A 57,671-nucleotide genomic window follows, 5' to 3' on the forward strand; every position below is an offset into this window, starting at 1 on the left:
ATGACTGTCGTCGCACACAAAAATTACACAGTTCTATAATTGTATGTTCGATGCCTTGCAGATTAATGCAAGGCTATTTTTTCACACAAAAACCAATCATACCCGCAGAACGTTCACTATAAAAACACACTTTGGAGATGATTGATTTGACCGATCGTACAAAGGGAAATTTAACGCAAACAACGGCACTAAAAGGAACTTTACGCATTGCCGCTTCACCGGTTATTTCGCAAGCTATTTTACCCGACGTCCTCACTCGGCTTCACGCGAAGTATCCCGACATGCGACTGGAACTGACAACCGCACCATCTTCTAAGATTATGCGGTTACTAAAAAGCAATAAGGCCGATGTCGGTTGCAGTGAACTGGATAACTTATCATCGTCAAAAGCATTTATGCAAGACGAACTGTTACTCTTTGCTTCTGCCACGCATCCGCTCGCACATAAGAGAAGCTCGTCCATCCTAGATTTGCAAAATACGCATTGAATCTTGCCCGACACGGAAGATCCTAGCCGTCCGTTGATTGATCAAGCTCTTCAACAATATGGAGTACAAGTAAATCCTACTATAATAGGCTCGCCAGAAAGTATCAAACAAGCTGTTCTTAGCGGACTAGGCATCGCTATTTTATCGCGCCATAGTTGCAAACATGAACTGGCAACAGGTGAACTAACCGTACTCGATTATAACGTTACGCCTATCCAACGTACATTTTATACGGTAGCCCATTCTAACACGAAAGAAGTACAAGCATTCCTCAGCGAACTTGAAGCCTATTGTCGTCTATGGCAAGTCAACTAGTCCTCTATTCAATACTCGTTTTGCTGCGCCAGTTCACGAGGAATATTCCAAACTGATGAGCATTCCTCCTAAAATGAATGACATAGATAACGTTACGTCCAACAGAACCCATCCCGACAATGTCCCGAAGAATGGTGCCAGAAGCAGAAATGCACTCGTTCTTTCGGGATTTCCTGTCTGCAATAAATAAAACCAAATAGCATTTGATAGGCAGTCATCACCCATGTATCAAAACGATAGCCGTGTACTTTGACAAGCAACGTCGCGAAAGCCCATGCTACTGCAGATACTAACCTTAATACTGTACCCATTTTTCAAATGCAAATGACCACACATCACTCCAACCCACTGTTGCAAGCGGTAACAAAGCTTCTATACTAGTGTCCCAATAGCAAAGGAGGAGGCCATTAAAGCAGTCGTAATGACAACTAAAATACCGAATAAAAACTTATTCATTTAGTTCTCCCCTTCTTTCCACTTTACAGAAGAGTCACGCTGCATTTGAATACTACCGATCAACACCTCAATTGCTGGTGGCATATAACGTTTTTTCAAATAAGTGAGATACACTGTGCGTGTCAACGTCTTCGAATTTGTTGTTTTTATGACAATAGTTGGATCGGGCCTATGCGCAAAATATTTTTGTGGAATAATCGAAATTCCAATATTCTCCCGTACCAACTCCACAATCGTTTCAAAACGCTCTACTTCGTAACATACATTCATTCGCACGCCTTCTTCAGCAAACGCAGCAAAAATATCCTGTCTTGTTTGCAATCCAACACTCGTGACAATGAATGCCTCATCTTCTAGATCGGCTAGCGTAATAGAATCCTTGCCTGCCAAACGATGTTCTGGATGCATGACAACTGCTAATTGCTCTTGGTATAAAGGAATCGTGACGATATCCGAAGCCTCTATAAATTGATTGGTTAAACAGACATGGACAGCGTATTGACGGAGTGCTCGCTCAACATCCCCACGGCCCAACACCTCAATTAACTTCACATGCATCGATGGAAACTCCTGGCGGTATGCATGTAATATAGAAGGAAGCCAATTTTTCACCGATTCAATCATACCGATCTGCACACTTCCACTGCCTGTCCACTTCACTTCTTTAATTTCTTGCTGTAAAATATCTGCCTCATGGAGAATCTGCAGTGCACGTTCATAAATCACGCTACCCGATTCCGTCAATTGGACACGCTTGGTCGTTCGTTCAAGCAACTGAAATCCTACTTCAAATTCCAAGTTCTTGATTGCTTTACTGAGCGAAGGCTGTGAAAGATGAAGTTTTTTGGCCGCTTCAGAAAAACTGGACTGCTGCACCACCATGACAAAATACTGCAATTGCTTGAATTCCATTCATCTCACCTCCACTTATAGTCTGTATGCATGAATATATGAAAAACATGTATTAGAATTAATAAGTACAAACCAGTATAGTAAGAATATCACGTTGGAAAGGGTGAGTATATTGTTAATCCCATCAAATGAAAAATACTGGTCAGGTCGTACCGATAGCGAGACCGACAGAGCTGCATTCCGAACGCATCAAATTATTCAATTTTCCGAAATAAAAGAAAGCGCTACCAATAAAACTTGTACCCTCATCGGATTTTCTTCAGAAGAAGGTGTACGTCGAAATAATGGCAGACTCGGTGCTGCAGAAGGACCGAATGCATTACGTAATGAACTAGCGAAACTACCTTGGCGCTTGCCCACTGACTGTCAGCTAGTTGATGTAGGTACTGTCGTATGTGAGAACGGGCAGCTAGAACAAGCGCAAGCTGAATTAGGCGCAGTCGTTCAAAAGAGCCTTCTCTATCACACGAAGCCCGTTATTTTAGGCGGCGGACATGAAACCGCTTACGGTCATTATACTGGAGTTCGAGACTTCCTTGGCCCTGACGCAAAACTCGGTGTCATAAATATTGATGCCCACTTCGATTTGCGCGGCTACGATGAACAACCTTCTTCGGGCACGATGTTCAAGCAGATGCTCGACGCTGATCCGAATGTTGACTACCTCGTGCTAGGAATACAAGAATTTGGCAACACGGACGCATTATTCGCAGAAGCCGATGCAAAAGGCGTGACATATGTCACAGAACAAGAAATTTCGACAAGTCTTTTAGACGATACATTACAAAAAATACAGTTATTCATTGATAAACAGGACGCTATTTTGTTAACATTGTGCTCGGATGTCCTGAATTCTGCGTATGCTCCAGGTGTAAGTGCGCCGTCTCCCTTCGGATTGGATCCGTTGATTGTCCGTTCTTTCATTCAGACTGTTGCATCACATAAGAAAACCCTTTCATTTGACATTTCCGAAATAAATCCGTCACTTGATCATCATAATCAAACGGTTAAGCTGGGGGCCTATCTTACAAATGAAGCAATCTTTGCATTGCTGGGAGGTCGAATCACATGACAATTGAGCTAAATCAAATCTCTACGCTGTTTTTAGCGTTAGCTCTCCTAACACTGGGTACGATGTTAGTCCGTAAAGTCGGCTTTCTCCAGAAATTCTGTATTCCTGCCCCTGTTGTCGGCGGTTTACTATTCGCGTTTTTAGCGACTATTTTGAAGTACTTCGATTTACTAAGTTTTACATTGGACACTTCACTGCAAAATTTATTTATGCTGACGTTTTTCACAACAGTCGGTCTGGGCGCTAGTTTTCGTCTGATCCGTCTAGGCGGAAAATTATTGATGATCTACTGGGCAGCTTGTGGCTTCTTAGCACTGGCTCAAAACGCCATAGGTGTCTCCATGTCCTATATATTCGGTCTGCATCCGTTGATCGGTATGATGGCTGGTGCTGTCTCCATGGAAGGCGGGCACGGTGGTGCAACTGCTTACGGGGAAACGTTAGAAAGTCTCGGGATTGATTCTGCACTATCTATTGGTATTGCGGCAGCTACTTTTGGACTCGTAGCAGGCGGTCTAATCGGTGGCCCTATCGTTAAATACTTGATCAATAAATATGATTTAAAATCTACGGAAGTCGAGCATGAAGAAGCCTATTCCGTGGAATCATTGGAAAAACCAATCAACACCGATAACTTCCTGACACAGACGTTATTGATTACACTTTGTATCGCAGGCGGTACGTTTATCGGTGATCTGTTCTCTAGCGCTACTGGTTTCGTCATGCCAGGTTACGTAGGGGCAATGTTCGTTGCAGTTATCGTTCGAAACATTGTGGACCGCGTGAAGGAAGACGCGGTTCATATGACGAGCATCAATTTGATTGGCGACGTATCACTTGGTATTTTCTTGTCGATGGCGTTAATGAGCATCAAGCTATGGGAAGTCGCAGATTTGGCACTTCCATTGTTGCTGATCGTCTTTGTACAAGTGATCTTCGTCGCATTGTTTGCGATCTTCATCCTGTTCCGCTTGCTCGGTAAGGATTACGATGCAGCGGTCATGATTGCTGGTTTCGCAGGTCATAGTCTGGGTGCGACGCCAAACGCCATGGCGAACATGGCAGCCGTTACAGGACGCTATGGCCCGTCACGTAAAGCATTCCTGATCGTCCCTATCGTAGGCGCCTTCCTCATAGACGTCGTCTCGATGCCGATCATCATCACTACGATTAATATATTTAATTGATGGTCGTAAATTAAACGCTTTAAAAATGTAAGCTAATTAGTGAGTGCGTGGGGATTGAAGCTCCAGTTGGGGGACGCTTTCCCATGGGCTCGGCTTGAGCCGCTTCCTGCGCTTCGCTTCGTCCAGGGTCTCAAGGCTCTCGCTGATCCATCGGGAGTCGCCCGCAACTTCCGCTTCAATCCTACTTACCGAGTGTAGGCACTTACTTCCCTCATTGTAGGTAGTGTGTGAACTATTGTTGTATTTCAACTTATTAAAGTTAAAGTACAGAACCAGTTACAACACTAATTTCACTGACTTCAATAAGTATCACCTACTCTGATTGTAAGGGATTGGCGCGTAGGAGGGGCGACTCCCAGAGGATCAGCTCGACAGGTGAGACAACCAAAAGGGAGCTCGCGACCTGGTTGGCTCACCGCGAGCCCTCAGGAAAGCGTCCCCTCCGTAGCGCCAATCCCAACCCCAACAGCAATTAACTCTACACCATTTCCAAGAACCGAAACTCTCGGTTCTTTTTTTTATTCGTTTTAAGCGAAATATTCACACACCTCTGTTAAAATGAAAACATTAATTCGTATCTGGAGAGGAGCCTGCTATTTGAAAGAAGAACTGATTGAACGACTCATCCGCTATGCTAAAATCGACACACAATCTGACGCTGCTTCGGACACGACACCGTCCACCGCAAAACAATGGGACCTGCTGCGTGTGCTCGAAAATGAAATGGCCGACATCGGTCTCGAAGAAATCACGGTGGACGAAAACGGCTACCTATTCGGCACATTACCGGCTAACACCGACAAACAACTGCCAACAGTCGGCTTCCTAGCACACGTCGACACAGCGACTGACTACACGGGGACAAACGTCAACCCAAAGCGCATCGACAACTATGACGGTAAAGACATTTCATTGAATGAAACAACCCTCATGAGCGTACAAGCTTTTCCTGAGCTCAACAACTACATTGGCCACACGTTAATTACGACGGACGGGACAACTTTACTTGGTGCTGATGATAAAGCCGGGATCGCGGAAATCATGACAGCTATGCATTATTTAATTGAGCACCCCGAAATCAAACACGGCAAAGTACGTGTCGGCTTCACACCTGACGAAGAAATCGGACGCGGCCCTCATAAGTTCGACGTAGAACGTTTCGGTGCAGATTTCGCCTATACAATGGATGGTGGACCGCTTGGAGAACTTCAGTATGAAAGCTTCAATGCTGCGGGCGCAGAAGTAACGTTTAATGGAACGAATGTGCATCCGGGAACTGCAAAAGATAAAATGGTCAACTCCCTATTGATCGCGGCAGAGTTCCATCAAGCCATGCCGGAACATGATATCCCGCAGGAAACAGAGAACTATGAAGGCTTTATTCATTTAATGGAAGCAAATGGTTCTGTAGAAAAAACTACCTATCAATATATTATTCGTGACTTTGACAAGAATTCTTTTGAAGCTCGCAAACAACTCTTACAAGATACCGCTACACGCCTTCAAGAGAAGCATGGTGAACATGCAGTGGAGCTGATAGTAACGGATCAATACTTCAATATGGGCGAGAAGATTAAGCCTGTCATGGAAATCGTCGACGTAATGGCAGACGTCTACCGTAGTCTCGATATCGAACCGAAAATCGCACCGATTCGTGGTGGTACAGATGGTTCACAACTTTCCTATATGGGAATGCCAACGCCAAACATCTTCACAGGCGGTGAAAATTACCACGGTAAATACGAATTTATCTCAGCAGACAATATGGTGAAAGCTACACAAGTCATTATCGAAGTGCTGAAGCTCCAAGAACAGCGAGGTTAAGTGTATGAAGGCTATTGGAATTGGCATATTATCCGCCCTCTTTTTTGCGGTTACTTTTGTGCTAAACCGATCGATGGAACTAGATGGCGGCAGCTGGATGTGGAGTGCATCATTGCGTTATTTCTTCATGGTGCCCTTCCTAGTGGTCATCGTAGCCATGCGCGGCGGCTTGCCTGGCGTAAAACGAGAGATGACTGCGGCACCTTGGCCCTTTTTCATCTGGAGTTTCGTAGCTTTCGTCCTGTTTTATGGTCCGCTGACGTTTTCAGCCGGCTATAGTCCGGGATGGCTCGTTGCGGGAACATGGCAGATGACGATCGTCGCTGGTGTGTTGCTAGCACCCTTCTTCACGTTCCAAGCCAAGACGGAGAATGGTGAAACACGCACGATCCGTCACCGCATTCCTACAGCATCATTGGTCATTTCACTGGTCATCTTAGTCGGTGTTGTGCTGATCCAGATTCCACATGCAGGAAGCGTATCGACGAAAACGATTCTCCTGGGTACCTTGCCGCTTGTCATTGCTGCGTTCTCCTACCCGCTCGGCAATCGAAAAATGATGAATCTACTAGGTGGACGGCTCGATATGTTCCAGCGTGTACTGGCGATGACACTGATGACGATACCTATTTGGTTACTGCTAGCGGTCTATGCAGCGGCAACTGTCGGCTTGCCTTCTATGAGCCAAGTCGTGCAGTCATTAATTGTCTCAGTCAGTTCAGGCGTGATCGCTACTTCATTATTCTTCATGGCGACGGATATGGTGCAACACGATCAAGGGAAACTGGCGGCTGTCGAGGCTACGCAGTCCGTTGAATTAATTTTCGCCATGCTTGGTGAGATGCTATTGCTTAGCTTGCCATTACCGGGCGCTCTTTCATTAGTCGGCGTGCTGGTAATTATCGGAGGCATGTCGTTGCATAGTTATCAAACTTCATTGGTCGCAAAGAAAACATAGAAAAGGGTTGGCCAAAAGTCAGTGGATGACTTGTCGGGCAACCCTTTTTTCAAATTTCATGCTCTTTTACTTGTGAGGGGATACGTTTTTTCAACAGTTGAGGTCTGACCTCTGATAATAAAATCGCTATAAAGATAATAAGTGCGCCTAGGAACATGCGGAACGTCAATAATTCATAGGCAAAGGCTACAGCGAAAATCATGCCCCAAACGGATTCCGTCGATAATATAATGGCCGCTTTCGTTTCTGACAAGTGTTTCTGTCCAACTGTCTGCATCAAGAATGCCAGTGTCGTAGAGAATACAGCTAAGTACAGCACCGAGCTTATACCCTTTGGTTCCATGGAAAATGACGTTTCGCCCATTCCGATAACAGTCACGCAACTGATTACGGCGGCGATAGCCATTTGCAATAGCGTTAGCAAAATAGCGTCTTCTGTTCGGACAAATCGTGCCGTGTAAAAAATATGAAACGCAAACATCACAGCACAACCGAGCGTCAGCATATCGCCAATGTTAATAGTGGTAGACCACTGCAACGATAAAACCGCCACTCCAATCAATGCCAGTACTGCACCAAATAATTCAAATGTATCCAGCTTCCGTTTATATAAAATGAATGCGATAAACGGGACCATCACTACATTCACACCGGTTAAAAACGCATTTTTTGAAGGTGTCGTAAACTGCAAGCCTACCGTCTGCAAAGCAAATGCCGCATACAGCAATACACCAAGCAACGCACCTTTCCACAAAACCGACTTGTCCACCTGGAGTAGACGTTTATGGAAAACGACACTAAGTAGCAGCGCTCCTATTGTAAAACGTACGACTAAAATTTGATACGGCGTGTAATATTCCAAAGCGAGCGCGCTCATCACAAAGCCGCTCCCCCAGATGATGGCGGTGATCGTCAACCCAATCTCACCTATGTATTTCCTCATGTCCTTCACCATACTTCCACTAGTCAGTCCTATTATTCTAGCATGTTTTTTGTCAGATAATAGCTGAATTCATAAAGAAGTCCGACTTTTGCTAATAAAACGTGTCTTTGTGTGTGATTAAATTCTAATGATGATTGCTGTGTAAGTAGGCTAGTATCCACGAAGGAATTAAAGATCCAGCTAGGCACGCTTTCCGGAGGGCGTGACTCCCTCCATGCGGTCTATACGCTTCTAACACTTCTCTTCCACTCGTAAAAGCCGTCCTTCGCTACGACTCTCGCTGGTCCACTCGGAGTCGTCCCAGCTTCTGCTTCAATCCTACGTTGTTAGCGGGGTTCTATAAGTCACACACTGTAGTGTGCTAATTATTGTTAAATCTAAACTTGTTTAAATCCAAGTTCAAATTCCTGTGTATCCTGATTACAATCCACATTCAATGCACAACGGAAAGTAGCATCTACTCAGTTTTCAAGGGATTGGCGTGTAGGAGGGGCGACTCCCAGAGGATCAGCCCGACAGGCGAGACAACTAAGAGAGCGCAGCGAACAGTTGGCTCGCCGCGGGCCTTCAGGAACGCGTCCCCAATCCCTACCCCAACAGCCTTTCCACAGCAAAAAAGAAGTCATCACCAGAAGTCACAAACATCATGACTTCTAGGACAACTCCACCAACTATCATTCTTCGTATAACCCAATCTCTTTAATCGCACGCTCGACAAGCGACGGATCAACAGACTTATCGAAGTCGATCTCACCACGTATCGCCCCGTTCGCTTTGTACATCTCATACTGCTTCTTAATATCGTCGATAAACATCTTGCCGTTCGGATCAAGTCCTGTCACGAACACTCTCTCCCATAACTCGGGATCTTTCAACGCCGTATGTTTCACCATGATGTCTATAATCTCTTCTTTACCTTGATCTTTAAAGAACGCATCGTTATAGTCACGCACCCCTTTTAGATAGGCTGCCATGAAGCGTAACGACAAATCTTCATTCGCCATGAACTGCGGTGAAGCCAACACCATGGCGATCTGTGATTCAGGCGCATAATCAGTCGCGTCTCCGAAACGTACATGAAAACCTTTACTGATACCCTGCGCGATAAGCGGTTCGATATTCAATGCCGCATCAACCGTTCCTGAATCAATCGCTCCAAGCATCGCACCGAAGTCCGCGATATGCACATACTCCACATCGTCTTCAGTCAAACCGGCATGCTTCAGCATCTCTTCATAGATATACCCATCAATAGAGTTGCGGGACGATACCGCGATTTTCTTTCCTTTAAAGTCGCTGTACTCCTTGATTTCATCCACCATATGATTGCCGATGACGAAACTGAAATAGGACTTGCCGGGCATATTATGGCCTTTATCCGCGATAATCCGTACGTCAATTCCTTGAGCGATTGCGTTAAAGAATGATGCAGTGGAAACGCCACCTGCGATATCCACTTCGCCAGCGGCTAGTGCAGGCAACATATCATCGCTGTTTGCAAAGTCCGCAAAATCTACACGTATATTGTAGTCGTCAAAATAGCCCTTTTCTTTCGCAATATAGAAACCAGCTCCAGAAGCAGCACCATCTTCTGCTATAAATACCGTCGCTTGTTTTTCAAGCGGTGCCAAATCACCTGACGCCGGCTTGCCGTCATTCGTTACGGGCTTCGCAACTTCTTTCGAAGAACATGCCCCCATCATCAATACGACCGATAGTAGGCTGAACAACCCTGCCTTCTTCATCCATTTCCCCACATCATCTCTCCTTTTATCACTTATTCTCTTGATTTCAGTACTTCCTCTTGTAAGTGACGCCATATATCGATGAATTTTGCCGCCATTTCTGGATCTTTCCGGACATCCTCCATCTTTCTCGGCCTCGGCTTATCAATAATAATTTCTTCAATAATTTTACCCGGTTGGGCTCCCATCAATAGAATCCGATCACTAAGCAACAATGCCTCATCGATACTATGTGTAATGAACAACACCGTCTTCTTCGTCTCTGCCCAAATGCTCAATAACTCTTCTTGTAATATAAAGCGGTTCTGTTCATCGAGTGCACCGAACGGTTCATCCATCAATAAAATTTCAGGATCATTCGCGAAAGCCCTCGCAATACTCACGCGCTGCTTCATTCCGCCAGACAATTCCTTTGGGTATAGCGAAGCAAACCGTTCTAACCCCGTCTTCTTCAAATAAAAGTCCGTTCGTTCAGTAATGAATGCTTTCGGTAAGTTGCGCATCTTCAACCCAAAGGCTACATTTTCACGTACCGTCAGCCACGGTATGACACCACGTTCCTGGAATACCATCGATTGCAACGGCCGGTCGTTCGTTTCTGTCGCAATCGTAAAACTCCCGACACTTGGCTGTTCCAGTCCAGCTAGAATTCGTAACAGCGTCGTCTTGCCACATCCGCTCGGCCCAACGAGACAAACAAATTCTCCTTCATCTACCGTTAGGGAAATATCTTCGAGCGCAATGACACTGCCCTGTTTCTTATAAAAAGCTTTCATTAGCCCATCCACGGTAATCTTCGGCTTCCCCTCCATTTCATTCACCTCCATGGCAATAATTTATTTTGAAGCGCACGCAAAATAAGTGAGAATAAATAACCGAAAAAGGAGATGAGTATTAATCCCACATACATTTCGGGCAATAAGAAGGCTTTATAGGACGTCCATATCAAATAACCAATCCCAGAAGTCGCTCCCATCATCTCTGCCGCCACGATCGTCAATAGCGCAATCGCCTGGCCCATCTGAATCCCCTCGAGCATGACGGGAAGTGCCCCAGGAAGAGCAATTTTAAAGAAGAAATTCCATTGGTTCGTTTGATAGTTATTGGCAACATCCAAATAAATTTTATCGATATTCAATACACCTGCCGCCGTATTAATGACAACTGGGAAAAACACACTTCCCGCAATCGTCACGACCTTCGACAAATCTCCAATTCCAAATAAAATAATGATGATCGGCAATAATGCCAACGTCGGAATCGGCATAAGCGCCATGACAATCGGTTGAACGAAATGTCGGATTGGAGAATATAATCCCATCAATAAACCGACAATGATCCCTGGAATGACACCTGCTAAAAATCCGATGAAAATCCGATACAATGAGACACCAACATGTTTCGCCATCACGCCGCTCATAACCATGTCATAAAAGGTTTGCACAATCGTACTGGGCGGCGGGAAAAAGCGAATATCCAAGATACCTGTTCTCGACATCACTTCCCATAGCACCAGCAGGAATAACGGTGACACAATCGTCAGCAATTGCTTGCCGTGATCTTTACGTTGCCGCAACTTCCATTCCCTTTGCTCCACCTCAAATGATTCATTGCGAGCCAATTCTGAAGTCTTCACTCTTCACCACCTCTTCACTGCCTATTGTATGTAAAGGCCTAGTAAACTGGTTGGGCAGGCGTCATGTTCGGGTTGTTTCCGCAAAGTAGTTTGATTATACTGAAGCTATGACTACACTTACACCAGACCAAATCAGAGAATTGAATAGTTACAGTGTCTACCTGGAACAGCCCACACATCCCGTATTCACACTAGCGGACGTATTGGATTTCTCAAAAGTACAGAGTATCGTCCAAGTCGCCCAGACTGTCAGCCAAAGTCCGAATGAAGTCGTCGCAACTTCGTTCTTCGTACGTCGACTCGGTATGTTTTTTGCCATGCAGCTTTATAATTTAGCTGCATACGACGAAATGTGGAACGGATTGGCGGAAGATCTACAGTTCGGTGCACGAGAGGAGTTCGGCAATAAAACGATTAGCCTATTTGTAGATAGTGCAGATTGGGAGATGATCGATGACGAAGACCGGCAAGCACATATTAAACGGGTGCTGGACGATGCACATGCAGTGATTACATCATTGCGTAGCGTGGTACCCATATCTCCTCTTACCTTATGGGAAAACATCTTTGGCTTCTGGCTCTGGCAATATCATGTACTATTGTCTGACCCAGGATCGGAAATGGAAGCAAGAGAAGATTTAGAGAAACTAAAAAACGATACCACATGGACGGGTATCGCGGATCACTCACGTTTCGCAAACTATTTAAACGGTTCCGAACCATCCGCTTTATTGAATACCACCGTTCGCAAAACTTGCTGTTTCTCTAAAGACGTACCCGGATTGATGCGTTGCGGTTTTTGTCCATTACCATAAAAAACAGGCTTTCGCTCATTATGCGAAGGCCTGTTTTTAACGTTTGCGATAAGCATGAAAGGATTGTTTTGTCGAGTAGATAACCCCCATTGCCGCACCACTATAAAAAAATCCCATGAATATTCCGGCAGACAAGTTCTTTGGATGACTGATGAATATGGATAGAGCGAGCGCAACTACTGTGGCCACTGTTGAAAGCCAACTAAGCGGCAATTTTAAAAACCATTTGGCGATCAATACCACGACCAAAACAATTGGAACACCCCATATGGCGTCCCATACATTGGTATGAATAACCGGAAATTCCGTCAGCATTTGCTAACACCCTTTCATTTTCATTAGGATGTGCAGTTTTGCTTTATTCATCCATCATACAATCTCCTAGTCACAAAACTAGGAGCTCGGTTCTATCCTATACATTCTTCGTGGCGGCTTCACTAATTTCAATTCGCATTTCATAGATATTCTGCACAATCACTTTACCGACTGCATAGGCAGGCACAGCTACCAAGATTCCAAGGAACCCTGCAAGACTTCCGGCTACTAATAATACCGTAATGATCGTAAGAGGATGGATATCGAGTGATTTCCCCATAACGTTCGGTGTAATTAGATTACTATCGATTTGCTGCGCAACTAGCGTAACGACTCCGACCCAAATCACTAATTTGGGTTCCTGTAAATAGGCAATGATTAAAGCTGGAGCCACCGCAATCCACGGTCCGATAAATGGAATGATATTCATGAATAAAGCGAGAATTGCTAGTAGTAAAGCGTACTGAAGTCCGATGATGGAGTAACCAATCAAAATAATTACCGCTAAAATAGCACTAATTAATAATTGGCCTTGAATATAAGAACGTAAAACTTGGTCAATATCTTCCAACGTCTTCTTTACCCAAATACGACGCTTACCGGAGAACACATTGTAAATTCTCGGAGCAAATTTTTCGTGATCCTTCAACATAAATAAGAAGAAGAACGGTACAAGTAACAGTAACGCTACAGCTTGGACGAATGTTTGTACAAATTGTACGAACCATTTGCCGAATGTTACCGCAAACTGTTGGACGGATTCGACTGCTGAATTCAAGGAATCCTGCAACCCTTCCGGTAGATTATCCTTTTGATTAATCGCTTGATCTTTCAGTTGCTCGAGCTGATGGGTGAGAGCTGGCCCATTGTCCACCAAATTATTCACTTGTTTCGTCACCATCGGTCCAATGATTGCGACTAAAATCCAAATAACGGCTACAAGTATGAGCATAATCGTTATAATACTTCCCCATCTCGGCATATTTTTCTTTTCCAAGTATTGCTGGATAGGCACCGTTATGTAATAAAGTAGTCCACCAAAGATTAATGGCATGATAATCGTTTGTAAAATAACTCCAACCGGTCTAAAAATATAATTTACTTCTAAAAAGTATTTCGTGATTAACAATGCCAGCAATATACCGACACCTACCTGAAACCACACCTTTTTCGTCAAATGCTCACTTCCCTTCTAGTTTAATTTATATAGTTAGCTTTATTATACGCGGTTGAATGACCCGTGTCGAAAATTAGTTTCGCCCTTTGCTATACAATAACCCTTGATTTCTACACTGTATTGTAACAATAATTGTCTAACTATGCGAAAAAGTCTTAATTCCTCTTGTCCTAGGCGTATTTAGTCGGTAAAATGGTTCTGTCTTGGAAAGATTGCAACTCTTCAAGAAATACATCGTAGAAACGAAGGGATCATATGTTACAACAGACTTGGAATCGTCTTTGGTCGCTACATGATCAAGTGAAAGATGTCTTCCGATTGTTTACTGCACCTAATACTTCTGAAATGGTAAAAGGCGGACAAGGTGGTAAAAAGATTGGCGTGAATCACGAAGGAGGAGGTAGAGACTCCCGCAGTTATTCAGCTACACAGCTCATTGGATTGGTACTGGGTCCTTTACTCTTTTCCCTAATTCTACTGTTCTTCAAACCTGCTGATTTATCTGCAGCCGGTATCGCTATTTTAGCCAGTACCGTATGGATTGCGGTGTGGTGGATTACGGAAGCTATTCCTATTCCAGTCGCTTCCTTGCTACCACTCGTACTATTTCCGATGACAGGCGGACTGGAAATGAAAGATACAGCGTCTTCCTATGGAGATGAAACGATCTTCTTATTTATGGGTGGATTTATGATCGCGCTCGCGCTTGAAAAATGGAATTTGCATCGACGAATTGCATTGACAATTATTTCTGCCATTGGAACAAATATGGACAAAATTGTTCTTGGTTTCATGGTAGCTACCGGATTTTTGTCTATGTGGATATCTAACACCGCAACAGCGATGATGATGGTACCAATTGGTTTGGCGATCATTACACAAGTATCTGTTGCCTTGAAAGACGATACATCTATCGACACATCAAAAGAAAACTTCGGTTTTGGTAAAGCATTGATGCTCGGTATTGCCTACTCTGCTTCATTAGGCGGGGTTGCGACATTGATTGGTACCCCTCCGAATACATTGCTTGCAGGAGCTATTAATAAAATTTATGGCATCGAGTTATCATTTGGTAAATGGATGTTGTTCGGTGTACCTTTCGCGTGGGTATTCATCTTACTAACTTGGTGGTACTTAGTGAAAATCATTTATAAATCACCGGTCAAAACATTACCCGGTGGACGTGAAGTTATCGATAATGAAAAGAAACTGCTTGGACGTCCTTCTATTGAAGAGATTCTGGTCTTCATCGTCTTCGCTCTAGCTGCCTTTTCATGGATTACACGCTCGTTCTTCCTATCGAAATTTATTGACGGCTTAAGTGACGGTGTCATAGCCATTGTGTTTGCAATGATTTTGTTCATCATCCCATCTGTTAATAAAAAAGGTGACCACTTACTGGATTGGAATACGGCAGTGAAATTGCCTTGGGGTATCTTACTTCTATTTGGCGGTGGACTGGCGATCGCAGCCGGTTTTGTCAGCAGTGGCCTATCTGAATGGATTGGCGCTCAGCTGATTGGGTTGAAAGGTGTTCCACTTATTCTCATTATTTTGATCGTTGCAACATTGGTCATTTTCTTGACGGAAATCACATCCAATACAGCAACAGCTTCCATGATGTATCCAATCATGGCTTCGTTGGCACTCGCACTCGGTTTCCATCCGTACGCATTGATGATTGCAGCAGGTGTAGCAGCTTCTTGTGCGTTCATGCTGCCAGTTGCCACCCCACCGAACGCGGTCGTTTTCGGATCTGGTTATCTGCGGATTCCTGATATGGCGAAAGCCGGCTTCGCGCTCAATATAGTCGGAGTCTTGCTAGTAACACTATGTATTTACTTCTTGCTTCCATTACTATGGGGCATTGATTTACAAACCATTCCAGAAGTATTTAAAGACTAAAACAAACCAGGTGCCGGGACTCATTCCGGTATCTGGTTTTTCATTTACTGTGCTTTACTCAACACTCTACGTCGTAATCGGATCAGTAGTACATAGACTACAGGCACAACCGCCGAAAACATAGCGAGACCCGTCCATCCTGCATACTGCCAGAGCGGCGTTACTAGCGTACTTCCTGCCGCCATCCCGATATAATAAGAAACGAGGTACAAGCTTGATGCACTTCCTTTATGATGCGTTGCTTCTTTACTTACAGAAGCCGCAGTTAAAGAATGGGCAGAGAAAAAGCCAAGACAAATCACGCAATAACCGATAATAATTAGCGGTAATGTAGTTGGAATGGTTAGAAGACAGCCGACCGCCAGCAGAATAACACCTATCAAACGAATAGAATTCATACCTACTTTACTGGCAATAGAGCCGGCAAGCGGTGCACCAATAATTCCAAATGCATACGCGAAATAGATATAGGAAACTTCATCAAGCGTCATCGAAAATGGTGAATCCGTTAAGTGGAAAGGCAGAAACGTCCACATACCTGTAAAGCTCAGCTGTAGTACAATACCCAGTCCGAAGACAATTAGCAAAGCTGGATTCTTTAAATGTACGCCGAAACCTTCCATATCTTTCTTCATTGACTCCACACTCGGCTCGAAGTGAGTAGATTTCGGCAAAACAACTAGTAAGAAGATAAATACGACCACACCTATGACCGTCAGAAGTTGAAGTGATAGCTCCCATGACCAGCGTTCTGCTAAATAGCCCGTTACAAAACGACCGAGCATCCCACCTGTGCCGTTAAATGAAATATATAGGGCAGTCGCCACGCTTACTACCCGCTCATTGATCTCTTCATTGATATAAGCGAGTGCGGCAGCCAATACGCCAGCCATCGCAAAGCCCTGTATAAAACGCAGCACAAGTATGACAGTAAAAGAATGCGTCATAAACATAGGAATAAATAATAGTGCCGTTACTAGTACGGAGACTTTTACAAAAATGGATCTGCCCAGTCGGTCTGAGTAAAACCCGAGTATCACCAATCCGCAAATTAGACCTATTGTATTGACGGACATAGCTAAACTGGCAGTGGATACGGAGACATTGAATTGCTTTGTTAAAATAGGTAGCAAAGGTTGTAGAGCATACATCGCGGCAAATATTAGCACTGAAGCAATGCCTAACCCGATGACAATACGCCAAAAACGAAGCTCGCGAATCGTTGATTTTGCTTGTAAATTCATAATGACACTTCCAGTCGATAAAATGTGAATAATGAAATTATATCACTACACTAAAAGTTTAACAGGAATTAGTAGAGAACATATTGAAATCATATGTATATTATCTGTATAAAGAGCCATCCTACCATTTGGAGGTGTTAGACAAATGAACAAAATGGCGATGACAGCTGTCGGACTTGGTGCACTTTACCTCATGCGAAATAAGCAGTCACGGGAAAAACTTATGGAGCAAATTAGTAACCTTTCAGGAATGAACAGTAATCCGTAATGCCAATCATTTGCATACACCCGAAAAACCGGAGCCTCCAGAAGGTTTCCGGTTTTTCATTCTCTTTATAAGTTTATGTTGTAGCCTATCAAGATTTCCCGATAATAATTTGGATGTTTTCTCTTTTAAAAATGGGGTATTTATATAATAACAAACGAAACGGAGGAGATAGTATGAGTAACAAAGACCATGGTACAGAAGATAAATTAAAAGGTATTGGCAACAAAATTAAAGGTAGCGTAAAAGATACCGTAGGCGATATCACTGATAATACTAAGATGCAAGCTGAAGGTAAATGGGACAAAGCAAAAGGCGCTACACAAGAGAAAATCGGTGAAACAAAAGAACATTTCAGTGATGACGAAGCACACCCTGAAAAATAATACGTAGGATAACAAGTCTGCTGCTCAATCAGCAGACTTGTTTTATAGTTACTATAAAAAAGAAGGATCTTCCATTATGATGGGAGATCCTTCTTTTTCACAATTGATCTGTACCTATTCGCGGACTATTAGGGATAGGGTTAGTCACTTCTTCATTCGAACTCCCATGTAGGTTTTCACCACTGTCTGTTTGTTGTCGGGCACTATCATGTTGATCTACAGACTGCGCTCGTTCTTCATCTGTTAATTGATCAACAAACAAAGCGATACCACCTTCTTTTAAATCATTGTAGAAGGTTTTGGATTCTTGTTTCGTAAAACCCATTTTAATGAAGATCGTCAACATTTCATCTTTACTGTTGAACAGACGACGCGTATGATCCCAAAGCGACCCTTCTTGAATACCAATTACCTCAATTTCAGAATCACTTTCCAAAACTTTCAGGTCATCCCGCACATTTGAAACTGCAGACATATGATGTTTTTTAAATCCCTTAGCTTCAAGTTCGGTTATTTTATATAGGACATTATCCACCGAATGAAACGTGCCCTCATACTGTTTATCAGCCATCATTGCACCTCCCTTTCACCATGCTATACTTCTACCCACTGAAGATCATATTCACACATGATTCAAAATACTTTACACATTTCTTCCTCTGCATAGTTCTTCACTTCTTGTACAAGCTATTTGTATCACAATGAAAAGGAGTGGTTAATTAGTGGAAATAAAAAAGAAGCTGGAATCTGAAGTTTCAAATATGGGCGATGAAAAGAAAGATCAGATTTTGCAGAACTTCAATCATTTTAAAGGCTATCTAGCCGATAAAGTGGAAAAAGGTGAAAGCCTTGGATTGAGCGATGAACAATTGGCGAAGACAACTGAATTTATTGCCAATTATTTATCCCGTCATGAAGAACCTCGAAACCGCGAGCAATATTTATTGCAAGAACTTTGGGATTCAGGTTCTAAAGAAGAGCAGCACTCGTTGGCACATATGCTCCTAAAAATGGTTCGTCAAGCATAATAGGAGGCGATAAGACGTGGCTTCAACAAAAAACCCGAGTCCTAAATATCATCCGGATACGTATCGTCTGATTCAGACACATCCTGAAAATCTACAGACTAATACAGTTAGTTTGTTCGATTTGCACGAAGATATGCAAACGGTCGACTCCATTTCTTTACCTGATCAGCGAAAAGGTCTTATGAAAGAAAAAATCAACCACTCCCCTCGTTTAAGTGGCGGTAGCTTGTCGAACGACTACGGCGCCCCGCACTGATTTACCGATAAAAGCCGTACAGTGAAAACATCATTGTACGGCTTTCCCCTGTTTATTTGCAGTAGCTGTCGATATTTCCCGGGAAATGCAGAAAGTATTATGCAGTCCGAAAAATCATTTCCATGATATACTATGTTCCGATGGAAATGGAGGTTATGCGGATGAAACTATGGATGTATCCGCTGCTCGTTGTGTTGGGAGCTGCAAGTTACGGAATTTTATCAACGATTATTAAATTGGCGATACAGGATGGCTTCACCGCTTCAGAAGCAGTGACGAGCCAATATTATACAGGATTTCTATTAGCACTTATTATTTTTATCCTAGTCAAACGCGGCGTACCGACACTCCGTGGAAGTTTCCCAGTCTTAATTGCAGGACTATTCACGGCAATTACTGGAACGGTATATGGGAAAGCAGTTGAATATATGCCCGCTTCATTGGCGGTCGTATTGCTCTTTCAATTTACATGGATCGGAATGCTTTATGAATGTATAGGAGCCAAGCGTTTGCCCAAACAGTCTGAAGTGGTGTCGCTTGTATTTCTATTCGGCGGAACCATTTTAGCCGCCGGATTGATTGACGTCGATGTAAGCGGGATTCCATGGCAAGGTTGGGCGTGGGGACTTGCTGCAGCGTTTAGTTTCGCGGCATTCGTTACAGCGAATCAGAAGCCAGTGTCCGGTATGGATGTAGTGACACGGCTGTTCTTAATGTCATTTTACGCGGCAATCGTCATTACATTTTTCCAATCCCCTGAAATTATATGGAACGGGATGTTGGGTGAGGGATTGTGGATGTATGGTGCCATATTAGGTGTGTTCGGCATCGTTCTGCCCATTTTCTTGTTTTCAATTGGAGTACCGAAAGTCGGAGCAGGCATGTCTTCTATTTTAAGTGCTGTCGAGTTGCCCGTGGCGATTATCGCTTCGATGCTGTTGCTTGGCGAAAGGTTAACGCTATTGCAGTTTCTAGGTATTTTCCTAGTGTTATTCGGGATGACTTGGCCCGCTATATTGCAACGTTTTGCAGTGAAGACTAGATTGCGATTAAGACGGTTGGAGTAAATGGAAATATGAATAAAACAAACGAGACTCCACTAATCCAGTGAAGTCTCGTTTGTTTCATATTCCGACCAATCCACTCTACGCAATGAAGCGATAAGGAACAGTAGCATGATATCCATTGCAACAACTGCGAAACTGACAATGATGAAGAATGTTGAAAACGCATGATCTCCAAAATTTAGCGAGAACGCAGTCATCAGCATCATCAGGAAGTGAATACTCATGTACCAGACATAAGCCATGTGTACGCGGTTATGCAAATGTGCTTGGCCGGGTTCTTGAATCCTCGATTTCCACGTGCCAAATAAGTAGTAGACGACGATTACTTTCCATATGAATAAAGTTTCGGCATATAGGGTCCAGCCGATATCACGAACTTCGGATAGATTCACGAAAACTCCTGGTACCGAAATCAGTACTCCGATGAATGCAGTGAGTTTCACTTTTTTCGCTACCGGATACTGTTCAGCAAGAAGTCGCGCCCCCGAATAAATCAAATAATAACCAATCGGTGCTGCCAGAATGTCGATCCCTATTTGCAGCCGAAAGAAAACGAAGAGGTAGCCCCAGAAGAATAATCTACACGCTTTATTCATGGTTATCTACCTCCGTCCGATCATCAATAACTTGTTGTATAGATTCCTTCGTCATATACGGATAGAAATGTAGATGACCAACTTGCCCGACGAACACATCACCGGCTTCCGTTGTACCATTTAAATCAATCTTCACGTCTAGTAATGCATGTAGAGAAGGATCAGCGTAACTTTTCACTGTCAACCAGTCACCCATTTTCAAATGCAAAGGAAATTTCATCTTACGTATATCGGTGCCTTTTGTTTTACTCCACTCATCACTTTCCAATACAGTCTCTAATTGCTCTGTTTCTGCATGATCTGCACTCTGCAATTTAATATGGAATTTCCCTTGTAAAGTATTATCAAATACCGTGGTGAGCGATTCTATCGTCAATGCTTCTCGTGCGACTAGTCGGGCTTCAGAATATTCTCCTACCGATCCTGATTTGAAAGAGAACGGATCCAACTGTTCATTCTGACGTTGGAACAGAATCTGTCCTATTGGATAAATCGTGTATCATGACCGGAGAAGTGTACAACCATTTCATTGAATCTCACGGTTTCTCCAAGTGTCACAAACGCTTCGGGATCGAACTGGATATTCACCCTCTTTAGTGAATATCTACCGAATTGCTCTACTTCTTCTACTCCCTCATTCTCACCGAAACGATCTGGATTTCCTCGAACATTACCAAGCTCTACTAGTTGAATATAAGATGTATCTTCTTTATTCGTAATGAAGTAAAACGGGATATACTGTTCATTCTCCAAGTTCACATCAAGATAATGATTCAAGAAGACAGGGTGGTCCAGCTTATGCTGCTCTGCGTACATATAATTACCAACCCAGATCAATATGATGGTCAACATAATCGCCCAAAACGGTTTAATCTTCAACCGACCAACTCCTTATAGCGAACGAATAAACGTCACCAAGTCCTGTTGATTGTCTGGCGTTACACCATGTCCATCATTATATGTCTTGAACGTAACATCTGCGCCGAGCGATTCGAAATACTCCTTGCTTTCCACTCCAGATTGGGATGGAATCACATAATCGTAGTCCCCATGGGAAATGAATACGTGTTGATTTTCCACGGACTGTATTGCATATTCACTCTTGACGAAATCAGGTACGTACCCGCTAAGTGCCACGACACCATGGAGTGAAGGTATCAATGTTACCCCCAGAGCTTGTGCAAGTACGGCTCCCTGACTAAAACCTACGACTGTCAAACGTTCAGGATCTAAATCATACTCCTGAATGGCTTCACGAATAAATGATTGGATGTAGACGAGCACTTTATCGAACACTTGACGAACCGGCTTTCCTTCCTCTTCAATTGTGAAAAATGCATAGCCTGGCTCGTGAACGACAGGACCTCTCAAGCTGAAAATATGATGGGTTTCTTTAAATTCTTGTACTAGTTGTGGTAGATCTCCTTCATGACTCCCCATTCCATGAAGTAAAAATAATGCAGGTCGTTTTTCTTCTGTATTGGCTGGCATTGTATGTGTAAATGTAAATGGTGATTTCATAATCATTCTCCCCTTTTCTCTTCTTTATGCCACTAGTTTACCATAGAAAAAAGCGCCTGCCACTTTATGTGACAGACGTGTTGAACAGCTTATTTCTTCTCTGGCTTCGCAAATACTTCGTTCCAGTAAATTGTGCTATCTTTGATTTGATTAACTGTTTACTCAACTATATAACCATCCCGCATCGTAATAACCCGGTCAACATACGGTAGCATCTCTTCGTCATGCGTCACCATCAATGTCGTCAAATTTAAGGTACGTGTTAATTCCTGCAATAACTCCATCACACCTTTTGAGCGGTTCGTATCAAGACTAGCAGTCGGTTCATCCGCAAACAAGATCTTTGGACGATGGATGATTGCACGAGCAATTGCCACGCGTTGACGCTCTCCTCCTGATAAAGAAGAAGGATACGCCTCTTTGCGGTGCTCCATTTCAACTAACTTCAACATCTCATCTATTGCTTTAACCTGTTCCTTTTTGCTCGTTTTCGTTTCTGATACATCAAGCATCAACTGCAATTGCTCTGCCACCGTTAAAAAAGGAACTAAGTGAGAAGATTGAAAAACAAATCCAAAGTCTGTCGCCCGAATATGGCGAACTTCTTCTTGACTCATCTTCGTCATGTCTTTCCCTTCAAACATAATTTCACCGGTAGATGCTTTTTGCAATCCCGCTGCGATGGTTAGAACCGTCGATTTACCAGACCCCGAAGGACCGATTAGCGCAGTAATTTCTCCTTCTTTTAAAGATAAATTCACACCTTTTAATATCTCCTCTTCAATTTCCCCATTAGAGAACGTTTTCTTCACTTCATCAATAATAAAGGCAGACATATTACATCTCTCCTTGTTGAATCGCTTGAAGCGGTTCAATATTTTTCACTTGGAATCCTGAAATGGTAGCACCGATAAAACCAACCACCATAAACACCGCTGATAGCATCCATACGGTATCCATTGTTAAGTGGAATGGCATGCCTTCAGGTGCAACAAAACTAAATGCTTGGCTAAGTGCAATGGACAACACGAGTGAAATAGCGGTAATGACTAGCATCTGGTACCAAATCATCTTGAATAACGAAATCGTCTTCATGCCGATCGCTTTCAATATGCCGTACAACCCGATTTTCTGAACGTTCATCATATAGAAGAAAATAGCAAACAACATACCGCTAATAATGACTAAGAACCAGACGATCATATTCAATGACATCTGCTCTGCACTGTAACTCGGAATGGCATGCAAGAACTCTTTATTTGAAAAAGAATCTAATGCGCTTAGTGTCGGCGCATCTTTACCTGGGATGAAAATCGTCTGCATCTCCATCACTCGATACATTTCTTGATAGTTCGTCATGGCAATGAAAGCAACGGGTGCGTGACTGTACTTTTGTTGGTCAACAAATCCTTTAACGACGAATTCTCCACTGAATTGATTATTCGTTAAGACGTCCCCCACTTGAATTCCGTCTTCTTGTAAAGAACGATCCAGAACGATTTCACCTTCTTTAACGTTTTCGAATAGCTCTGAATCGGTAGAAGTAACGAATGCCAGACTGTGCTGTTTATCTTCTGCGTCATTGACGAATCCCATCTGAACCGAGAATGCAGTTGCTTCAGGATTGTCTATAAAGATTTGCTGCTGAACTCCTTCATCTATTTTTGAAAGATTATAGGTCTTGTCTGCATCTTTATCTAAATAAAATTGCCCTTGTGGTAATTTTTTAATAAGCGCTGCATTATCCTGTGATAATCCATTTGCCAGTCCTGAAATAATAAATGTCAAGAAGCTGACGAGAAATATAATGGACCCAAGAATCAGGAATCTAGTTTTGTTTTTCTTCATTTCTTTCCATGCGATTTTCATATCGTTTGCCTCCGTGTGTTTACTTTATACTCCTATCCTATCTTGTTAAGATGAACGGAGAATGAACAGCGTATTAAAACGCACTTCTTTTCATTACTTTTAAAAAGAGATATGACTTCCTATTTTTCTATCACTATGTGAAAATTGTAATAATGAAGGAGGGTTTTTGATGATTCGTTTTGAAGAAGTATCAAAGAGTTATGATATGTCTCGCTTAGCCGTGGATTCGGTGAGTTTAGAAATTAAGCGAGGAGAGTTTCTTGTGTTAGTCGGACCAAGTGGTTGTGGGAAGACCACAACGCTTAAGATGATTAATCGACTGATTCCACTGACAAAAGGAACGATTTGGCTCGATGGCAAGCGGATCAGTGATTATCCGATCCATGAGCTCCGTTGGCAAATCGGTTATGTATTGCAGCAAATCGCGTTGTTTCCGCATATGACGATCGAGGAAAATATAGCAGTTGTTCCTGAACTGGTCGGTTTGAAGAAGAAAGACATCCGCGCACGCGTAACGGAACTACTTGAAATGGCCGGGTTAGATCCCGACGTATACCGAAAGCGTAAACCGCATGAATTGTCAGGCGGCCAGCAACAGCGGGTCGGCGTCGTGCGCGCACTGGCTGCAGACCCAGATATTCTATTGATGGACGAACCATTTAGCGCACTGGACCCAATCAGTCGTCTAAAGTTGCAGGAGGATCTGCTAGATTTACAAAATAGAATCCAAAAAACTATTGTATTCGTCACACATGATTTACAGGAAGCATTTAAACTAGGCGATCGTGTTTGCATTATGAATGAGGGCAAGATTGAACAAATTGCAACACCGCAAGAGATTCTGACTAAACCCGCTTCGCCGTTCGTGCGCGAATTTACAGCATCAGCTGCAGCACGCACATTTTCCATTGCGGATCATATAGAAGAGATTCCGGCAGATTTGTCGCTATCTTTTGCGATCCCTATTGATTCTGAATGGGGGCCGCTCTTGCAGTTCTTAGCTTCTGAAGATCAAGTGGCGATTAAACAAGACGGTCAAGTCATTGGAATGGTTACCCGAAAAGGAATTCTTCATTTTCTAGCGGAGCAGTCACTGAAAGGAGGTACGTCTAATGAATAATTTTCTGGATGTATTTCAAAACAGACGCGGTCAATTACTGGAAGCACTAATTGAACATATTCAGATTTCATTAATCTCCTTAATAATTGCAGTGCTAATTGCGGTTCCACTAGGCATCTATTTGACAAATCGGCAAAAAATAGCGGAATCTGTCATCGGGATCAGCGCCGTACTGCAGACGATTCCTTCTCTCGCACTACTCGGTCTATTAATTCCCCTATTCGGTATCGGGAAAATACCCGCTATTATTGCGCTAGTAGTCTATGCATTGCTGCCTATTTTGCGCAATACATACACAGGCATTAAAGAAGTCGATCCTTCACTTCGAGAAGCCGCCACTGCGATGGGAATGAATACACGAAAGCGGCTAATGAAAGTTGAACTACCACTTGCCATGCCGATCATCATGGCAGGTATCCGCACATCGATGGTACTGATCGTCGGAACCGCAACATTAGCTGCTTTGATTGGCGCGGGTGGTCTAGGTGATTTGATATTACTTGGAATTGATCGTAATAATCCATCATTAATCGTACTAGGCGCTATACCTGCAGCGTTACTCGCACTTTTCTTCGATTTCCTGTTAAAAATATTCGAAGGTCTTTCATTCAGAAAAGCCATTACTGCATTTACCATTTTCATTATTGCGGCCGTCTTGATGATTGCAGCACCATTTATAGGAGGTAACTCCAAAAATGAAATAGTCATCGGAGCCAAGCTTGGCGCAGAACCTGAAATTCTCATAAATATGTATAAATTATTAATCGAAGACCAAACCGATCTCTCCGTCGAATTAAAACCGGGGCTCGGTAAAACATCATTCGTCTTCAATGCACTGAGATCAGGAAGTATTGATTTGTATCCTGAGTTTACGGGTACCGCTATAGCCGAGTTCCTGAAGGATGAAGCTGTCAGCAACGACCGCGATGAAGTGTATGAGCAAGCGCGAAAAGGACTAGACGAACAATTTGATATGACGTTCCTGACACCTATGTCCTTCAACAATACGTACACACTCGCTGTCTCCAAAGCATTCCAAAAAGAGTACGGACTGAAAACGATATCTGATCTGGCCGCGGTCGAAAAGGCTGTAAAAGCAGGTTTCACTCTCGAATTTAATGATCGCGAAGATGGTTACCTAGGCATTCAAAACCTTTACGGTATCACGTTCCCTTCCATCCAAACGATGGAGCCGAAGCTACGCTATCAGGCAATAGAAGCAGGTGAGATCAACTTAATGGATGCCTATTCGACAGATAGCGAACTACGCGAATATGAATTGACAGTTCTCGAAGACGACAAAGAACTGTTCCCTCCATATCAAGGTGCGCCATTGCTTCGTAAAGAGACGCTTGCGAAGTATCCAGAGCTTGAGGATGCGTTAAATAGCCTTGCTGGTATTGTGACAGATGATGAGATGCGTGAAATGAATTATCAAGTAAACGCGGAAGGTGCCAAAGCGAAGGAAGTTGCAAAGGCATTTTTGAAAGAACAAGGTTTGTTGGAGTAGTAGTCCGGGTGGCGTGACTGACCAGTGTACGCATTGAGCGGTTATACGACCAGTATGATCGCCTACGGAGCGAGATAGAGCGGTTATACGTGTTAATAGAGCACTTAGACACTGTCTTAGAGCGGTTAACCAAACACTATGATCGCTTATACGAATTAATGAGCGAAACTGTACAGCGCTCTCCCGCTCACTACGCGCTATCAATATAAGACAAAAAACAGTCACCGACAGATATACCCTGCCGGTGACTGCTTTAATTTGATTTAATTAATCCATCCAAGGAACTTCGATCATTGTACGGCCGATCCACTCACGCAACACTTCGTTTGTTGGTCCCATAATAGCACCAGCACGCCCGTCGCGTACGAACTTCTCTACCTGACCTGTCATATAACCACGACCACCAGAAACTTGCAACGCCGAATTCGTAACGTCAATCACCATATCCGCTGCATGCGTCTTCAGCTGCCACAATGGATACAAACACTCCGACAATTCCTTGCCTTCTTTAGTGCAACGATCCAACGCTTCTGCTGTACGATACAACATACTACGTGCGCTATCTACTTTGATCTGCGCCTTCGCCAACTCATGACGAATGACTTGGTAATCTGTAACGGATGATCCCGTATCTGCGTGTACTCTCCGTTTAGCACCATCTGTTGCCATATTTAGAGCACCTTGTGCAATACCGACCCAGCAAGCTGCTGAACCTAGTAAGAATAGAGGATCGATCGTGTTGTCGTTGAAATAGCCCATACCGCCTTCGCTACCGATACGGTTTTCAAGAGCCACTTGTACATTTTTAAAGTTCATCGGACCACTTGCGTTTCCACGTAGTCCCATTGCATCGAATGGGAATGCTTCGACACCTCGCTGATCATTTTCGACCAATAAGAACATCAAATTATCAGGGTCATCAGTTTCGGGAGACGTCGTTGCAACTAAATAAAAGTCTGCTTCTCCACCACTTGTGACAAATGACTTTTCTGCGTCCAGCAAATAACCATTAGCATTTCGTATTGCTTTACTACCGATATTCCAGAAGTGGCCTCCTGTCGCTCGTTCACTAAATGCTAGGCCACCGATTTGTCCATCACGCAAGCGTGGCAATAAACGTTGACGCTGTTCTTCTGTTCCCGCTTCATAAATCGTATGCGCTGTTGTCATATGCATAACCCAGCACATCGTCGTAGACGGGCAATAATGTGCAAAGCTTTCGGAAAGTACTGCGAATGCTGTGAATCCGTCTTTCAGACCACCCGCTTCAACCGGGATGGTAACAGCTGAATAACCAGACTTCGCAACTTCACGTAAACTTTCACGCGGGTAACTTCTCTGTTGATCAGAAATAAGTGCACGTGGCAGCAGTTCTTTCTTGCCTAACGCATGTGCAGCTTTTTGTAATTCTTCATGCCCTTCTGGACAAGTCCACCATTCGGGAATTTGCATAATTCCTTCTTGTTGTTTTTGTTTTTCCATCATAGCACTTTTTACCAAAATTACCACTCCATTTTATCATTTACCTACCTTTTCACTAGCTAGCAAGCAGGCTGTTCTCTATCAACAATATCATGTTTTATGAAATAGTAAAGATTAATCCATTTAATAACTATTATTTTCATTTTAAGTAAAAATAAAATATCTAATAAATCCATTCAATTCATCACAAAAACTATTAACTCTCACTCAAGACTTGTATATATAAAACGTTGTAAACACTATGAAGCATCAGCGTTAACAGTCATTTCAATTTCCTCATATCTACCCTACCAATTATCATTTTTTATTTAAGTATTATTTATTCAATAAAATTAGACACATTTCAATTGAAATTTATAAAGCACTCGATTATTTCAGGTAGTACTATAAAATGCTATAATAAAATGTAAAGAGAAGGAGGCGTATGCGATGAAAAAATGGATGAGTATCACGATTTTAAGCTGCCTATTATTTCTCACTGCATGTGCGGCAACAGATACGAATAAATTGACGATACCTGAACTTTCAGATCGTGAAAAACAAATACTTGAAACAGCTGCCAATACTGCATTTGTTTTTGATTATACAGCCGATCAAAACTATAAAAAGGTAACTCTATGGGTAGAAAAGTATGAAAAAGGCAAGAAGGTTGCAGAACCAATTAGTGAGCTATCCACTCCAATGCCTGGAGAGTCAACGAAGGGTAGCATCGTTTTGACAGTCACACAAACTCTCGAAGAAGAACTATTATTCTCTGCAAGTGTAAGTGACGATAAGGGCGCTGCAAGTGTTAGTAATCAAGAAGAGCTGAAAACACTGAAAGACATGGCGACTCTATTTAATACCAATCCACAAGAAGGTTTACTTCTTTCGGATAACATGTTGTTGGCAGGTATCATTTACACATCTACAGCAGATGGTTCGCCGACAAGTACATTATCTTCCGATTTCTATGAACAAAAAGAAGGCTACTTGGACGAATTAAAAGAATATGACGTGGTCTACGTGTTACGGGCTTCATTTGAAAAATAAAAGAACTGGCCGACAAGCATACTACTTGTCAGCCAGTTCTATATCCGTAACTCAATTCTGCAAATACTCTTTAACTGCCTGCGAAACAGTCTTCCCTTCGGCACGACCAGCGACTTCCTTCATTACAACGCCAATTGTCTGACCCATTGAGGCATCTTTTGAAATGCCTAATGAAGCAATCAATTCTTTCACTTCTTCCACATTCATCTGTTTTGGCAAATAGGATTCGACAATTGCAATCTTCGCTTTTTCTGCTTCCACAATGTCTTCTCGATTAGCTTTTATCCCTTCATCGAGTGATTGTTTTGTTTGCTTTAGCTCACGCTGAACGATTTTGATTTCTTCTTCTTTCGTCAGTTCGCGCTTTAATTCAATCGATTCATTTTGTAGACCTGCACGCAATAAATTAATGACACCTTTCTTCATTGTGTCTTTTTCCTTCATCGCAGTTCTTATATCGGCCATTAAACGATCTTGTAATTCTGACATGGAAATCCCTCGTTTCTATAGTGTTACGTATAGTATACAAAAAAATCATACATTCAGTCTTGTATTCTTACTCCGTCTGAAATACCGCCCCCTTTTTAGAGTTAAACTTTACTTTCCTCTTTGCAACTCCTAAACCTCTATTAATGAACTCACAAAACGTATACATCCGCCTTAATTGACGAAACTTCCGGTCTGGTTTACACTTTTTAGTAAGTAACTCCTTCATATAGTATAAGGACAGAACCCTTATCTGTTGGAGGAGTTTTTCGACATGTATATAAAAAGGAGTTCATTGTATGAAAAAAAGTGTAGTACTGGCGGAGAAACCTTCCGTAGCGCGGGATATTGCCCGTGTGCTGAACTGCAATAAAAAAGGTAACGGCTATTTAGAAGGCGATAAATATATTGTGACGTGGGCACTCGGACACCTAGTAACGCTCGCTGATCCAGAGAATTACGATACGAAATTCAAGACATGGAAACTAGATGATTTGCCGATGATGCCTAAGGATTTAAAACTAACGGTCATCAAACAAACGAGCAAACAATACAATGCTGTAAAAGCGCAACTGCTTCGCACGGACGTTTCAGATATTATTATTGGTACAGATGCTGGACGTGAAGGAGAATTAGTTGCTCGGTGGATTATTGAAAAAGCGAAGGTAAATAAGCCAATCAAACGTCTGTGGATTTCATCTGTCACGGACAAAGCAATTAAAGATGGTTTCGCCCAGTTAAAGCCAGGTAAAGCATATGAAAATTTATTTGAGGCAGCAGTCGCACGTTCTGAAGCCGATTGGTATATCGGTCTTAATGCCACGCGTGCACTGACAACCAAGTTTAACGCACAACTTAACTGCGGACGTGTGCAGACGCCTGTCGTTGCAATTATTGCACAGCGCGAAGAAGAGATTAATACTTTCCGGCCTAAAACATTTTACGGAGTCGAAGCGCAGTCTGATTCGAAATTAAAACTGACTTGGCAGGATGCAAAAACAGGCGATACACGTTCATTTGACCGCGACAAACTGTCTGCTATCGTCAAAAAAGTCGATGGGAAACAAGCTATAATTGAAAATGTTGAGAAGAAAGCGAAAAAATCCTTCTCACCAGGTCTATACGATTTGACTGAATTACAACGTGACGCCAATAAAATGTTTGGCTACTCAGCAAAAGATACACTCAACATTATGCAAAAATTATATGAACAACATAAAATACTAACCTATCCACGCACCGACTCTCGTTTCCTTTCAAATGATCTCGTCGCAACACTTCCCGAGCGCTTGAAAACAGTCGGTATAGGCGAATATCGTTCCCTTGCGAATAAAATATTGAAGAAACCAATTAAAACGAGTAAATCATTCGTTGACGATAGCAAAGTATCTGATCACCACGCAATCATTCCGACAGAAGAAATCGTATTTCTTGATAAATTGTCTGATCGCGAGCGAAAAATCTATGATTTGGTCGTCAAGCGATTCTTAGCTGTTCTGTTCCCAGCACATGAATACGAACAATTAACAGTTCATGCAAAAATAGCAGACGAACGGTTCACAGCACGCGGAAAAACGATTTTGGCTGCTGGTTGGAAAGAAGTGTATGACAACCAATTCGACGAAGAAGAAACTGAACAGGATACGAAAGAACAATTATTACCTAAGCTAGTAGCAGGTGATCAGCTCGACATCAAGCTCATCAAAGAGACATCTGGTCAAACGAAGCCCCCTGCACGTTTCAATGAAGCCACACTATTATCCGCCATGGAAAACCCAACGAAGTATATGGGATTACAGGATAAAAAACTCGCAGACACATTGAAATCAACAGGCGGACTAGGGACAGTGGCAACACGTGCTGATATCATCGACAAGCTATTCAACTCCTTCTTAATCGAAAAACGTGGGAAAGACATCCACGTCACGAACAAAGGAAAACAGTTGCTCGAGCTAGTACCGGACGAATTGAAATCTCCTTTGCTAACAGCTGAGTGGGAACTAAAATTAGAGAAGATTGCCAAAGGGCAGTTAAAAAAAGAAGCGTTCATTAATGAAATGAAAGGCTATACGAAAGAAATTGTTTCAGAGATTAAAGCGAGTGAAGCAAAGTTTAAGCATGATAATATTTCAACAAAAACATGTCCAGACTGCGGGAAGCCGATGCTTGAAGTAAACGGCAAGCATGGCAAGATGCTTGTTTGTCAGGACCGCGAGTGTGGTCACCGTAAAAACGTTTCTCGCGTCACGAACGCTCGTTGTCCGCAGTGTAAGAAGAAGATGGAGCTGCGCGGTGAAGGTGAAGGACAGATCTTTACGTGTAAGTGTGGTTATCGCGAAAAGCTTTCTACATTTAAGGCTCGTCGCGAGAAAAATTCAAAAGGTAAGGTCAACAAGCGTGATGTACAGAAGTATTTGAAGAAGAATACTGATGATGAGCCGATCAACAATCCATTTGCGGATGCGTTGAAAGGTTTGAAGTTGGACGACTAATTCAAAAAGGATTAAACAACATTTCTGTTGTGTAGCGCCAATTCCTTCAGTGTCAGTGGTCATACTTATTGTTGCTCATTAAAGTTATACTTGTAAAGAGTTCTATAATTAAATTAGATGTAGAACTGCCCTTGAATTTAACTAAGTTCAAGGGCAGTTCTACTTCACATACTATTGCCAATGAGTGTTTTAAATCTAATCACTATGAAAGTTAGATTGAAGCGGAAGCTGGCGGCGAATCCCGATGGCTCACCGCGGGCCCATAGGAAAGCGTTCGCCAGCTGGAGCTTCAATCCACACCACTTCACTCTCTACAGTATTTGCACTTAAAATCACTAAAAAAGCTGTCCCACAAAACTTCGTGGGACAGCTTTTTATTGCTCTATTAGTAAGCTCTTGCAAACCAAACTGTATGCTTCGATTCATTTCCACAGTTAATACAAGCGGATTTCTCTGCCGGTGGGTTGAATGGAATATTACGTGTTGTAAATTTCGTTTCATCTTTGACATGTTCTTCGCACGCGTCATCGCCACACCAGCCTGCAAGGATCCAGCCTGGAGTTACTTCGTTCGTCGCACTATCTTCAATATGCTTCTTCAACTCGTCTAACGTATCGATATTCGTATGAGAGTTTTCGTCACGGAACGTACGAGCATTCTCAAGTAAACGCTTCTGCATCGTCTGTAGTTCTTGCTCAATGCTAGCCACAGCTTCAGTCAGATCAACTGCTACTTTCTCACCGCCGTCACGCGCTTTCATCAATGCTTGATTGTTGTCAAGATCACGTGGTCCAAGCTCTAGACGTACCGGAACACCTTTTAATTCGTACTCGTTAAACTTGAAGCCTGGAGACTGATCCGAATCATCCAAACGGACACGAATGCCTTTAGATTTTAATTCAGCGTAGATCTCGTCTAGCTTTTCCATAATCGCTGGATTCTTCTTCCAAGGTCCAACTGGGATTAGCACGACTTGTGTCGGTGCAACGCGCGGAGGCAATACAAGACCTTGCTCGTCGCCATGTACCATAATAACGGAACCGATCAAGCGTGTTGACGTTCCCCATGATGTTGTATGCACGAACTGGTGCTTATTTTCTTTTGTTAAATATTTAATATCGAATGCTTCCGCAAACTTTGTTCCAAGATAATGTGAAGTTCCAGCTTGTACCGCTTTACCATCTTTCATCATCGCTTCAATCGAGAATGTATCAACTGCGCCCGCAAAGCGCTCAGAAGGTGTTTTCTGACCGTCATATACAGGAATTGCCAGTAATTCTTCTACAACTTCTTTGTAGATTTCTAACATTTGCATCGTTTCATGACGCGCTTCTTCTTCATCTACGTGTGCAGTATGTCCTTCTTGCCATAAAAATTCTGATGTACGAATGAATGGTAGCGTCTTTTTCTCCCAGCGGAATACGTTTGCCCACTGGTTGATTAGTACTGGAAGATCACGATAGCTCTTGATCCAGTCAGAATACAAATGACCAATCATCGTTTCAGACGTCGGACGCAGCGCCAAACGTTCTTCCAATTTCTCGCCCGCCGCTTCTGTCACCCATGGCAATTCTGGAGAGAATCCTTCGATATGATCTTTTTCTTTTTCGAAAAATGACTCTGGAATTAGCATTGGGAAATAGGCATTACGGTGACCTGTTTCTTTAAAACGACGATTCATTTCATCCTGAATATGCTCCCAGATTTCATAGCCGTCTGGTTTAAAAGCGATACATCCACGTACTGGTGTATAATCCATCAAATCTGCTTTCTGAATCGTATCGATATACCACTTCGTAAAATCATTTTGCTGATTGCTCATTACTTCATTTCCTCCTTAGTAAAAACCGCACTCTTGTTATTCCATACTGCTAATCATATAACAAATCAAGCATTCCTACAATTGAATGTCGTCACTATGCCTGTCTGTCTCCATAAACTCCATAAAAAAACTGCCCTCAATTAAGAGGACAGCGTTCAATTAAACTAATTTCTCTTCTGCAAAGACATATTGAGGTTCGCTTTCTGTCTTCACTGATTCCTCACCGAAGCGACCTTCCCACTTCGACAAAACTACGGTTGCAAGAGCGTTTCCAATTACGTTAACTACCGTACGTGCCATATCCAGCAAACGGTCGATACCCGCGATAAACGCCAAGCCTTCAAGCGGAATGCCTACTGTTCCAAGTGTCGCAAGTAACACGACGAATGAAACGCCAGGTACGCCCGCAATTCCTTTAGAGGTAATCATCAACACTAATACCAATGTGATTTGTTCCGTAATACTCAACTGGATTCCATACATTTGTGCAATGAACATGGCCGCCAATGCTTGGTAAAGTGTAGATCCATCTAGGTTAAACGAATAACCTGTCGGTACCACGAAAGATACGATGTCTTTCGGACTTCCGAACTTCTCCATTTTCTCCATCACTTTCGGCAACACCGTTTCCGAACTGGATGTTGAAAATGCTAGAATTAATTCGTCTTTCAAGATCTTCATGAAGTGGAAGATGTTCACGCCGACCATCTTCGCGATCCCACCTAACACAACGATGATGAAGAATATCATCGTGGCATATACAAGTACCATTAATTTACCCATTGGAATGAGTGATTCCAAACCAAATTTAGATACCGTTACACCAATTAACGCGAATACACCAAACGGTGCGAATTTCATAATCATATTCGTTACCCAGAACATCGCGTCTGCGACTCCTTGGAAAACTTCTAGAACCGGTTTGCCTCGCTCTCCGATTGCAGCTACACCTAAACCGAATAACACAGAGAAGAAAATGATTGGCAACATATCTCCATTCGCCATCGAGTCTACGATATTACTTGGTACGATGCCGACTAACACATCCATGAAGCCGCCATTCTGCACTTCTTCTGTCGTTTCTACATATTGCGAGATGTCACCCTTTTCAAGAGAAGACATATCGATGCCTTCACCTGGCTTGAAAATATTAGCTGACATAAGTCCCACAATAATCGCAATCGTTGTTACAATTTCAAAATATAAAAGCGTTTTACCGCCAAGTTTACCTAATTTCTTAATATCACCTGTACCTGCTACTCCGATGACTAGCGTTGAAATAATAATAGGTACCACAATCATTTTAATCATATTGATGAACATCGTGCCGATTGGCTGTAAGTATCTCTCTACATTAGGATTACCATAAAAGATTGCACCGACTGCAATACCTAAAACCAATCCAATTAATATTTGGTAAGCCAAAGACAATTTAAATATCTTTTTCATCGATAATCCCCCTTTGACGTTCTCTGAAAACGCTTTCTTTCAGTGACTTATTCATATCTTACGGGGACCCTACAAAATTCTACAATATCCTACAATAATTATTTTCGTTCTTCTATTACCTCCATATACAACACATGAAGAAACTTCTTACTATTCACTTTGACAGGCCTAATATCGAAACTTTCTTCTTGAATCTGTTTCATTCTCATACTAATCTCCTGGAAATCAAAGAAGCGTGGTGCATAGTATTCGAATTCATCGATTGTATAATCCACTGCGCCAAGTGAGGCCAAATGTTCCATTGCGGTAAGGATTGACCGACGGATTCTTTGCTCCATCGCCTTACTTTCTTTGGAGATGTCTCCATCTGGCACACCCAGTTTGGTCAACGCGGATTCATACAGCCCCTTTAAAGGCGGTAGTTGAACAGCTCGCTGCTCGTTCAAGACTTCCATGATGGCTACGATGTCGCGACTCGCGCTGTCACTGAAGATTCCCATATCATGCAGCTTCTTTAGAACAATATCTTTCACCGATTGTTGCACTTTAGGTTGTTCAACAGAACCGAATTGCGCCAGTGATTCCCGAATCGTCAATAAGGAGTTTTTTAGACGTAATTGTTCAGCTGTACGTCGCACGATGCTCTGTACTTCTATTTGATTGATCGGCTTATGTATGAAAAATTCGACGCCGACTTGATAGGCCTCGCCAACCATCTCTTTGTTAACTACTTGGCTCAGCATAATGAATTGTCCGCAGTAGCCTTGCGATTTCAACTGTTGAATCGTTTCGATCCCGTCGAGTTCGGGCATCAATAAATCGATCAATACAACGTCGGGTGCCAAGGATAGTATTTGAGGAATAGCTTTCACTCCACTGTCAGCCTCGCCAATCACAATCCCTTCTTGCTCTGCTAGAATATTTTTTAGCATCACACGGCTTGCTTTATCATCATCTACGATAAAATATCTCATGCTTCTATCTCCTTCATAATGGATTCCATGGGGATTTCCACTAGTACATTCAGTCCTTTATCTAGGCGTTCTACAGCAATTGTACCTTGCATCGCATCGATAATTGTGCATACATGCGATAACCCGATACCTGTTGCTGCTGTTCCTTGATCCGTAAATTTCGTCGTATATCCTGGTTCAAATATTACGTCTTCATGTTCAAAAGGAATACCTTTTCCTGTATCACACACACTAAAACGCACCCACGCTCCATCCCTCTCGACTGTAATGTGTACATGACCTTTTTCTTCAATAGCTTCTACCGCGTTCGCCGTCAAATTGTTCAACACGGCAAGCAAAGGTACATGCTGTCCTGTTTGGAAGTCCGCATCAATTGTTTTTTCCACCATGCATTCCTTACCGATCATATCACTGTACTTTTCATTCGCAGTGACGACCATGTCGAGTAAATCAGATAGATAAAATGCCTCTACTTGTTGCCGCGTAGTCCACTTTGATAATCCCGCCAGAATTCGTTGGGAATCTTTTTTCACTTCGTGGATTTCCTGCGCAATATGCAACGCCTGGGTGCTAAGCTCGCGTTGATTCTCCTTTTTGAGCTTGCGGTACAAGTCATGACTTGACGCGGTGATCTGTTCTATATGGTTCATGGATTTTTGCAAATACAGTGCTTCCGCATACAACTCATAACCTACCCCAAGCATCTCCTCTACACGATGCTTCTCTTTTGATAATGCCACAGAACTATATAACCCCACCGTGAAGAAACTACGCAATAGTGCCACCCCAACTAGAATGCCCCACTCTTTACCATTAAGTAGTGAACCATGTTGCCACCAATTACGCAGTGCATGCTCGGACGTGTTGCTCACTACTTCAAATAAGAAAGCTAATGCACCCAGTCGAAGTGGTAAAGATTTATATTTTTCAAGACCGACGAAGTGCCAGCCGACCGCCACGATAAAGTAAAATAAAAAGACGGGTACATGCATCTGTAAACTCTCAAGCAACTCAGCGCCAAGCCACATCTCTTTCGTTACGCGAAATACTACTACGGTAACTGCTGTTACAAATCCTGTGCGCAAAATGGAAACAGGTGGATAAATAAGAATCAGTAAAAAGAACAATATACCGCCTAACGCAAAACGGAACATTTCTCCGTCAAACGGCATCACTTTCAATTCACCGGTAAGAGCTGTCAAGATTGCAATAAATGCAATTCTTGCCGCTTCTGATTGATATACATGGCGCCACATTAATTTTGCATTCATTATTTTTCTCCTAATAAAATAAGTAATCGTACACGTATTATAGCAACCTGGAAAGCAATGTACAGTTTTGGACTTGGATATTACGGGTACAGTAAGAAGGGATATTTATTATATTTATATATTGAAAGGATGAAAAAAAATGAAAGTTTTAGTTGTAGGTGCAAACGGTCAGATCGGAAAACAGTTAGTATCATTGATTCAAGATAGCAACACACTTGAAGCAAAAGCAATGATCCGTAAGCAAGAACAAGCAGAACATTTCGAGAAAATCGGTGCGGAAACCGTGCTTGTAGATCTTGAAGGCGAAGTAGAAGACATTGTAAAAGCAGCAGATGGTGTAGATGCTATCGTTTTCACAGCCGGCTCCGGCCCAAAAACCGGTCCAGATAAAACGATGATGATTGACCTCGACGGTGCTATTAAAACTATACAAGCAGCGGAGAAAGCCGACGTTAAACGTTTCATCATGATTAGTTCGTACGACACAACACGCAAAGCAATCCAGGAAGCGTCAGAATCATTTGCTCCGTACGTTGTAGCAAAACACTACGCAGATGAATGGTTACGTTCAACTGATCTAGACTATACGATGATTCATCCAGGTGCTTTAACAAACGACAAAGGAACAGGCAAAGTAAAAGCCGCGAATACTGTCGAACCAAACGAAGTACCACGAGATGATATCGCAGAAGTCATTTTCGCTTGTTTGGAAAACGACTCAACAATTGGAAAAGAGTTTCAAGTCATTGGTGGCTCTACACCGATTAGAGAAGCGATCGATGCGCTATAAAGGCAAAGCAATAGAATCAACAATTTAGATAGTAACTATAATCACGGAATAAAAATAAACTAAAGACCAACTCCCCATGAGTTGGTCTTTAGTTTACAAATCATTTTAATTACTACTCCTCTTCCATTTACACGGAGCAGCAAACTCAATTTTTTATACTTGCAGGAAAATAGCGGTTTTTCAGCAAAGTGGATATGACCTCCAGTATGATCGCCAATACTAGAATCATATATGTAATCATTCCTACTTCACGCAAATCGAAGTAGAAGCTCGAAGCCATAAACAGCTCGAAACCGATCCCCCCGGCTCCGGCTGCCGCTCCCATTGCAACTGCTACCGCAAAGTTAATTTCAAACCGCAGAAAAGTCCAGGACATAAGATATGTAAATGTCGAAGGAAGTATGGCATGTACTACAATGTGCCACCAACCCGCGCCCGTAGCCCTTAACGCCTCGATAATTCCTTTGTCCACTTCCTCAAACGCTTCAGAAAAAGCTTTTACTAAATATGCAATTGAATGAAACAGCATGCCAAGCACTGCAGCTTCACTCCCTAATCCAGCCGCAATAGCAAAGATCAAAACCCATAAAACCGTAGGAACTGCACGGATAAAGGCCAAGAAAATGCGAACTATTTTGGTAATCCATTCATTGGTCAAATTAGTCGCTGCAGATAATGCTAGAAAAAACGAAAGAACGGCTCCTAGAATTGTAGATAAAAAGGCGAGTCCGAGTGTAATACCCACTTGATAGATGGCTTCTCCCCAACCGAAATGACTGAGAGCAGGTTCTAAAAACATAACCTTCAAATTATAGGCTGTTTCTTGGATAGCTCGTTGAATGTCGAGCCCTGTATAGTCAAAGAACAGGAAAGCTAAGACAGTCAGCACGGTTAGAATGAGGATGGTTAACTGCATGATTAGCTGTACTTCATTGCCCGACTTTATGCTAATACGACCATCACTCCGTCGCTTCATATGTGTTGTCGCTTGCATTAGAGAATCACCTTCCGTACATGGTTTGAAAGTAGTTCAATGAGGATGACAGCCACGACGATACTGACAGTAACTAATGCCACCCCGTGATAGTTGAGTGTTTTATAATACAAGTCAAATGTGTAGCCGATCCCTGTTCCTGTCAAGATTCCTACTAACGTAGCATTGCGTATATTTGTTTCAATCATAAACAGTATCCAACTAATTATTTGCGGCAAGCACTCAGGAATGACTGCTTTCATAATAATTTGGATATATGTTGCACCTGTTGCTTGTAACGCTTCTACCGCACTTTGGCTGGACTCGTCAATGACCTCAATGAAAGCCCGAGTTAGAAAACCGACCGAACCAACGAATAAAGCGAGATATCCTGTTAAAGAGTTCTGCCCGAACGATAGAAGTAAAATCAATGCCCAGGCTACCACAGGAATATTTCTTGATAGCGATGCTATAAACCTCGCCAAGATGCCAAGTAACTTGCTCGTCCCCACCGATTTTGAGCCCATCACTCCCAAGAAAAGTGAAAGAATAGTAGCTGTTGTAGTTGCCGCAATAGACATGAGAATCGTTTCAACTAATTTGTCTAGAATGGTTGGCATACGTTCAAGTGATTCCTCAGTGACTACCAAGTTGGAAAATATCCATATAAAAGCTTCAGGTAACGTCGCGAGTCCATGTAAAATATTAAAGTCGGTGAGCACGGATGACAGATACGTTACTAACGCAAGAAGAAGGACCACTATTATCATCTGTTGGTTTTTCTTGTATCGTATTCTATTTTCATTCACAATAGTTAGCTCCTCATACCGTTGCTAGTTCTCTTACTACTGGCACGGGCTTTGTCTTGGTACCGTAAATGACATCCGTACGTTCCAGAGTCAAGCGATGACTCACATCATCAAAGACCACTTGTCCTTGCCTGAGCCCTATAATACGATCTGAATAATCACGTGCAACCTCCACTTGATGCAGATTCACGATGCATGTAATCCCAAGTTCCATCGTGATGGACTTTAAATGATCCATGATGATTTTGGAGGCATTCGGATCAAGAGAAGCAATAGGTTCATCGCATAAAACAATTTTAGGTTCTTGGATCAACGCACGTGCAATTCCCACTCGCTGTTGCTGTCCACCACTTAGTTGATCACAGCGCTTATAGGCATGTTCAACAATCCCCAGTTTTTCCAATAAGAAAAACGCTCGCTCTTTTTCTTCCTCAGTAAATCTGCCCATAACTCCCTGCAATGTCGTTTTGTAACCAAATCGACCATGCAGAACATTTTCAATGACAGATAATCTTGGCACCAAATTATAATGCTGAAAAACCATACCAATATCCGTTCGTAACTTTCGTAATTCCTTTTTGTTCAACGTTCCTACATCTGCTCCATCAAAGATTACCGCACCTTCATCAATATCAACCATTCGATTGATGCATCGAAGTAAGGTAGACTTTCCCGCGCCTGAAGGACCAATGATCGAAATAAATTCACCAGCATCCACTTCAAAGTTTACATTTTGCAAGACTTTATTTTGATTGTTATATGATTTCCCAAGTTGTTGTACTGTTAATAAAGACATATCTTCTCGCTCCTCTTTTATTCGAATATATATACAATCAAAGCGTACAATTCCATGCACGCCCTGACTGAACTCACCTATTCATTAAAAAGATTTCGGACCGGGGTAAACCAAGCGTCTTCAACTGGCACAAAACGCTCTTCTTCCGTTTTAAAGAATAAGCCTGCTGCATTAGAATCTTTTGGTACGAAAATCTCTTCGTTATCGGCAAACTCATCTGAAGTGAATAGTGTTTGTAATTTATCAAAGTCTTCTTGACCAAGAACATTTGTATTCGCAACAAATGGAGCGTTAAGTACAGGCGTTACTTCCATCAGAGTGAATTCCTTGCCTGCTACACGATTAAATGGTTCCGCTGCATCTTTTTTCACTTTATATACAGATCCCACTTCATTCTCTTCGCCTTCTACTACGTCTACATAGGATTCAACACACGTATCACAAAAAGCCGCCACATCTGTACTGCCATTCAATACATTCACTGCTGAACCTTGATGGGAATTACCGAATAAGACTTGTGAAAATAGAGGGCCACCTTCCATTAGATCTTCGGTATTCAATTCTCCATATTTCTTGTTGTTAGCAAAATGATCGATTATCGTGGAGGAAGGAATGACAAATCCTGAAGTGGAGCTATTTGAAACAAATGAAATGCTTTTCTCCGCTACTGTATCTAAGGAGAATTCACCGTTTACTTTAAAGGTTTCTTGATCCTCTACGTCAACTGCAAGCCAACTATAATATAAGGCGTCGTCCAATGTACCAGACGGGCCAGTGGAAACTACTAACGGCTTATTTGCTTCATTTCCTTTATTAGCTTGGACATACCCTTGCGCACCCATGTAGGCGAGATCCGCGTTATCATTCACCATAGTTTCAATTGCGATTGCATAATCAGTCGTCAACTTGTGCTCTACCGATTTTCCGGTTGTTTCCTCGATGGCTTTTCCAATTTCATCTCGTGAAGTTTTCATATCATTTCCTGATTCATTGGGATACCAGACAATACTGATGACGTCATCCACTTCTGTTTTTTCCGCTCCCGCTTGGCTACTTGAACACGCAGACAGTAGTAAAGTGGCTGACGCAAGTATTGCGAAGACCGAATTCAATTTCTTCATCAAGTTCACTCCTCTTCAACTAGTTAATCAACTTTATTGAAACATAGAAAGATAACGCAATGTGGGTATTTACAGGATCTTCACAGACTCTTTACACCGTTTTGATCCATCCATTAAAAATCGGAAGGACTCACAATATCGCCAATATCAATTTCTTTCCCAAATACACCGTGATAGTCTGTGCCACCTGTCATTAACAGATGATACTGTTCGGCTAGTTCTTCAACTCGTCTACTATCTTCGGCTGTATGATCAAAGTGATTGCGTTCAATACCGTCAAGTCCAGCTTCCACCAATTCAACGATCAAATCATATGAATCCAATTGTCCAGGATGCGCAACTACAGCCAATCCGCCGTCAGCTTTAATGGCTTCCACCGCATCATACACATCGATGTATTCTATATCTCCTGAAGCGACGCCCTGTCCTTTAAATAACTCTTTGTACAATTGTTGATAGGCAACTGAAGTAAAGGGATCTTTCGTCAGCTCTTTCATAATATGTTGTTTGTAAACCGTTCCAGAAGGTTTCGCAGATTCAAGGACTCTGTCCTCATCCAGCACATAACCGGCTCTTACTATTTGTTCTATTTGCCAAAGCGAGTGAGCGTGCCTTCTCTCTAGCAATGGTTGGCAAATCGATTGGATATGTATTGCAGTGGGATCATAGTTGTAGCCAAGCACATGTACTTTCCGTTGCCGCTGGAAGTCATATGCTGATATTTCAACGCCGGGTAGTGCTATGATGCCGAAATTCTCACTTACAGTTCGGATTTCCTCCCAGCCGGCTACCGTATCATGATCGACAAAACTGATATGTGTTAAGCCGGCCTGTGCAGCCTTTTGAAAAACAGTAGAAATCGAATCCGAGCCATCTGAATAGTGACTATGAACATGTAGATCAGCTTTCAGAACCAACACCCACCTTATTGTCCAGCACGATTTTTTTCGCCTTCATGTCGAATACTTTGTCACATAACCCTTCCATGAACTCTATATCATGGAAAATCCCTACGAGCGTTGTCCCATTGTTCTTCAGCTTTTCTATCATTTCACGAACTCTTACTTTTGATTGCTGATCTAAACTAGCAGTCGGCTCATCAAGCAATAATAGTCTAGGTTTTTTCACAGTAGCCATGGCAATGTTCAAGCGTAGTTTTTCGCCGCCCGAGAAAGTATTTGGATAACTGTCCCATAGCTTAGGATCCAGTTCGAAATGAGCTAACGTTTTTTCAGTTTCAACATTGGCTGTTATTTCAGATTCCCCCATCTCCAACAGCGCATTGGTCACTAGCTGTCGGCAGGTTGTCCTAGGCATAACATTTAAAAATTGAGATACATAACCAATTTCGTATTTACGCAAGTACAGCATTTGTCGATCGCTCACTTGAGATAAATCTACAAGCCCAAAGCGCTGCGAGTCGTATAGGATCTTACCTTCATCCGGTAAATACGTACGATAAATACTTTTTAAGATCGTTGATTTTCCACTTCCGCTTTTTCCCACAATGCCAATAAACTCACCCGCTTCTAAGGAAAAATGAATGTTTTCTGTAGCTGGCATGGTTTTGTCTAAATGATGAATAGTGAAACGTTTTCCGAATCCGGCAATTTCCAGTATAGACATCACGATGATGCTCCTCTCCGATTACATTAGTTTGTGCGATAATTAGTTTTTGTGGTCAGCATTCCGTTTACCATTGTTGTCGTCAACATAGGATAGCCGTCATCCATTCTCTCAATGATTAGTAGGTCGGCTTTCTTTCCAATTTTAATCGATCCCAATTCGTCATCTATTCGGACTGCCTTCGCCGGATTCAACGTAACCATCATGAACATTTGGTGCAGATCATTTCCATATTGTTCATGTAATGCAAAGACCGCATGCAACAGCCCCGCAGGATAATAGTCACTGCATAAAATATCAATACAGCCATGATCAATTGCTTCTGTTGCAGATAAATTGCCAGAATGAGAACCACCAAGTAAAACATTCGGAGCACCCGCAATCGTATGCAAGCCAAGTTCTTTCGCTCTCTTCGCAACTTCCAACGTAATCGGAAATTCGCTAATGGTCGTACCAAAGGTTTTCACTAATTCCAGTTTTTGAACATTATCGTCATCATGAGATGCAATAGCAATGCCTTTTTCCGTAGCAATCTCTGCAATTTCCTTCATGTTTTCAGTCGTTAGAGACTCTGTAGTTTGCCTTTCAGCGATCAGCACATTGATGTCTGAATCTGATAGATCTCGATATCCTTTCAATGTTTCACGATACACTTCTAAATTTCGATACTGCCCTTGTCCCGGTGTATGGTCCATAAAAGAAAGCAAATGAACTTTGTCATCTTCTATATTCCGCACAAGACTCGCCACGCCATCCATATTGTCAATCTCAAATCGCGCATGTAAACGATGACGAATCAAGTGTAAATTCCCATGTGTTGAATGGATAGCATCGATCATACGCTGGATATTCTTTGGATGATGCATCGTTTTCTGTGTAAAGACGTCTTCCCCATAAAAGGACAGTGAGTGAAACATAGTGGTAATCCCGTGACTGATCAATACTTTTTCAGCCTCTCGCAAACTTATATCGAAATCCATCATGCAAGAAGGTCTTGGCGATGCAATTGTTTCAATATAATCAGAATGAATATCAATAAACCCTGGAGAAATAAGTCCACCACCGGCATCAATCCGGTTAGCTTCAGGAAATCTCATTACGTCTTCCTGCGGGATAATATCTTGAATAAATTCCCCTTCTACAACAACTGCAAAGCCTTCAAGAATTTCGTTTTCTGTTATGATATTCCCATTGTGGATTACATACATGTCAGCAGTTCCTCCTATAGTAATGAGTACACTAATTGTTGTGTGTACGCATGTTGTGGGTCTTCCAATACTTGATCCGTCAAACCTTCTTCAATTATTTCGCCGTTTAACATAACAATAGTACGGTCCGCCAGCATCCGAATCACTGCCAAATCATGTGACACCACGATCATGCTGATTTGTAGTTCCCTTTGAATTTTTTTAATTAAATCTAGTACATTTGCTTGCACCGACAAATCTAGCCCAGTCGTTACTTCATCCAAAAATAAAATAGGTGGGTTATTCGATAACGCTTTAGCAATTTGCACGCGCTGCTGCATCCCCCCCGAAAACTTTTCGGGTTCTTCTTTCATACGGTGCAAAGGAATATGAACATTCGTAAGCAATCTTTTCCCTGTTGCCTCCATATCCGACACATTCCGATTTCCAGCCGCAATTAATTTTTCCGCTATGTTGCCAATCGATGAAAAGTTCATTTTCAGTCCATGAACTGGATTTTGATACACCATGCCGTAATCATGATTTCGAATCATACGCTTTTGCTGAGAAGACAATTCAAAAACATTTTCATTTTCTTTCCCCGGTCGGTTAATGTATGCAGCTCCAGACGTGATGTCGGTATCAAAATACAAGCACTGCATCATCGTCGATTTGCCACTTCCGCTTTCTCCAACAATCCCTAAAATCTCTCCACGATAAAGATCTAAAGAGATATCCCGCACGGCAAAGACCGTTCCGCAAGATTTGCAGTAATTTTTCTCTACACTATTTCGCTCTTTATCTTGGCATTCTTGACAACCCGTACCATATTGTTTGCATAGATTCTCAACCCGTAAAATCGGTGTTTCATGCATACGTGCTTTCCACCTCGACTTTCTCTTGTTTGTTTAATTGTTCTATACAATAAGCCGAATCGTTGCACTGATAAATCGTTGCACCCTTTTCGTGATCTATGAGTTCATCCAAGAAAACATCTACTGCTCCACACAAATGACAATGAGCTCCTTCAAATGATTCAACAGTAAATGGATAATCTTCAAAAGCTAACGATTTGACGGATGTATAGGGCGGTACAGCATAAATTTTCTTTTCTCTTCCTGCTCCGAGAAGGATCAAGGCTTCAGAATGATCCATTTTGGGATTGTCGAATCGAGGAATTGGGCTTGGTGCCATTACATAACGATCGTGAACCGATACGGGATGATCAGCAGTTGTCGCCGTTTTTCCGAACTTCATAATTTGCTCAAACAACATCAGCCAAGCACCACTATAATCATCTTCCGCATGCATACGTTTTGTCATATATTCCCTTTCTTCAATGGCACGCAACGGCTCTGGTATCGGAACTTGTAACACAAGAATCTGCTCTTTCGTCAATGAACATTCCGGAATCCGGTGCCTTGATTGAATGATATCCGCTTCTTCTGTACACTCTGTCAGTTGAACGCCCGTTGTATCTTGGACAAGCTTTTTTATACTCACTGCATTGACAGATTCATCGGAGCCTTGGTCAATCACTTTTAGCACATCTGTTTGTCCTATAAGGGAAAGTGTAAGCTGCAATCCACCTGTTCCCCAGCCTCGTGCAATGGGCATTTCCCTAGAAGCAAACGGCACTTGATAGCCTGGAATCGCTACAGCTTTTAGAGTAGCGCGACGAATTTCCTTTTTTGAACCTTCATCGAAAAAAGCAAAATGCGTGTTAGCTTTCATTGACCTGCACCCCTTTCTTCACTTGCCGTATACTGTCTAATTTAGATTGGAATGTCACGTAATGCGGTAGCTTCAAGTGGGAAATAAATCCACTAGATTCCACTGAATCAATGTGAAGCAGTACAAATTCTTCATCATGTGTTGGAAATTCATCATTTAGATGTTCTAGGCACTGATCGAGAATACTCATGGCAATCGTCTTGGTTTCATTTTGTCCATAACAAATTCCATATCCAATCTCAAATTCCAGTTCTTCTTCATTGTTTTCATTTTTCACATGGACGGGCACAAACGATTCTACTTCCGTTACTTGAATGTCTCCGATATAAAACTCTTCGTCCTCTGAACCGTCTTCTTCGTTGGGATGCTTAACGTAAATTGGCAGCGAACCTACGCGCACTTCACCTACAGTCGGATGAACTTCTCCATATCCGCGCAACGAGGCATATGCCAAAGAAGTCAATGCACCTGTTTGTCCGCGGGTCAGGACTTGTAATCTCGCGCTACGGCTCGCCGGAAACTCCAAGTTTTGTTTTGTAATATCTTCAGGTTCTGTATTGTCCATTTCATATTGTTCAAACAACCCTTCTTTACGAAGGTACTCTACAACTTTCGGATAGCGTTCAACCGTTTCTTCCACTTTCACCTCTTGAAGTTCTTCGGCATAGCTCTGCAGCCACTGCGTATTATCCGCCTTTTTTTCATTGATTAAATTAAAATCTAGAAGACGATGTGTGTAGTCATACGTGGCACCCAGTAATTGACCCCCAGGTATATCTTTAAAGCTCGCAGAAATTCTTCTTTCTACAAACATTGCATCTGTCTCGACTGACTCGCTGTAATACAATCTTGGCAATGTGGATCGGTGAGCTCGCATAAGGAATACTGCTTCTTCCATACTTCCCTCCGCCTGCTTGATGGCCAATGCCGCTAATTGCGGAGAATATAAACTACTTTCCGACATAACTTGATCGACCAAAGCTCTCATCGTCGACAAAATCGTTTCAATTTCCAGAATCGCTTGCCCTTTGAGCCGTTCGAACTTCACTCGTTTGATAGAAGCATCTATCGCCTGAGTACCTCCTTTTACAGGAACATACCCCACTTATCCCACCTCCTTATGTGCAATTGCTGTTGTTCTAGGTACGCAAGCAATTTGTGAAGCTTGATCGATAAAAATTAAGTCGATTCCCATCGGAAATTCGTTCGTCCGCTGATTTCTAGCTTGCCATAACGTCACTGGAAACCCTGTTTGTAAGGACACTTCTGATTGAATACCCGGACCTTTTAATACGATTTCACCATCATTTTCTAATACAGAACTTTCAATGAGCCAAGTGGAAGATTGCTGTGGATCAATAAGAGATCCGACTTTACACTGTTCCAAAGCGTGTCGTATTTCTTGCTCTTTATCTTCGCGAAGGACTATGACAAAATCCGCTTCATGAATGGATGCATATTTAGCAGAAGTATATTCCGATATCTTTTCTATTAGCTCCTGGTGTTCATCAGATACAATATGGAAAGTGACTTCTCCATCCAATAATGCCATTGCAGTTAAAAGTAAAGCTTCACTGCAAGGAATAGAATAATCCATTCGGTTCACCGGTTCAGTAATGGATGAAATCGTGCCCGGCCGCGACATACTATGCAGTAATTTACGATAGACATATTGCAAATCATGTACTTGATCAATCGCCATATTCTCTCTCCTGTCCACTTTGTTTCTAGTAAGTAATTATATTTCCATCGTTTCAAAATTAACTTTTGTACCGATTAACTCTGCCTGTCGTCTTGTTTTCGCTTTCCTGATTTCATCCTCAGCAGCGATCAACTGGGGTTCCCATAGAAACGCTTCCGGCAAATCGGCTTTATACGCTGCATCGATGATCGCCAAATGCTTAGCGAGCTCTTCTTCCATTCCCGTGACGATGCCGATCCCGATACGATTGGCAATCTCTACCTTTGCTTCTGTAACTAGGACTTCACCCATATAAAACAAGGAATTCTTAGAGGTTTCACGCATTTTGATCATCGTCATTCCATATTGAGGTGCTGTAATTTCACGACACTCATATACAGCCGTGATAGTTTCCGCAAATGTTTTAGCAAGATGACCATTATCTTGAATGAGAATTTCAGTTCTTCTTCTTCTTTTCATATGTGCTCCCTCCTTTTCTATAAATTAATAGTAACTTGTCGCCAAGTTGGTGTGTTTTAAGATACGGTTAGTATATTGTAAACACTCTTTACAATTGGACATAAAAAAACAAGCAAGGATGAGAGACCCTTGCTTGTTTATGAATTCATCGTAATATCATATTTGAACTTATCACTGCGATATAGCACTTTAGTATATTCAAGCACCTTACCAGTTTTCTGGTCTACACAGTCGCTTTCAACCATAATGAGCGGGACCATACTTTTGCAAGATAACAACTGTTGCTCACCAGCAGTTGGAAATGTGATGCTTAGTAGAGATTTGCGACTGTTAAATTCTCCATAGCCAAGTTTCCGATAATAGGCAAACATCGATTGGATTTTGAAGCAATCTTTTTTAATGCGCGGTATGGTCGTTTCGCTAACAAAAGAATAATGAATAGCGATCGGCTCACCGTCAATCAAACGCAATCTTCCAATTTTGTAGATAGCGTCTGATTTCCTCGTTTCTAATACGTGATACGTATGTTCATCGTAAGGAATTTGTTCACAATTTATCGTGCGCGTTTCTAACTCATACCCTAATGCCTTCATCTTTTCAGTAAAGCTCGTCCCTGCAGTTAGAGACAGCTGAATTTGTATCGCCTGCTCTTTTAGAAACCGTCCTTTGCCTTGTTTGGAATAAATAAAACCCCGTTCTTCCAACTTGGTTAATGCATTTCTTGCAGTCATCCTCGGTACATTGTATTTTTTCGCCAGAATATTTTCAGAAGGTAATCTATGTCCATATGTGAAGGTCTTTGAAACAATTTGTTCCATTAGTTCATCAATAATCTCTGTTTCCTTTTCCGCCGAAATGATAGCCATCTCCCTCTAAGAACTGTTATAGAAGACATATTTTCAATTATATTGTACTATACTTCCTATTTTGAAAGACGAAAGACAGTGTTTAAGAATTCAACAGGTTGCATATTAACTAAACAGCTTGCCGTATGAACCACCTCTGCACGAAGCAAATATTTCACGTAAGCTTTTGATTATTTTATGATACGCGGATTATTAGGATAGTAACTCTTCATCACCCCTTACTATTTGTATCCATCCGCATGAATAGTTTCCTTCTTGTGGTAATTGACAAAGCAGATACTGACAACGACAAGTAACAAGCCCACCCACAACGTATGCGTCATCGGCTCACCGACAAACACCGTACTGATGAACACCGAAATAACAGGCACTAAAAAGGTAAAGACCGCCACCTTACTTGCCTCTCCCGCACGAATGAGCGAGTAATAAATGATATAGGCAACCGGAATACCCATTGTTGCACCGAATCCAAGCCCAAATAGATACATAGGATGCCACTCTATCGCAGACCAGCTCTCTGTAACGGCACTGAGTACAAGCAGCACTACACCCCCTATAGTAAATTGCATTGCCACCATCCAATATGCATCGACTTCCTCACTTACTTTCTTCACATATGCAACGCCAATTGCCCAAAAGAATGCTGTCAGCACACCTAATATGACGCCGAGTATGGAAATCTGGGTAGTGAAATGTTCCACACTAACTACAGTTATTCCGATGAACCCAATCAACAGACCCGTTATTTTAGTTGCAGTCATACTTTCTCCCAGCCACATCCAAGCAAATAATCCGAGAAGGACCGGCTGGAAGTATACAAGTACAGAGAATAGCCCACCCGGCAAATAGTGTAGCCCAATCGTATGCAATCCAAAAAACAGAACGGTGTTGAACAAAGCTGAAATACAATATTTGCGCCAATGCTGACGCCATTGCAATCTGTCACGCAGTCTTATCATCAGTAATACAATGAAACAACCACCTAGCAACGCACGCATACCCGAAAATAATAGTGGCGGTGCATACACGATCGATAGTTTATAAATCGGCCAACTAATGCCCCAAATCATGACTAAAACTGCCAACGCGACGGTAGATTTTGTAAATAGCTTGTTCACTCCTCCATCCTTTCTAATTATATTGATCCTTTAAATCTAGTCTATTCTCACAATCTTTTTATTGACTTTAATTCAAGACAAAGGTTTTCTTTTTTGCAAAAGTTCCTTATGATTATTATTGGAGGCGATTTTACGTGAAAAAATTATTTGCAATGATGATAACTGCTGCTATATTAGCGGCTTGTAGCAATGATGAACCGAAGGAACCGATCGAATCAACGGAACCAGTAGAAGATACAGCTCCGGTAGAACAAGCAAGTGACGAAGTAGAAAATGGTCTAAAAGCAGATACGGTAGAACATGAGTATGCTGCTTTTGCTGATGATCAAGTACCTGTCAATTCCAAAGTGAAGTTTCTTGGAACCGTGACAGCTGTTAATGAAGGAACTCTAACTGTGCAAAATAAAACAGATAAATCCTCGAATGAAATCATTTACGTGAAAGATATCCGACTAGGGGAGCGTACCGATATTTTGGAAGACTTTGATGTATCCGTTTACGGTACGTATGAGGGGAAAGACGACGAGGATGTGCCTGTTATTAAAGGGATTTTCATTGACGTAGACTGAAAATCTAAAGGAACAACCATAACTAGTTAATTTATATGTTTTGATCGAAGGACCAACAGGTATAGTGCATTTACAGTAGAAACTTCATGGGAAGCACAGAAGCGGCATACTACAGTATGTCGCTATTTCGGAAAGAGGGGATTATATGCAACGAACACTACTTGATTATGCCGCTTTAATCTTAGGGTCATTCATGTTCGCAATTGGGATTAACTACTTCGCGATTCCAAATATGCTATCTGAAGGCGGCGTCATCGGGATTACCATCATTACATACTATTTATTCGAATGGTCACCTGGACTTGTCAGTTTTGTAATCAACTTAGCACTCGTTGCGATCGGGTATAGGTTCTTCAGTAAACGAACGATTATTTATACTGTCATCACCATCATATTCTCATCCATTTTCCTTGAGTTAACGAAGAATTGGGGAGAACAGTTAGGCAGCGATACATTGCTTGCCGCGTTATTTGCCGGTTTATTTGTTGGTGGGGGTCTCGGAATGATCTTTCGTGTTGGCGGCACTTCCGGCGGCGCGACTACTATTGCTCGGATGCTTCAGCAATGGCTTGGCTGGAGTGTTGGGAAAGCGGTGCTAGTTATTGATATTTCCGTCATTTTATTGTCAGCCTTTGTTATCGGTAAAGAAAAAGCAATGTTTACGCTCGTTGCTGTGTATGTGGGTGCAAAAGTGATTGACAAAATAGTAGACGGCGCAGATGATAGAAAAGCCGTGATGATCATTTCGAAACACCAAGAAGATATTCGACATGAATTACTCACGACAATGGGCAGAGGCGTAACGATTCTTGACGGTCGCGGCGGCTATACGCTCGAGAAGCAAGCGATTTTATATATTATTATCAACCAGACAGAAATCGTTCAGTTGCGACGTATTTTAGAGCGGGTAGACGAAGATGCATACGTTACCATCAATAATGTACAAGAAATTTTCAAGCGCGGATTTAAGGAACAACGACCAAAATAAAATTTGTTTCCTAACAGTTCATTTCCATACTATCATGAACTCTCTCCCATACCATTACAGGTAAAGGAGAGAGTTATCCTACTTATTTTTCATGCTTAAATCAGTGGCGGCGGCATGCAATTTGCTACCGAGAAGCCGCCAGGAAAGAATATAGTGGATGCTTTGTCACTAGTACACTTCCCTACCCAATACTTGGCTATCTTTATCTCCTGTTTCCACACTATTCAACCTCCTTGCAATAGTCACAACTATCTTCCAATTTAATTATTTCAATAAAGCGTTTCACTCAACCGAGTTCTTCTATATACTTGATAATATCTGAAAAATTCATACCTTTTCGTGATGGATTGAATAGTATTTTTCAAGTGGGAGGAGATTATCATGGATAAACAGAAAAAAGGATTTTTCCAGAAGTTTTTGGATATGATTGAGAAAACCGGTAACCGATTGCCACATCCGGTTACATTATTTGCTGTTTTGGCTTTATTGGTAATCGTCATCTCGGCAGTAGTCTCTTACTTCGGGGTTAGTGCAGAACATCCGGGTAAAGAAGGCGAAATGATTGAAGTAAATAATTTACTGAGTAGTGAAGGTATTCATTACATCATTACGAATATGACCGATAACTTTATCGGTTTCGCTCCGCTTGGTGTCGTGCTGATCACGATGCTTGGTATTGGTGTCGCAGAAGGTTCAGGATTGATCAGTGCTTTACTTCGCGGCTTTGTAATGTCTGTTCCAAAACGAATGATCACGCTTGGATTAGTATTTGCAGGCGTTATGTCGAGTGTAGCTTCTGACGCAGGCTACGTTGTCTTGCCGCCACTTGGTGCGGTATTGTTCGCAGCACTTGGAAGACACCCTCTTGCGGGTCTAGCAGCTGCTTTTGCCGGGGTCTCCGGTGGGTTCAGTGCAAACTTGCTACTTTCGGGTACTGATGCATTACTCGGCGAATTGACGATCATGTCCGCAGCGATCATCAATCCCGAATATGCAGAAGGTATGAATATTGCCATGAACTACTACTTCATCGCATTTTCTGTTATCGTTCTGACATTCGTTGGTGCGTGGGTCACAGAAAAAATCGTAGAACCTCGTCTTGGCGAATATAACGGTGAATTCCGCGAGAAAGTTGAAAAGCTAACTCGTCTTGAAAAGAAAGGCTTGATTTTGGCAGGTGTTTCTGTCGTTATTGCAGGAGCATTGGTTGCGCTTCTTGTTATATTCCCAGGTGCTCCGTTGCGTGGAGATGAAGCAGATATGCCGATTATCAAATCACCATTCATGAAATCGCTCGTGCCGATCATTGCATTTATGTTCTTTGTGCCAGGTCTTGTCTACGGTAGAGTAACGAAATTGATTCGTAATGACAAAGACGTAGCCGCCATGATGTCGACGACGATGTCTGCAATGGGGATGTTTATCGTCCTTTCATTCACAGCAAGTCAGTTCGTCGCATTCTTCTCTGAGTCAAATATGGGCTTAGTGTTAGGTGTTTATGGTGCAAACTTCCTTGACAGTATTAGTTTAACAGGGATTCCTTTGTTACTGATGTTCATTGTCATTGCGGCGTTCATTAACTTGTTCATCGGTAGTGCATCAGCGAAGTGGGCCATGATGGCACCGGTTTTCGTACCGATTATGATGCAACTTGGCTATTCTCCTGAACTGACACAAATGGCGTATCGCGTGGCGGATTCTTCAACTAATATCATTTCACCGCTCATGACTTATTTTGCGATCATCATTGCCTTTGCGCAGAAGTACGATAAGAAGATGGGAATCGGGACGCTCGTTTCCGTTATGTTCCCATACTCCATGTTCTTCTTGCTGTTCTGGAGCGTAACGTTAATTATCTGGATGTTGCTAGGTATCGACCTCGGACCTGGCTCCCCTATTTATTACTTGAAATAAGATGACCCATACCCCGTAAGTGCATTCATTGCTCTTACGGGGTTTTTTATGATAGTATAGTAGTTGATAATGGTTTTCATTTAGAATGATTCTATCTATCAAAAGGAGTTTTTAATTATGAATTATGAAGGAAAGAATGCTGTAGAGAAATCGATCATGGGCAGACGCTCCATCAAGAAATTTAAAAAAGACCCGGTCGATATAGATGAACTAATAGAATTACTCAACGTCGCAAAATGGGCACCGAATCATAAATTGACCGAGCCGTGGCGCTTTCAGTTATATGTTGATGAAGGCAAAGAAAGATTTATAGAGGCGTTTTTAACGTCCCAAGAAAGAGATGGCAATATACCTGATAAAGCACAGAATAAAGCAGCATATTTCCGCGACATTCCTCTACATTTAGTCGTCATCATGCCGGAGGACTCACGTAAAAAACGTTGGGATGAAGATTACGCTGCAATTTCTGCGATGATCCAGAACTTTCAGCTGGCTGCATGGGAACGCGGTATCGGCATGATCTGGCGCACGAATGACTGGACACATGACCCGATATTTAAAGATGCGATCGGTGTGAAATCAGATGAAAAGATTGTCGGAACACTAATGATCGGCTATCCGAAACATGTACCTAAGCCTGAGGAACGTAAGGATATTCGAAACGTACTGACTGTTATCGATGAATGAACTACTATAACGTTTATATGTAAATTCATGTTATGGCTTTAAATATAAAACGCTTGCCCTCAAAATTGAGAGCAAGCTAATTTTATATTAATCAGTATTCGTTCACAGCAAATCTGCAGTGCGCTTGCACGCTTCCTTCGCTTCTTCCATCATACGCTCAATAAGCTCTTGAACGGTTGGAACATCGTCTATTAATCCAGCCACCTGACCGCTATTGATATATCCGTTCTGCATGTCTCCTTCAATAGCACCTAACTTATGCTGTTCTTCAGTTGTTGCTTTATTAAACTCTTCTAGCGTCATTCCTTCTTTTTCACGCTTTTCTAAAGTTGCTACATAATCGTTTGTTAATACTCTCCTTACTCGCCCCACTTTACGGCCAATAATTCTCGTTTCTACGTCTGATGCGTCTACTAGACGTTGCTTATAGCGTTCGTGTGCCTGCATTTCCTGAGTAGCTATAAAGCGCGTGCCCATCTGAACACCTTCAGCACCTAAAACAAGCGCTGCAGCCAAACCTTTTCCATCGCCTACTCCCCCTGCTGCTACGACCGGAATCTGAACATTTGCAGTGATTTGTGGGATCAATGTCATGGTAGTTAATTCAAGCGGTGAGTTAATTCCAGCAGCTTCAAACCCTTCTGCCACTACTATATCTGCTCCAGCCTCTTCCGCTTTCACAGCATGTTTAACAGATGCTATGATCGCTATAACCTTGATTCCATGATCGTGTAAACGTTGAATATATGGTGACGGATTTCCTGCTGATAGTGATATAACCGGTACCTGGTGTTTAATAACTAATTCTATAAACTCTTCGACGTAAGGAGTTACATTAATCGCAATATTTACCGCAAAAGGACGCGAAGTTATAGACTTCAAATCAGTAATTTTACGATCAACCTCTGCTATAGTGGAGGTTCCACAACCAATTGTGCCTAAGCCACCAGCTTCTGAAATAGCCGCTGCCAATTTAGGGCTACTAATATCGCCCATCCCTCCTTGAATGATTGGATATTGGATAGATAATACATTACATAACGAATTCATACAATACACTCCCTTTTATGTTATACTTTATCATATATTTCATTATTTTGAAGGAGGAAACTCATGATTATACCTTATAATAAGAAAAGTCCGGTAATTGATGCATCCGCTTTCATTGCCCCAGGTGCTTATCTGATTGGCGATGTGACAGTTGGTGAAGAATCTACAATATGGTTCAACTCTGTACTACGCGCAGACGAGGGTGCGATTGTAATTGGCAAGCGCTGTAGTATACAAGATAATTCTACAATCCATCTATATGAAGATGCACCTGTTGAAATTGAAGATGAAGTGACCGTCGGACATAATGTGGTATTGCATGGTTGCAAAATCCAAAAACGTTCTATTATTGGCATGGGTTCAACTATTCTCGATCACGCCGACATTGGAGAAGAGTGTATTATTGGTGCGAACACTTTAATTCCTTCTGGAAAGGTTATTCCGCCACGTTCATTAGTGATCGGTTCTCCTGGAAAAGTTGTCCGACAATTGAATGACCAAGATCTGGAAATGATTCAGCTGTCTATTGATACGTATGTTCAAAAAGGAAAAGACTTCAACCTTATTTTACAAAATGAACTGAGTGTTTAATAAATTGTGCATCAGAAATGCCGTGAGCGTAAATATGCTCACGGCTTTTTCCGTCATTTTATAATCAATGGATTATCTTCAGCATCATAAGTAGCATCTTTTCTACTTATATCATTATCTTTTTCAAATATATGTTCGAAAAAACGATTGGCAGGTTCAGCAAGTAGCTTATAATATTGTGCAAATAAATGAGCTGAGTGTGTTCCGCTCCACATCTCAGGAAGAAGTTCCTTTGGCAAACCAGGATCAATGAACAAGAACTTTCGATATTCATGCACTAAATTAGTGCGTTCTACAAAACACTGAGCGTCCGACAACAAACCACTTTCCATTTCACTCGTTGCCACGACAAACTTTTGACTGTATATCGAAATAAATTCTCCATACTTCTTCTCGATCTCTTCAAGAGGCCAACTCTTGGCAACCAACTCTTGGTTTGACCTTGGTCCCGTGTACTTTGAGAGAAATAAGTCAGCATGCTCTTCAATCTTATATTTTGCTATTAATAAGCGTACTTCTTTTGCCAAATCATTCGGCGTAATCCAACAACCATTTGTAAAAGTACCGAATCCGCTCCATAAAAGCTCTTTTCGCAATTCATCACGGAGTTGTCGTTTATCTTCAGGTATGTTGTACATCAACATACGCCATTGACCATCCCACTCATGAGGCTCTAATTTAAAAATACGCGATGCAGCTTCCTCGATACGAGAAACTCCACGGTCCGTTAAGTAATAATAACTTTTTCTTCCTTCACGTTCTGTTTCAAACCAGCCTTGTTTCATCATACGAGACAAAACAACGCGTACAGCTTGTTCATTATGGCCAAACTCTTTCATCAACCGAATCAAGCTACCGATCCAGATTTTATTTCCATAATGGCGAACGTAATCACCAAAAATTGTAAATATCATAGATTGTGTATTAGAGATAGAAAAAACCACTCTTTCTATAAAATTATTCGGTTCCTTCTCTCCATTATAACCGTTGGCCAATAATGATGACAAGCTTATGTGCCTTGGAATTCCGGTTCACGCTTTTCATTGAACGCTTGTAAGGCCTCAACGCGGTCC

General features: G+C 42.2%; 61 protein-coding genes and 1 pseudogene (2 of these 62 cut by a window edge). 23 read left to right on the forward strand and 39 right to left on the reverse strand.

Features of this window, described 5'->3' with window-relative positions; all coding sequences use genetic code 11:
• Together H605_RS0109240 and H605_RS19415 are read left to right on the forward strand one after the other, a co-directional pair.
• Positions 1-39, forward strand: the 3' portion of a protein-coding gene (locus tag H605_RS0109240) for a DUF2187 family protein (RefSeq protein ID WP_029053955.1). Its footprint begins 183 nt before the window's first position; 39 of the gene's 222 nt are visible here — the last part of the coding sequence; its start codon lies beyond the left edge, outside the window; the stop codon is at positions 37-39.
• 107 nt (positions 40-146) lie between these two features.
• Positions 147-803 (forward strand): annotated as a pseudogene (locus tag H605_RS19415) (LysR substrate-binding domain-containing protein).
• A gap of 92 nt (positions 804-895) precedes the next feature.
• Here the strand turns inward: H605_RS19415 and H605_RS19420 are convergent.
• Both H605_RS19420 and H605_RS17695 read right to left on the reverse strand, forming a co-directional pair.
• Positions 896-1,114 (reverse strand): hypothetical protein, encoded by a 219-nt coding sequence (locus tag H605_RS19420; protein WP_232321272.1) that lies wholly within the window; start codon positions 1,112-1,114, stop codon positions 896-898.
• Between the two features lie 145 nt (positions 1,115-1,259).
• Positions 1,260-2,171, reverse strand: coding sequence for a LysR family transcriptional regulator (locus H605_RS17695; RefSeq protein ID WP_037561844.1), 912 nt, complete (start codon positions 2,169-2,171; stop codon positions 1,260-1,262).
• A gap of 112 nt (positions 2,172-2,283) precedes the next feature.
• Here H605_RS17695 and hutG point away from each other — a divergent pair, with 112 nt between their 5' ends.
• From hutG to H605_RS0109280, 4 genes are all read left to right on the forward strand, one after another.
• The gene (hutG, locus tag H605_RS0109265) at positions 2,284-3,243 is read left to right on the forward strand and encodes a formimidoylglutamase (protein ID WP_029053958.1); all 960 of its coding nucleotides are present in this window, start codon (positions 2,284-2,286) and stop codon (positions 3,241-3,243) included.
• Positions 3,240-4,430 (forward strand): sodium/glutamate symporter, encoded by a 1,191-nt coding sequence (gene gltS, locus H605_RS0109270; RefSeq protein ID WP_029053959.1) that lies wholly within the window; start codon positions 3,240-3,242, stop codon positions 4,428-4,430. Before hutG ends, gltS begins: the two co-directional genes overlap by 4 nt.
• Positions 4,431-5,027: 597 nt before the next feature.
• Positions 5,028-6,254: a peptidase T gene (gene pepT / locus H605_RS0109275; RefSeq protein WP_029053960.1), complete on the forward strand. Its 1,227-nt coding sequence runs from the start codon at positions 5,028-5,030 to the stop codon at positions 6,252-6,254.
• A gap of 4 nt (positions 6,255-6,258) precedes the next feature.
• Positions 6,259-7,212: a DMT family transporter gene (locus tag H605_RS0109280; protein WP_029053961.1), complete on the forward strand. Its 954-nt coding sequence runs from the start codon at positions 6,259-6,261 to the stop codon at positions 7,210-7,212.
• A gap of 49 nt (positions 7,213-7,261) precedes the next feature.
• Here H605_RS0109280 and H605_RS0109285 read toward each other — a convergent pair whose 3' ends face one another.
• From H605_RS0109285 to H605_RS0109305, 4 genes are all read right to left on the reverse strand, one after another.
• Positions 7,262-8,155 (reverse strand): DMT family transporter, encoded by an 894-nt coding sequence (locus H605_RS0109285; RefSeq protein ID WP_029053962.1) that lies wholly within the window; start codon positions 8,153-8,155, stop codon positions 7,262-7,264.
• Positions 8,156-8,829: 674 nt separating this feature from the next.
• Positions 8,830-9,900 (reverse strand): ABC transporter substrate-binding protein, encoded by a 1,071-nt coding sequence (locus H605_RS0109295; protein WP_029053963.1) that lies wholly within the window; start codon positions 9,898-9,900, stop codon positions 8,830-8,832.
• Positions 9,901-9,932: 32 nt separating this feature from the next.
• Positions 9,933-10,712, reverse strand: coding sequence for an ABC transporter ATP-binding protein (locus tag H605_RS0109300; RefSeq protein WP_029053964.1), 780 nt, complete (start codon positions 10,710-10,712; stop codon positions 9,933-9,935).
• Between the two features lie 5 nt (positions 10,713-10,717).
• Positions 10,718-11,536 carry an ABC transporter permease gene (locus tag H605_RS0109305; protein WP_051210536.1) on the reverse strand — a complete coding sequence of 273 codons (819 nt, stop codon included), beginning with the start codon at positions 11,534-11,536 and terminating at the stop codon, positions 10,718-10,720.
• 107 nt (positions 11,537-11,643) lie between these two features.
• Here H605_RS0109305 and H605_RS0109310 point away from each other — a divergent pair, with 107 nt between their 5' ends.
• Positions 11,644-12,351 (forward strand): hypothetical protein, encoded by a 708-nt coding sequence (locus H605_RS0109310; protein WP_029053966.1) that lies wholly within the window; start codon positions 11,644-11,646, stop codon positions 12,349-12,351.
• A 36-nt stretch (positions 12,352-12,387) separates the two neighbouring features.
• On the opposite strand, the gene H605_RS0109315 is transcribed toward H605_RS0109310, so the two are convergent.
• A complete protein-coding gene (locus tag H605_RS0109315; protein WP_037561846.1) occupies positions 12,388-12,666 on the reverse strand; it encodes a hypothetical protein in 279 nt (92 codons plus the stop codon).
• A 97-nt stretch (positions 12,667-12,763) separates the two neighbouring features.
• Positions 12,764-13,843: an AI-2E family transporter gene (locus tag H605_RS0109320; protein ID WP_029053968.1), complete on the reverse strand. Its 1,080-nt coding sequence runs from the start codon at positions 13,841-13,843 to the stop codon at positions 12,764-12,766.
• A 255-nt stretch (positions 13,844-14,098) separates the two neighbouring features.
• Here H605_RS0109320 and H605_RS0109325 point away from each other — a divergent pair, with 255 nt between their 5' ends.
• On the forward strand, positions 14,099-15,748 hold the full coding sequence (locus H605_RS0109325) for an SLC13 family permease (protein ID WP_029053969.1): 1,650 nt from the start codon (positions 14,099-14,101) through the stop codon (positions 15,746-15,748).
• Positions 15,749-15,792: 44 nt separating this feature from the next.
• Here the strand turns inward: H605_RS0109325 and H605_RS0109330 are convergent, their stop codons facing one another.
• A complete protein-coding gene (locus H605_RS0109330; RefSeq protein ID WP_029053970.1) occupies positions 15,793-16,992 on the reverse strand; it encodes an MFS transporter in 1,200 nt (399 codons plus the stop codon).
• Between the two features lie 145 nt (positions 16,993-17,137).
• Here H605_RS0109330 and H605_RS19560 point away from each other — a divergent pair, with 145 nt between their 5' ends.
• Together H605_RS19560 and H605_RS0109340 are read left to right on the forward strand one after the other, a co-directional pair.
• Positions 17,138-17,260 carry a hypothetical protein gene (locus H605_RS19560; RefSeq protein ID WP_255397532.1) on the forward strand — a complete coding sequence of 41 codons (123 nt, stop codon included), beginning with the start codon at positions 17,138-17,140 and terminating at the stop codon, positions 17,258-17,260.
• A 173-nt stretch (positions 17,261-17,433) separates the two neighbouring features.
• Positions 17,434-17,643 carry a CsbD family protein gene (locus tag H605_RS0109340; RefSeq protein ID WP_029053971.1) on the forward strand — a complete coding sequence of 70 codons (210 nt, stop codon included), beginning with the start codon at positions 17,434-17,436 and terminating at the stop codon, positions 17,641-17,643.
• Positions 17,644-17,740: 97 nt separating this feature from the next.
• On the opposite strand, the gene H605_RS0109345 is transcribed toward H605_RS0109340, so the two are convergent.
• Positions 17,741-18,214 carry a YflT domain-containing protein gene (locus tag H605_RS0109345; RefSeq protein ID WP_029053972.1) on the reverse strand — a complete coding sequence of 158 codons (474 nt, stop codon included), beginning with the start codon at positions 18,212-18,214 and terminating at the stop codon, positions 17,741-17,743.
• Between the two features lie 151 nt (positions 18,215-18,365).
• On the opposite strand from H605_RS0109345, the gene H605_RS0109350 reads away from it, so the two are divergent.
• The 3 genes from H605_RS0109350 to H605_RS0109360 all read left to right on the forward strand — a co-directional run bounded on the left by H605_RS0109350 (position 18,366) and on the right by H605_RS0109360 (position 19,994).
• Positions 18,366-18,671, forward strand: a complete 306-nt coding sequence (locus H605_RS0109350) for a DUF3243 domain-containing protein (protein WP_029053973.1) — start codon at positions 18,366-18,368, stop codon at positions 18,669-18,671.
• Positions 18,672-18,687: 16 nt separating this feature from the next.
• Positions 18,688-18,927 (forward strand): hypothetical protein, encoded by a 240-nt coding sequence (locus H605_RS17700; RefSeq protein WP_037561849.1) that lies wholly within the window; start codon positions 18,688-18,690, stop codon positions 18,925-18,927.
• Between the two features lie 155 nt (positions 18,928-19,082).
• Positions 19,083-19,994, forward strand: a complete 912-nt coding sequence (locus H605_RS0109360) for an EamA family transporter (RefSeq protein WP_376781671.1) — start codon at positions 19,083-19,085, stop codon at positions 19,992-19,994.
• Positions 19,995-20,026: 32 nt separating this feature from the next.
• Here the strand turns inward: H605_RS0109360 and H605_RS0109365 are convergent, their stop codons facing one another.
• The 6 genes from H605_RS0109365 to H605_RS0109390 form a co-directional block, all read right to left on the reverse strand.
• Positions 20,027-20,590: a hypothetical protein gene (locus H605_RS0109365; RefSeq protein WP_029053975.1), complete on the reverse strand. Its 564-nt coding sequence runs from the start codon at positions 20,588-20,590 to the stop codon at positions 20,027-20,029.
• Positions 20,583-21,038, reverse strand: coding sequence for a hypothetical protein (locus tag H605_RS0109370; protein WP_029053976.1), 456 nt, complete (start codon positions 21,036-21,038; stop codon positions 20,583-20,585). Before H605_RS0109370 ends, H605_RS0109365 begins: the two co-directional genes overlap by 8 nt.
• A gap of 32 nt (positions 21,039-21,070) precedes the next feature.
• On the reverse strand, positions 21,071-21,469 hold the full coding sequence (locus tag H605_RS0109375) for a hypothetical protein (RefSeq protein WP_029053977.1): 399 nt from the start codon (positions 21,467-21,469) through the stop codon (positions 21,071-21,073).
• Positions 21,470-21,481: 12 nt separating this feature from the next.
• Positions 21,482-22,111 carry an alpha/beta hydrolase gene (locus tag H605_RS0109380; protein ID WP_029053978.1) on the reverse strand — a complete coding sequence of 210 codons (630 nt, stop codon included), beginning with the start codon at positions 22,109-22,111 and terminating at the stop codon, positions 21,482-21,484.
• A 158-nt stretch (positions 22,112-22,269) separates the two neighbouring features.
• Positions 22,270-22,947 carry an ABC transporter ATP-binding protein gene (locus H605_RS0109385; protein ID WP_029053979.1) on the reverse strand — a complete coding sequence of 226 codons (678 nt, stop codon included), beginning with the start codon at positions 22,945-22,947 and terminating at the stop codon, positions 22,270-22,272.
• A 1-nt stretch (position 22,948) separates the two neighbouring features.
• Positions 22,949-23,980, reverse strand: a complete 1,032-nt coding sequence (locus tag H605_RS0109390; RefSeq protein ID WP_029053980.1) for an ABC transporter permease — start codon at positions 23,978-23,980, stop codon at positions 22,949-22,951.
• 169 nt (positions 23,981-24,149) lie between these two features.
• Between H605_RS0109390 and H605_RS0109395 the strand changes: the two genes are divergently transcribed.
• Positions 24,150-25,100 (forward strand): ABC transporter ATP-binding protein, encoded by a 951-nt coding sequence (locus H605_RS0109395; protein ID WP_029053981.1) that lies wholly within the window; start codon positions 24,150-24,152, stop codon positions 25,098-25,100.
• A complete protein-coding gene (locus H605_RS0109400) occupies positions 25,093-26,610 on the forward strand; it encodes an ABC transporter permease/substrate-binding protein (RefSeq protein WP_029053982.1) in 1,518 nt (505 codons plus the stop codon). The genes H605_RS0109395 and H605_RS0109400 overlap by 8 nt, the downstream gene beginning before the upstream one ends.
• Positions 26,611-26,877: 267 nt before the next feature.
• On the opposite strand, the gene H605_RS0109405 is transcribed toward H605_RS0109400, so the two are convergent.
• Positions 26,878-28,119, reverse strand: a complete 1,242-nt coding sequence (locus H605_RS0109405; RefSeq protein ID WP_369823709.1) for an acyl-CoA dehydrogenase family protein — start codon at positions 28,117-28,119, stop codon at positions 26,878-26,880.
• Positions 28,120-28,521: 402 nt separating this feature from the next.
• Between H605_RS0109405 and H605_RS0109410 the strand changes: the two genes are divergently transcribed.
• The gene (locus tag H605_RS0109410; protein ID WP_029053984.1) at positions 28,522-29,124 is read left to right on the forward strand and encodes a hypothetical protein; all 603 of its coding nucleotides are present in this window, start codon (positions 28,522-28,524) and stop codon (positions 29,122-29,124) included.
• Positions 29,125-29,175: 51 nt separating this feature from the next.
• On the opposite strand, the gene H605_RS0109415 is transcribed toward H605_RS0109410, so the two are convergent.
• On the reverse strand, positions 29,176-29,613 hold the full coding sequence (locus H605_RS0109415; RefSeq protein ID WP_029053985.1) for a GatB/YqeY domain-containing protein: 438 nt from the start codon (positions 29,611-29,613) through the stop codon (positions 29,176-29,178).
• A gap of 296 nt (positions 29,614-29,909) precedes the next feature.
• Here H605_RS0109415 and H605_RS0109420 point away from each other — a divergent pair, with 296 nt between their 5' ends.
• On the forward strand, positions 29,910-32,102 hold the full coding sequence (locus H605_RS0109420) for a DNA topoisomerase III (protein ID WP_029053986.1): 2,193 nt from the start codon (positions 29,910-29,912) through the stop codon (positions 32,100-32,102).
• A 385-nt stretch (positions 32,103-32,487) separates the two neighbouring features.
• Here the strand turns inward: H605_RS0109420 and proS are convergent, their stop codons facing one another.
• The 4 genes from proS to H605_RS0109440 all read right to left on the reverse strand — a co-directional run bounded on the left by proS (position 32,488) and on the right by H605_RS0109440 (position 37,618).
• Complete coding sequence (gene proS, locus H605_RS0109425; protein ID WP_029053987.1) at positions 32,488-33,924, reverse strand: proline--tRNA ligase; 1,437 nt, start codon at positions 33,922-33,924, stop codon at positions 32,488-32,490.
• A gap of 159 nt (positions 33,925-34,083) precedes the next feature.
• Positions 34,084-35,373, reverse strand: coding sequence for a cation:dicarboxylate symporter family transporter (locus H605_RS0109430; protein WP_029053988.1), 1,290 nt, complete (start codon positions 35,371-35,373; stop codon positions 34,084-34,086).
• Between the two features lie 98 nt (positions 35,374-35,471).
• Positions 35,472-36,347, reverse strand: coding sequence for a response regulator (locus tag H605_RS0109435; RefSeq protein ID WP_029053989.1), 876 nt, complete (start codon positions 36,345-36,347; stop codon positions 35,472-35,474).
• Complete coding sequence (locus tag H605_RS0109440) at positions 36,344-37,618, reverse strand: sensor histidine kinase (RefSeq protein WP_029053990.1); 1,275 nt, start codon at positions 37,616-37,618, stop codon at positions 36,344-36,346. The genes H605_RS0109435 and H605_RS0109440 overlap by 4 nt, the downstream gene beginning before the upstream one ends.
• Before the next feature lie 139 nt (positions 37,619-37,757).
• On the opposite strand from H605_RS0109440, the gene H605_RS0109445 reads away from it, so the two are divergent.
• Entirely contained in the window at positions 37,758-38,408 is a 651-nt protein-coding gene (locus H605_RS0109445) for an SDR family oxidoreductase (RefSeq protein ID WP_029053991.1), read from the forward strand.
• A gap of 145 nt (positions 38,409-38,553) precedes the next feature.
• Here H605_RS0109445 and H605_RS0109450 read toward each other — a convergent pair whose 3' ends face one another.
• The 14 genes from H605_RS0109450 to H605_RS0109515 form a co-directional block, all read right to left on the reverse strand.
• Positions 38,554-39,402, reverse strand: coding sequence for an ABC transporter permease subunit (locus H605_RS0109450; RefSeq protein WP_029053992.1), 849 nt, complete (start codon positions 39,400-39,402; stop codon positions 38,554-38,556).
• Positions 39,402-40,190 (reverse strand): phosphonate ABC transporter, permease protein PhnE, encoded by a 789-nt coding sequence (gene phnE / locus H605_RS0109455; protein ID WP_029053993.1) that lies wholly within the window; start codon positions 40,188-40,190, stop codon positions 39,402-39,404. Before phnE ends, H605_RS0109450 begins: the two co-directional genes overlap by 1 nt.
• 13 nt (positions 40,191-40,203) lie before the next feature.
• A complete protein-coding gene (gene phnC, locus H605_RS0109460) occupies positions 40,204-40,986 on the reverse strand; it encodes a phosphonate ABC transporter ATP-binding protein (RefSeq protein ID WP_029053994.1) in 783 nt (260 codons plus the stop codon).
• A 77-nt stretch (positions 40,987-41,063) separates the two neighbouring features.
• On the reverse strand, positions 41,064-42,107 hold the full coding sequence (locus H605_RS0109465) for a PhnD/SsuA/transferrin family substrate-binding protein (RefSeq protein WP_029053995.1): 1,044 nt from the start codon (positions 42,105-42,107) through the stop codon (positions 41,064-41,066).
• 113 nt (positions 42,108-42,220) lie between these two features.
• Positions 42,221-43,018, reverse strand: coding sequence for a PHP domain-containing protein (locus H605_RS0109470; protein ID WP_029053996.1), 798 nt, complete (start codon positions 43,016-43,018; stop codon positions 42,221-42,223).
• Complete coding sequence (locus tag H605_RS0109475; protein WP_029053997.1) at positions 43,008-43,733, reverse strand: phosphonate C-P lyase system protein PhnL; 726 nt, start codon at positions 43,731-43,733, stop codon at positions 43,008-43,010. Before H605_RS0109475 ends, H605_RS0109470 begins: the two co-directional genes overlap by 11 nt.
• Before the next feature lie 26 nt (positions 43,734-43,759).
• Positions 43,760-44,941 (reverse strand): phosphonate metabolism protein PhnM, encoded by a 1,182-nt coding sequence (phnM, locus tag H605_RS0109480; protein ID WP_029053998.1) that lies wholly within the window; start codon positions 44,939-44,941, stop codon positions 43,760-43,762.
• Between the two features lie 14 nt (positions 44,942-44,955).
• Positions 44,956-45,795, reverse strand: a complete 840-nt coding sequence (locus H605_RS0109485) for an ATP-binding cassette domain-containing protein (protein ID WP_029053999.1) — start codon at positions 45,793-45,795, stop codon at positions 44,956-44,958.
• Positions 45,788-46,654 carry an alpha-D-ribose 1-methylphosphonate 5-phosphate C-P-lyase PhnJ gene (locus H605_RS0109490; RefSeq protein WP_029054000.1) on the reverse strand — a complete coding sequence of 289 codons (867 nt, stop codon included), beginning with the start codon at positions 46,652-46,654 and terminating at the stop codon, positions 45,788-45,790. Before H605_RS0109490 ends, H605_RS0109485 begins: the two co-directional genes overlap by 8 nt.
• Positions 46,644-47,759, reverse strand: coding sequence for a carbon-phosphorus lyase complex subunit PhnI (locus H605_RS0109495; protein WP_029054001.1), 1,116 nt, complete (start codon positions 47,757-47,759; stop codon positions 46,644-46,646). The genes H605_RS0109490 and H605_RS0109495 overlap by 11 nt, the downstream gene beginning before the upstream one ends.
• Positions 47,760-48,356 carry a phosphonate C-P lyase system protein PhnH gene (gene phnH / locus H605_RS0109500; RefSeq protein ID WP_029054002.1) on the reverse strand — a complete coding sequence of 199 codons (597 nt, stop codon included), beginning with the start codon at positions 48,354-48,356 and terminating at the stop codon, positions 47,760-47,762.
• 36 nt (positions 48,357-48,392) lie between these two features.
• Entirely contained in the window at positions 48,393-48,815 is a 423-nt protein-coding gene (phnG, locus tag H605_RS0109505; RefSeq protein ID WP_029054003.1) for a phosphonate C-P lyase system protein PhnG, read from the reverse strand.
• Between the two features lie 137 nt (positions 48,816-48,952).
• Positions 48,953-49,681, reverse strand: a complete 729-nt coding sequence (locus H605_RS0109510) for a GntR family transcriptional regulator (protein ID WP_037561859.1) — start codon at positions 49,679-49,681, stop codon at positions 48,953-48,955.
• 221 nt (positions 49,682-49,902) lie between these two features.
• Entirely contained in the window at positions 49,903-50,799 is an 897-nt protein-coding gene (locus H605_RS0109515; protein ID WP_029054005.1) for a DMT family transporter, read from the reverse strand.
• 134 nt (positions 50,800-50,933) lie between these two features.
• On the opposite strand from H605_RS0109515, the gene H605_RS0109520 reads away from it, so the two are divergent.
• From H605_RS0109520 to H605_RS0109540, 4 genes are all read left to right on the forward strand, one after another.
• A complete protein-coding gene (locus H605_RS0109520) occupies positions 50,934-51,368 on the forward strand; it encodes a hypothetical protein (protein WP_029054006.1) in 435 nt (144 codons plus the stop codon).
• A 145-nt stretch (positions 51,369-51,513) separates the two neighbouring features.
• Positions 51,514-52,356 carry a YitT family protein gene (locus H605_RS0109525; RefSeq protein ID WP_029054007.1) on the forward strand — a complete coding sequence of 281 codons (843 nt, stop codon included), beginning with the start codon at positions 51,514-51,516 and terminating at the stop codon, positions 52,354-52,356.
• Between the two features lie 381 nt (positions 52,357-52,737).
• On the forward strand, positions 52,738-54,270 hold the full coding sequence (locus H605_RS0109535; protein WP_029054008.1) for an AbgT family transporter: 1,533 nt from the start codon (positions 52,738-52,740) through the stop codon (positions 54,268-54,270).
• A 117-nt stretch (positions 54,271-54,387) separates the two neighbouring features.
• Entirely contained in the window at positions 54,388-54,957 is a 570-nt protein-coding gene (locus H605_RS0109540; RefSeq protein ID WP_029054009.1) for a nitroreductase family protein, read from the forward strand.
• 102 nt (positions 54,958-55,059) lie between these two features.
• On the opposite strand, the gene H605_RS0109545 is transcribed toward H605_RS0109540, so the two are convergent.
• Positions 55,060-56,007, reverse strand: a complete 948-nt coding sequence (locus tag H605_RS0109545) for an NAD(P)H-dependent flavin oxidoreductase (protein WP_029054010.1) — start codon at positions 56,005-56,007, stop codon at positions 55,060-55,062.
• Positions 56,008-56,070: 63 nt separating this feature from the next.
• Here H605_RS0109545 and H605_RS0109550 point away from each other — a divergent pair, with 63 nt between their 5' ends.
• On the forward strand, positions 56,071-56,598 hold the full coding sequence (locus H605_RS0109550) for a gamma carbonic anhydrase family protein (protein ID WP_029054011.1): 528 nt from the start codon (positions 56,071-56,073) through the stop codon (positions 56,596-56,598).
• A 53-nt stretch (positions 56,599-56,651) separates the two neighbouring features.
• On the opposite strand, the gene paaX is transcribed toward H605_RS0109550, so the two are convergent.
• Together paaX and H605_RS0109560 are read right to left on the reverse strand one after the other, a co-directional pair.
• Positions 56,652-57,512: a phenylacetic acid degradation operon negative regulatory protein PaaX gene (gene paaX / locus H605_RS0109555; protein WP_037561861.1), complete on the reverse strand. Its 861-nt coding sequence runs from the start codon at positions 57,510-57,512 to the stop codon at positions 56,652-56,654.
• A 95-nt stretch (positions 57,513-57,607) separates the two neighbouring features.
• On the reverse strand, positions 57,608-57,671 hold the 3' portion of the coding sequence (locus tag H605_RS0109560; protein WP_029054013.1) for an enoyl-CoA hydratase-related protein. 713 nt of this gene lie beyond the right edge of the window; the window shows 64 of its 777 coding nt (coding positions 714-777); its start codon lies off the right edge, out of view; its stop codon occupies positions 57,608-57,610.

This window comes from Sporosarcina ureae DSM 2281, from assembly GCF_000425545.1.
Taxonomy (GTDB): Bacteria; Bacillota; Bacilli; order Bacillales_A; family Planococcaceae; genus Sporosarcina; species Sporosarcina ureae.

Excerpts from the sequence above, each read along its gene's own strand:
- H605_RS19420 (WP_232321272.1), bottom strand. The coding sequence starts at position 1,114 with ATGGGTACAGTATTAAGGTTAGTATCTGCAGTAGCATGGGCTTTCGCG.
- H605_RS17695 (WP_037561844.1), bottom strand. The coding sequence starts at position 2,171 with ATGGAATTCAAGCAATTGCAGTATTTTGTCATGGTGGTGCAGCAGTCC.
- gltS (WP_029053959.1), top strand. The coding sequence starts at position 3,240 with ATGACAATTGAGCTAAATCAAATCTCTACGCTGTTTTTAGCGTTAGCT.
- H605_RS0109280 (WP_029053961.1), top strand. The coding sequence starts at position 6,259 with ATGAAGGCTATTGGAATTGGCATATTATCCGCCCTCTTTTTTGCGGTT.
- H605_RS0109285 (WP_029053962.1), bottom strand. The coding sequence starts at position 8,155 with ATGAGGAAATACATAGGTGAGATTGGGTTGACGATCACCGCCATCATC.
- H605_RS0109295 (WP_029053963.1), bottom strand. The coding sequence starts at position 9,900 with ATGAAGAAGGCAGGGTTGTTCAGCCTACTATCGGTCGTATTGATGATG.
- H605_RS0109300 (WP_029053964.1), bottom strand. The coding sequence starts at position 10,712 with ATGGAGGGGAAGCCGAAGATTACCGTGGATGGGCTAATGAAAGCTTTT.
- H605_RS0109310 (WP_029053966.1), top strand. The coding sequence starts at position 11,644 with ATGACTACACTTACACCAGACCAAATCAGAGAATTGAATAGTTACAGT.
- H605_RS0109315 (WP_037561846.1), bottom strand. The coding sequence starts at position 12,666 with ATGCTGACGGAATTTCCGGTTATTCATACCAATGTATGGGACGCCATA.
- H605_RS0109325 (WP_029053969.1), top strand. The coding sequence starts at position 14,099 with ATGTTACAACAGACTTGGAATCGTCTTTGGTCGCTACATGATCAAGTG.
- H605_RS0109330 (WP_029053970.1), bottom strand. The coding sequence starts at position 16,992 with ATGAATTTACAAGCAAAATCAACGATTCGCGAGCTTCGTTTTTGGCGT.
- H605_RS19560 (WP_255397532.1), top strand. The coding sequence starts at position 17,138 with ATGAACAAAATGGCGATGACAGCTGTCGGACTTGGTGCACTTTACCTC.
- H605_RS0109340 (WP_029053971.1), top strand. The coding sequence starts at position 17,434 with ATGAGTAACAAAGACCATGGTACAGAAGATAAATTAAAAGGTATTGGC.
- H605_RS0109345 (WP_029053972.1), bottom strand. The coding sequence starts at position 18,214 with ATGGCTGATAAACAGTATGAGGGCACGTTTCATTCGGTGGATAATGTC.
- H605_RS0109360 (WP_376781671.1), top strand. The coding sequence starts at position 19,083 with ATGCGGATGAAACTATGGATGTATCCGCTGCTCGTTGTGTTGGGAGCT.
- H605_RS0109365 (WP_029053975.1), bottom strand. The coding sequence starts at position 20,590 with ATGAATAAAGCGTGTAGATTATTCTTCTGGGGCTACCTCTTCGTTTTC.
- H605_RS0109380 (WP_029053978.1), bottom strand. The coding sequence starts at position 22,111 with ATGAAATCACCATTTACATTTACACATACAATGCCAGCCAATACAGAA.
- H605_RS0109385 (WP_029053979.1), bottom strand. The coding sequence starts at position 22,947 with ATGTCTGCCTTTATTATTGATGAAGTGAAGAAAACGTTCTCTAATGGG.
- H605_RS0109390 (WP_029053980.1), bottom strand. The coding sequence starts at position 23,980 with ATGAAAATCGCATGGAAAGAAATGAAGAAAAACAAAACTAGATTCCTG.
- H605_RS0109395 (WP_029053981.1), top strand. The coding sequence starts at position 24,150 with ATGATTCGTTTTGAAGAAGTATCAAAGAGTTATGATATGTCTCGCTTA.
- H605_RS0109400 (WP_029053982.1), top strand. The coding sequence starts at position 25,093 with ATGAATAATTTTCTGGATGTATTTCAAAACAGACGCGGTCAATTACTG.
- H605_RS0109410 (WP_029053984.1), top strand. The coding sequence starts at position 28,522 with ATGAAAAAATGGATGAGTATCACGATTTTAAGCTGCCTATTATTTCTC.
- H605_RS0109415 (WP_029053985.1), bottom strand. The coding sequence starts at position 29,613 with ATGTCAGAATTACAAGATCGTTTAATGGCCGATATAAGAACTGCGATG.
- H605_RS0109420 (WP_029053986.1), top strand. The coding sequence starts at position 29,910 with ATGAAAAAAAGTGTAGTACTGGCGGAGAAACCTTCCGTAGCGCGGGAT.
- proS (WP_029053987.1), bottom strand. The coding sequence starts at position 33,924 with ATGAGCAATCAGCAAAATGATTTTACGAAGTGGTATATCGATACGATT.
- H605_RS0109430 (WP_029053988.1), bottom strand. The coding sequence starts at position 35,373 with ATGAAAAAGATATTTAAATTGTCTTTGGCTTACCAAATATTAATTGGA.
- H605_RS0109435 (WP_029053989.1), bottom strand. The coding sequence starts at position 36,347 with ATGAGATATTTTATCGTAGATGATGATAAAGCAAGCCGTGTGATGCTA.
- H605_RS0109440 (WP_029053990.1), bottom strand. The coding sequence starts at position 37,618 with ATGAATGCAAAATTAATGTGGCGCCATGTATATCAATCAGAAGCGGCA.
- H605_RS0109445 (WP_029053991.1), top strand. The coding sequence starts at position 37,758 with ATGAAAGTTTTAGTTGTAGGTGCAAACGGTCAGATCGGAAAACAGTTA.
- H605_RS0109450 (WP_029053992.1), bottom strand. The coding sequence starts at position 39,402 with ATGCAAGCGACAACACATATGAAGCGACGGAGTGATGGTCGTATTAGC.
- phnC (WP_029053994.1), bottom strand. The coding sequence starts at position 40,986 with ATGTCTTTATTAACAGTACAACAACTTGGGAAATCATATAACAATCAA.
- H605_RS0109465 (WP_029053995.1), bottom strand. The coding sequence starts at position 42,107 with ATGAAGAAATTGAATTCGGTCTTCGCAATACTTGCGTCAGCCACTTTA.
- H605_RS0109475 (WP_029053997.1), bottom strand. The coding sequence starts at position 43,733 with ATGTCTATACTGGAAATTGCCGGATTCGGAAAACGTTTCACTATTCAT.
- phnM (WP_029053998.1), bottom strand. The coding sequence starts at position 44,941 with ATGTATGTAATCCACAATGGGAATATCATAACAGAAAACGAAATTCTT.
- H605_RS0109485 (WP_029053999.1), bottom strand. The coding sequence starts at position 45,795 with ATGCATGAAACACCGATTTTACGGGTTGAGAATCTATGCAAACAATAT.
- H605_RS0109490 (WP_029054000.1), bottom strand. The coding sequence starts at position 46,654 with ATGAAAGCTAACACGCATTTTGCTTTTTTCGATGAAGGTTCAAAAAAG.
- phnH (WP_029054002.1), bottom strand. The coding sequence starts at position 48,356 with ATGGCGATTGATCAAGTACATGATTTGCAATATGTCTATCGTAAATTA.
- phnG (WP_029054003.1), bottom strand. The coding sequence starts at position 48,815 with ATGAAAAGAAGAAGAAGAACTGAAATTCTCATTCAAGATAATGGTCAT.
- H605_RS0109510 (WP_037561859.1), bottom strand. The coding sequence starts at position 49,681 with ATGGCTATCATTTCGGCGGAAAAGGAAACAGAGATTATTGATGAACTA.
- H605_RS0109525 (WP_029054007.1), top strand. The coding sequence starts at position 51,514 with ATGCAACGAACACTACTTGATTATGCCGCTTTAATCTTAGGGTCATTC.
- H605_RS0109535 (WP_029054008.1), top strand. The coding sequence starts at position 52,738 with ATGGATAAACAGAAAAAAGGATTTTTCCAGAAGTTTTTGGATATGATT.
- H605_RS0109540 (WP_029054009.1), top strand. The coding sequence starts at position 54,388 with ATGAATTATGAAGGAAAGAATGCTGTAGAGAAATCGATCATGGGCAGA.
- H605_RS0109545 (WP_029054010.1), bottom strand. The coding sequence starts at position 56,007 with ATGAATTCGTTATGTAATGTATTATCTATCCAATATCCAATCATTCAA.
- H605_RS0109550 (WP_029054011.1), top strand. The coding sequence starts at position 56,071 with ATGATTATACCTTATAATAAGAAAAGTCCGGTAATTGATGCATCCGCT.
- paaX (WP_037561861.1), bottom strand. The coding sequence starts at position 57,512 with ATGATATTTACAATTTTTGGTGATTACGTTCGCCATTATGGAAATAAA.